We start from the raw sequence: 57671 nt of genomic DNA, 5'->3' as shown, positions 1-57671 counted from the left end.
CTCGGCGCCCGAACCCAACGCCCTCGATGAGCTGCTCCTCGCCGTCGAACGCGCACCCTCAGTCACCGTCGCCGGATCGAAACAGGTCGAATGGGACAACCGCCGGAAGGTGGTCGACGTCGGTCTGTCCATCAGTCGGTGGGCCGAACGGCTGACCCTGATCGACGTTGACGAACTCGACCAGGGCCAATACGATTCCCGCAGCGACGTTTTTGCCGTGAACTCGGCGGGCATGCTGATCCGCCGCGACGTCTGGGACGCCCTTGAGGGGTTCGATCCCGCGCTTCCCGGCACCGGCGACGACGTGGATTTCTGCTGGCGCAACCGGCTTGCCGGGCACCGTGTCGTAGTGGTGCCGAGTGCTGTGGTGCGCCATGCGGATCCCCGCACGCACCCCACCGCGGCACAACGGGCAGCACGGAAGGCTGAGGTGTACCTCCGGCTGAAGCTCGCGACGCTGTGGCAGATCCCCTTCCTCGCTGTGGGCGCAGTGATTGGTGGCCTGGGGCGTCTCCTGATGGGGTTGCTCGCGAAGGACCCCGGTTATGGGTTCAGCCAGCTTTTTGCCAGTGTCGCCGCTGTGCTCCGTCCAGTGGACCTGTTCCGGTCCCGGCGCCGGGCGGCGGCTACCAGGAAACGCCCACGAAGCGTGGTCCGCGCGCTGCGGACGTCCCGCCGCGAGGTCTGGTCCCACCGGCGGTCAGTGCTCGACGCGTTCTCCGCTGAGGGCCACCTCAGCGACGCAGCGATCGCCGATGAGCAGAGCGCCTACATTCCCTCCGGCGATGCCGCCGAGGATTTCAGTTCCCTCGCCGCCCCCTCGCGCACCTGGGTGGGACTCGGCGCGGTGGTGGCCGGTCTTCTCCTCACCGCGGTCTCGCTGGCCGGTCTCTTCCGGTTCATTGGCGCACCAGCCCTGGCCGGTGGGTCGCTGCTGCCGGTGTCCGCCAGCATGGTGGACATCTGGACCAATGCGTCAACCTGGTGGATCACCCTCGGGTCCGGGATGCCCGGCCACGGTGATCCGTTTGGGTACGTGCTGTGGCTGCTTGCCGGGCTCGGGTTGGGTAACGGCAACGCAATGCTGGTCACCCTGACGATACTCGCGCTTCCCCTGGCTGGGCTGTCCGCGTGGTTCGCTTCCGGGGCGTTGACCCGGAGTCGCGGGCTTCGATTCTGGGCGGCCCTTTTCTGGGCCGCAGTGCCAGCCCTCCAGGTAGCTCTGGGCAGCGGTCGGCTCGGTGCCCTCCTCGCCCATGTGCTCCTGCCGCTGGCAGGGCTGGCCCTCCTGCGTGCCGTCGGTGCAGCGCGGGCGCCCCAGCTGACCGCCCAGCGTCAGGCCGGCGCCAACGCGTTCCCGGCCGACGGCTCGATGTCTACCACCCAGCACGACGACGACGCCTACCAGCGCCGCCAACCCGTTGAGATGATGCTCAAACCAGGCATCAACGGTGTCCCCAGTTGGACTGCAGCGGCGACCGCTGGTCTGCTCCTCGCAGTGATCACTGCTGGCGCCCCGTCCCTCCTTCCCCTGCTCGTCGTCGCAGTGCTTGGTGCGATGCTGCTCCTGCGTCGTCGGGCCAAAACCCTGTGGTGGTCACTGCTCCCGCCGCTGGCCCTGTTCGTTCCCTTTATCGGCTCGACCGTCGACCAGCTCCGCGCCGTGTTGGCTGACCCCGGCGTCCCGGTACCCTTCGCGGGCGCCGAGCTGTGGCAGCAGGCCCTGGGCTACCCGGTAGCTTTCGATCCGCTGGCGCCACTCGCTGCCTTCCCGTTCCTCCCCGATGGCCCGTGGGCACTGGTGGCCGCTGCGCTGGTGGGTGGTCCAGCCATTCTGCTGGCCGCCGCAGCACTGTTCATCCCGGGCCGCGGCACTGCCATGTCCCGGGGGCTGTGGCTCCTCGGGATCGCAGCACTACTGCTCACCACAGCGTTGTCCTTCGTTGCAGTCGCGGTAGGCTCCTCAGCGCTGATCACCCCCTTCACCGGTCCTCTGGTGTCGGTCCTGACGCTGGCGATGGCCGGCGCAGCCGTTATCGGCGGCGACAAGGCCCTTGCCGCCAATCATGCGCGTACTGCCCGCCGCGCGCTGGCCGACAGCTCAGCTCCACGACGGCGCACCGGGCCCGCGCTGGTGGCCGCCGTCGTCATCCTCGGAATGGGTCCGGTAGTCAGCCTTGGCCTCTGGGCAGTGCCTTCTCCTGGCGATGCGGCAGCCGACCCAGCCGCGACCCAGGTACCCGCCACCAGGTTTGGCACCGATCTCCTGCTCGCGCCGAGCGCAGAGCGGACTCTCCCCGCCACTGCCGCCGACCGCGGAAACAGCCCGGAGCGCACCAAATCATTGGTCATGAATGTTGATGGCAACAACAACGTCAGCGCCGCCCTGATGCGCAGCGGAGGAACCACCCTGGATCAGCTGTCGCAGATCTACTCGGCCCGAGGACTCTACGGTCCGCTGGGATCGGCTCAGGTGCGCGACGACGACGAAGCTACCGCAGCCATCCGCAGCACCGTCGCGGTGATTGTTGCGGGCACCGGGTACGACCCGCGGGACGAGCTGGGTCAGCTGGGCGTCGGCTTCGTCGTGCTGCAGCAATCAGATTCCGCCGCCGAGGTCCTCGCGGCCCAAATCGACGCAGTGCCAGGGCTCGTTGCAGTAGGCAACACCACGTCAGGCTGGCTGTGGCGGGTGGTCCCCACCACCACGGCCGAGGACGCAGCTGCCGATGCCGCCTCCGAGGGCACTACCGCGGGGGCCCGCGCCAGGATTGTGGAGGCTGACGGAACCACCTCCACGATCCTTGAGTCTGAGCCGGTCAACGTCGCAGCAGACCTTCCGGCCGGAACCGCCGAACGCACCCTTGTCCTCGCCGAACGAGTCGACGCCGGTTGGGAAGCTACTCTCGACGGGCGGAGGCTGGAGCCCACTTCCGCCGGTTGGTCCCAGGCGTTCATGGTGCCCGCCGACGGCGGCAGCCTCGAGGTCCGCTATGTGGCGCGCTGGGAGCCCTGGGCGGGCATAGCGTCTGCCATCGTCATTGGACTCACCGTCCTGCTGGCCATTCCCATGCCGTCGCGGGCGCGGTTCGTGCGGGCCTATCCCGGTCGCCGGGGACAGCCAACAGTGCTGGTTCCACCACCCGTTGACGGGCCAGACAGCCCAGGCCACGCGGACGGACCACACAGTCCGGATATCCCGGACAGCCCTTCACCCGACTCCACACCATCCGACACATCGATCCTCAGCGGAAGGGGCAGGCCATGACCGAACCGCAGACTGAGGGATCACCCGCCACGCGGCCCCGCAGCAAACAACCCCGGGGCTCAGTGCTCCGCCGGGTTGCTGGGATCGGGGCCGGGGTTCTCCTGATCGGAGCCAGCGGCGCCGTCGTGACCGGCGCAGTCGTCCTGGAGCCCACGGGCGCGGCAGCTCAGTTCCCCATTCCAGTGGCCGAGGTGCCAGCGGGGGACTACACCGCCGTGTGCCCGGCAGGCCCGCGGCTGCTGGAAAGCGACGCTGCCCTCGCCGACCCGGAATTCAGTCCGGAATCGGAGACCGCCAGCAGCACGGTCAGTGCCATGGTGCTGAGTAGTCTGGGTGGGACGTTGCCCGGCAGCGACCTGAACCCGCTCGGCGGTGGAGAGCCACTAGCCACTATCGCGACGAACGAAGCAGGAGGCGCGCCGGCGTCCGAATCGGTGACCAACGAGGACGGCCTGACCACGCGGACCGCCGGTGTGCTCGACGGCCAGTCCGTCGACGGGGCCAGTGTTTTTGCAGCCCAGCCGGTGGGCAGTCTTCCTGCCACCTCCGGTGCGGTCCTCAGCTACGGCGCCACCGACGGCGATCTGGGCGGCCTCGCTGTTGCCCACTGTGCGGCGCCGAGCAGCGACTTCTGGATTCTTGGTGCGTCCACCACGGTGGGAGCCACAGCGGTCCTGAACCTCTCCAACCCGTCGGAAACCCCGGCCACCGTTGATCTTGAGCTGTACGGGTCCAACGGGCCAGTCGAATCCGGTGGAACCAGGGGATTGTTGATCGCTCCAGGTGCCACGGAGTCAATTGTGCTGGCGGGACTGGCCACCGATCAGGACCAACTCGCGGTGCGGGTGCTGAGCGACGGCGGGCAGGTGACGGGGAGTATCCAGCAGAGCCTCCTCCGCGAACTCACACCCGGGGGGGTGGAACTCCTCCAATCGGGCGCACCTGCGGCGAGTACCCAGGTCATTCCCGGAGTGCGGGTCCAGGACAAGGACATTGCCGACGAAATCAGCGACCAGGACGGCTACGAGGCAGCCGTTCCGGGTGTCCAGGTTGTGGTGCCGGGCAGCACCGACGCGGTGCTGAATGTCAGGGTCTACGGGTCCGGTGGCGAAGTGGAGCTTCCCAACGGGGGAGTGCTCACCGCCACCGCCGGCACAGTGACTGGTGTGTCCCTTGAAACCCTTCCAGCCGGTGACTACACGGTGGAGGTTGTCTCGGACGTCCTGATTTCGGCGTCGGGGCGGGTCAACCGGGGCACCGAGGCGGGGGAACCCGTCGATTTCGGCTTCGCTCCCTCCGGTGCCCGTCTGGGCAATACCCAGGTGGCGGTGTTCCCCGGCGGGTCGCGGGGCGCTCTCACCTTCGGTGCGCCGTCGGGCCGGTCCGAGGTTCAGCTGACCCCGGTGGCGGAGGACGGCACGCTGCTGGCCGAGCAGTCGGTGAGCGTGGCGGGTGGGACCACGGTCACCCTGGCCGCCGCGGACCTCGGCGATGATGTGGTGGCGGTCCTGATCGGCGCGTCGGGGGACCCTGTGTACGGGGCTCAGGTGCATCAGGTGGACGGTAACCCTGGTATTTCGGTGGCCTCGCTTCCTCCCGGCAGCGCCGGACAATCGAGCGTGGCGGTCAATCTGGGGTACTGATCCCCGGGTCCCCCGGACCCATCAGGCCCGGGACCGCCCGTAGGCGGGATCCACGGCCTCCGGGGCCATCCCCAGCAGCTCGGCGGTCTGTTCCACCACCACATCGTGGACCAGCTCGTTGGGGGGAATGAAACCGCCAGCGGCCAGCTCTACCGGATGCCGGTAAATGATGATCGTGGGTGGCCGGTTCGGCGCCGCCGGGATCGATGTGCCGAGTACCCCGCGCAGCGATTCGGCAGTCATGGTCTCAAGGTTGGCGGGGATGTCCTGCACCACCATCTGAAGGTCGAGGATGCGCTCACCCCACAGACGTTCCAGCCGCTGAGCCGATTCCATCACCCAATCGTCGAACCGTTCTGCCCTGCTGCGCGAGCCGGGAAGGTGCGAGGGGATGACTGGGCCGCGGAGGCCGCGACCGTGCCTGTTCCGTCGGCGGCGGCCGAAGCGCGGGCCGGGAGGGGCGTTCCTCACACCAGCATCTGGGTCGGTCAGCTGCACCGAAAATGTTGAACTGTCCCGCATGTATTGACTCTAAACCCATTGGCACCCATTGCAAGGCCTTGACGGCCCGACGGCGCGCGGGCCCGGCTCCTGTTCCCCGCCCTTCCCCACCCAAGCCGGTAGGGTGATCAGTCGTGGGATCCCTTCGAACTTGTTCACGCTCAGCCTGTCAGCGTGCCGCCGTCGCGACACTCACCTTCGTGTACTCCGATTCCACTGCAGTGCTCGGCCCACTGGCCACCTACGCGGAACCCCATTGTTACGATCTGTGTACCACCCACGCTGAGCGGCTGACCGTGCCGCGAGGGTGGGAAGTGGTGCGGCTGGCTCTGCCGTCGACGCCGGCGGAGCCGCATCCCGACGACCTTGTCGCCTTGGTCAATGCGGTCCGTGAAGCAGCCACCGACCGGAGCCAGGACACCGGGCCGGCAGTGCGGGGCAGCAAAGGGTCACTCGAGCCACCCGCGAACACCGGTGGTGTTCGCAGAGGGCACCTGCGGATCCTCCGCGAACAATAGGCACCCCACCCTGCCGCGGAGCAAACTGCAGTTCTGTCAGCACCCGCGCCCGCGATAAGCTTGGATCATGAGCCCTTTATCGCCCGATCTGCTCGCTGTGCTCCGCTGCCCCGTCACCGGCTCAACGCTGGTTCACGAAGGAGAATTTCTGGTCTCCTCAGTGACCGACAGCACAGGAAGTCCGGTGCGATACAGCATCGATGAAGGCATCCCCGTGCTTCTCCGCCCCGAACTACTTGTAGCAGCCACCGAGGCCGGATCCGACGAGCACGATGGGCCAGCCGCTAACTAGTCACCAGTGCAGCACCAACGAACAGGAATGCGCCACACCATGACCTTTGACTTCAAAGTTGCCGACCTTTCCCTCGCCGAAGCGGGACGCCACCAGATCCGGCTGGCAGAACACGAAATGCCCGGCCTGATGAAGCTGCGCCAGGAATTTGGCGCCAGCCAGCCCCTCAAGGGCGCACGCATCGCCGGATCCCTGCACATGACGGTCCAGACCGCGGTGCTGATCGAAACCCTCACCGCTCTCGGAGCCGAGGTGCGCTGGGCGTCCTGCAACATCTTTTCCACCCAGGATGAAGCCGCAGCCGCCATGGTGGTCGGATCAGGCACTGCGGAACAGCCCGCCGGCGTTCCCGTTTTCGCGTGGAAGAACGAGACCCTCGAGGAATACTGGTGGACCACCACCCAGATCCTGAGCTGGCCGGGCGAGCAGGGACCGAACATGATCCTTGACGACGGCGGTGACGCCACCCTCCTGGTACATAAGGGAGTGGAATTCGAAGCGGCCGGCGCCGTGCCTGCCGGACCCACCGAAGACGACATCGATTACTCGCATGAGTTCTCAGTGGTCCTCGATGTCCTGCGCGGCACCCTCGCCGAGGATCCCCAGAAGTGGACCCGGATCGCCAAGGACATCAAGGGTGTCACCGAAGAGACGACCACCGGTGTCATGCGGCTCTACCAGCTGGCGCAGCAGGGCAAGCTGTTGTTCCCGGCCATCAACGTCAACGACTCAGTGACCAAGTCCAAGTTCGACAACAAATACGGTATCCGGCACTCCCTGCCTGACGGCCTCAACCGGGCAACCGACGTCCTCATCGGGGGCAAAGTGGTGGTCGTGTGCGGCTACGGCGACGTCGGCAAGGGTGCTGCCGAGGCGCTGCGTGGCCAGGGTGGGCGCGTTATCGTCACCGAGATCGATCCGATCTGTGCACTGCAGGCTGCCATGGACGGGTACCAGGTTGCCCGTCTCGAAACGGTCCTTGCGCAGGGCGACATCTTCATCACCACCACCGGCAACAAGGACGTCATCATGGCGCACCACATGGCCGGGATGAAGCACCAGGCCATCGTCGGCAACATCGGCCACTTCGACAACGAAATCGACATTGCCGGCCTGGCGAAGACGCCGGGAATCAGCAAGGTGGAAATCAAGCCTCAGGTTCACGAATGGGTCTTTGCCGCCGACGAGTCAACCGGTGCCGCCGAGCACTCGATCATCATGCTGTCCGAGGGCCGGCTGCTGAACCTGGGCAACGCCACAGGACACCCGTCCTTCGTGATGAGCAACTCGTTCGCCAACCAAACCATCGCCCAGATCGAGCTGTTCACCAAGTGGATGCAGAACGATCTTGATGGAAACCGTGAGTACGCCAACGAGGTGTACGTCCTGCCGAAAATTCTCGACGAGAAGGTGGCCCGGCTGCACCTCGACGCGATCGGCGTCGAACTCACCGAGCTCACCAAGAGCCAGGCAGAGTACCTGGACATCGAGGCGTCGGGTCCCTACAAGTCCGATCACTACCGGTACTAGACACCCCGATCGACGTGGCCGCCACGTCGAAGTGAACCTCACTGGCCGCCCCACAACGTAATATCGGTTGTGGGGCGGCTATTTTTTTCTCGGCAGGATGTGGGCACGGCAGATGGAAAGTCAGCAGGGCATGAGTAAAAGCCTAAAAGGCTGGGTTGTTGGTGGGGTAGCGGTTGCCGCTGTCCTGATAGCGGCCGGGGCGGCGGTCGCCATCGCACCGAACTGGGCCGGGCCCGGGGACGTGCCCGCAGCAACATCATCGCCCTCCGCTGCGGCGACGGAGTCCTCGACCCCGTCCGCAACACCCTCTCCCACCGTCGCTCCCTCCTTTGACTTCGGGGCAAGTCCGGCTGACGACGCCGAAATGGTGAACCCCGTGACGGTCCCCGAGGTTCGTGCCGACGATGCGGTGATCGAGAGCGTCACCCTGCGCGCTGCCGACGGTGGCGAACCCGTCGAGGGAACACTCAGCGAGGGTGACTCCGTGTGGACAGCCACCGAACGGCTGGAGTTCGCCACCGAATACACCTTTGAATTCGTCCTGGCCGACGCCGACGGTAACACCGCCACTGAATCGCAGAGTTTCTCCACGGTGATGCCAGCCAATGAGGCCGACGCGGCCATGTATCCGTTGGAGGGGTCAACGGTGGGGACCGGTCAGCCCATCGAGATCAATTTCAGTGAACCGGTGATCAACCGCGACGAGGTGGAGTCGGCGATCACGATTACCAGCTCCAGCGGCCAGGTCGGAGCGTTCCACTGGCTCAGCGACACGAAGGTGCGCTACCGTGCCGAGGAGTTCTGGGCACCGAACAGCACCATCACCGTCGATATGCAGTTGTTCGGGGTGGACTATGGCAACCAGATGATCGGCAACTTCGACGACGAAATGGTGATCAATACCCACAACACCCGGTTGGCCGTCGTCGACAACGACACCAAGATGATGGACGTCTACATTGACGGGGCCCTCACCCGAAGCTTCCCGATCACCCTGGGGACCGAGGAGTGGCCATCAACGATCGGCTATCACGTGGTGATGGAGCAGTACGAATCCACCAAGTTCACCGCCGAGTCGATTGGTCTCCAGCCAGGCGACGATGCCTACTATGAGCCCACCGTGGTGAAGAACGCGAGCCGCATCTCCAACGGCGGCGCTTTTGTCCACGAGGCGTTGCCCGCCGCCCAGGTGGCGTTGGGTAACTTCAACGTGTCCCACGGCTGTATCGGGATGTCCCCGGAGGGCGCCAAGTACTTCTATGACACCTTCGGCCCGGGCGACGTCGTCGAGATCAAGAACACCGGGTACGGTCCCATGTTCATCTGGGATGGCTTCGGCGACTGGAACACTCCCTGGAACGAGTACAGCAACCAGTAGCCGGGCCCTGGTCCCGCCAGGGGTGCCGGGACGTCACTGATTGAACGGGAGCCGGTGGAGCCGTTCGGCGCTCTTGGCGGTGCGCTCCCGCTGACGGGTAAGCCGTCCCAGATCCCGCTCACGCCGCCGGGCCAGGACAGCATTCAGGAAGTCTTCCGGGTGGGTCCCAGGTGGTGGAGCTGGAGCCACGAAGGCCGACACCTCGGTTGCCAGCTCCGTAGCCAGCGTCCCGCGGGCCACCGGGGTCAGGCGGGGCGCCTGGCCAATGAAGGCAGCCACCCGGCGGGCCAGGGGATCCGGGAGTTGCAGCAGGTCGGCGGTCTCCAGCCAGGGTGCAAGGTGCGGGGGAGTAACAGCCAGAGTGCGGGGCTTCTCCACCACCCGCTCATGCATGGAATAGGTTCCCGCCAGCAGGTCCCCCAACCGTTTGGACTTTTCGTTGAACACCGCCACCAGGAAGGCCAGCGACCCTACGAGCAGGTAGATTTCGAGGACCCCCAGCATCCCGCGGATAAAGGCATGCCGGAAGCGGATCGCACCGCCGTCGTCGCGCACAATCCGCAGGCCCATCACCAGGCGCCCCAGGGACCTGCCGCGGGTGAGCGTCTCCACTGTCACCGGGACCACCAGCACCACCAGAATCAGCAGGACCAGCACCAGCGCCTGGCTGAGCGCCGGGTCCAGCGACCCAGCGAGGGTGCCACTGACCGTCAGGATGATCGCCAGAACCAGGATCACCTGGGCAACGATGTCGATGAGGAGGCTGATGCTGCGGGCACCGAACGATGCCGGCCGCAGCTCAAGGACGACCGCCTCACCTGTCACAACCGAACTCATTGCACATCTCCTTGATCGAACAGACCCGGGGGAGCCCGCCCCTGAAGCTTATCGGCCACCGCCGGGCTAAGCTGAACGGGTGGACGTCGATGCATTCGTTGAGGTGAACCGCCCGGACTGGGAGCGGCTCGATGAGCTGGTGCGGCGCCGAAAGCTCTCCGGCCCCGAGGCCGACGAATTGCTGGTCCTGTATCAGCGCACGTCCACCCACTTATCGATGATCCGGTCGATAGCACCGGAAAGTGCGCTGTCCGGTGCTCTGTCGATGCGGTTATCCAGGGCCCGGACCCGGTTTACTGGCGCACGTTCCAACTTCATGGAGGACGTGGCAGGATTCTTCGTCATCTCGCTACCGGCGGCTTTCTACCGGGTGCGTTGGCTGACGGTCGTCGTCGCTGTCCTGTTCATGGGGGTTGCCTGGCTGTACGGGGCGTGGGTGGCGGGGACCCCCGGCGTGATTGCTGCGATGGGCGGGGACGAGTTCGCTGAGCAGTATGTTCAGGAAGATTTCGTCAACTACTACTTCGAGAATCCTGCGGCGTCTTTCGCGGGCCTGGTCTGGACAAACAACGCCTGGATTGCGTTGCAGGCCGTCGCCTTTGGCGTCACCGGTATCTGGGCGCCCTGGATCCTGTACCAGAACGCGCAGGGCATCGGCATGGCCGGCGGAACGATGGCCGCCTATGGCGAACTCGACACCTTCTTCATCTACATCCTGCCGCACGGTTTCATGGAGCTGACCGCCATCTTCATTGCTGCCGCAGCCGGGCTGAGACTCTTTTGGGCCTGGGTGTCCCCTGGTGCCCGGACGCGCGCGAACGCGCTAGCTGAGGAGGGGCGGTCGTTGATCACCGTGGCGCTGGGACTGGTGCTGGTGCTGTTCATCTCGGGGCTGGTGGAAGGGTTCGTGACGCCCAGCCCGCTGCCGGCCGGGTTGCGGATCGGCATTGGGTTCCTCGTGTTCGCCGCCTACTGGGCCTATACCCTGCTGCTGGGGCGCCGGGCGGTCAACGCCGGATACACGGGGGATCTCTCCAGTGTTGACCGGGGTGAAACAACGCGAACCGCGTGATCCAGCCAGCGCTCCGGTGAACCACCCGGGTTCGCCGTCCCGACGTCGGACCGGCCTCCGTCGGTTACCCGGAGTGCGGCGGTACGCTCGAGGTTAAGGACTTGAGCAATTTTTCTAGGAGAAAACCCAGTGGCTGAGAACGACCAGACCGAGCAACGCACGGGAGCGGCACCAGCCGAGGAGACGAGCTCCGGCGCCGCCCGCCTGCCGGCTGAATCCGCTACCGACACGGCAGCGGAACCCGACGCCAGGTCGGCGACCGAGACGGCTGCCGGTCCAGCGCCGGAACCAGCAGCGGAACCAGCAGCGGAACCCACCGCAGGGTCGGCGACGGAACCCGTTGCCGGGCCCACCGCAGGGTCGGCGACGGAACCGGCTGCCGGGCCCACCGCAGGGTCGGCGACGGAACCGGCTGCCGAGCCCACGATCGCTCAGCGGAGTTCATTGCCGATGCGCAAGGCCAGCACGATGCCGGACCTGAGCCGCTTCGATGCGACCCGCCGCAACGATCCTTCCAGCGGGAGGGTCCCCGCCGGAATTGCCGGGAGCGAACCAGCCGAGGAGGAGCTGGCTGATGCTGCTGCTCCGGTTGACTTTGCGACGGCTGACCCGACAGCAACGGTTCCCACCCCCGCCGCGACTCCGGCGGCAGCCGCGGACACGACCGGCGCGGACACGACGGGCACGGATACCAATGAGTCCAATCCGTCGGAGAACTACCAGACCACCGCGGGTCCAGGGGCTGCTGCCCCTGCCGCAGCTGCTGCTGGCGGCATGGCCGCTACCAGTTCCAGCCCGGGATCTGGCCGTCGAGTGGCAGACGAGCCTCAGGGATCCTCTTCGTCGAACGATCCTGCCCCCGATACCGCGGCTTTGTCAGCGCGACCGTCCGAGGCCGAGGTGAACCGGCGGGCCGCGGAACGGGATGAAGCGTTCACGGGGAAGCCTGTCGCGGCGCGGGTCTTCCAGGTGCTCATCGCGGTCTTCTTCCCCATCATGTTGCTCGCTGCGGCAATCCGGGCAGTCACGTCACCTCTCTTCCTCTGGGTCGAATACCACCGCCCAGGGTTCCCGGCCGACAGCTTCGGGTTCAGCACAGACGACCGGATGACCTACGGGTCCTACACGGTCGACTACATCCTCAACTGGGCGTCACCCCGCTATCTGGGCGACCTGGTCAACGCTGACGGCGACCAGCTCTTCCTGGACAGCGAAGTGGGGCACATGCTCGACGTCAAGCTGGTCCTGGTGATCAGCTTCGCCGTCGCGCTGGCGATGCTGGTCTTTACCCTTGCCGCCTGCTGGCACCTCGCCCGCACCTATCCCGGTGGAGTCCGGAGGGCAATGTTCGCGGGAGCCCTCACAACACTGGTGCTGATGGTTGGCCTGACAGTGACGGCAATCCTCGCCTGGCAGACCTTCTTCACCCAGGTGCACGCCATCTTCTTCGCTGACGGCACCTGGACCTTCCGCGCCGACGACACCCTGATCCGGCTCTTCCCCGAGCAGTTCTGGACTGATGCCGCGATTACCGTTGCTGCGCTCGTCGTCGTCGTCACCGTCCTGACCCTGGTCCTGACCTGGCCCACCAAGGGCCGTCGCGAAAAGTCCCGGCTCGCCGATGAGGCAGCGCGGCAGCGTCGGCTGGATTCGCTGGCCCTCTAGACCACGGGTTCGTCGCCCAAACCCCCTCGCCGAGGCGTGAGCTCTGGCGGGTTGGCACCTCTCCAGATCGCCCGATCTAACTCCTCGGGGAGGTGTAGAGGTCCTCGAGTTCCTGGTGCAGGTCGGCGACCACTGCCGAGCGCCTGAGCTTCAGGGTGGGGGTGAGGTACCCGGAGTCGGGGCCGAAGTCCTGGTTGAGCACGGAGAACTTACGGATCTGTTCCGCGGCGGACACGTGTGAGTTCGCGTCGTCGACGGCTGCCTGCAGCTCAGCCCGCACCCCGGCGTGGCCCGCCGCTTCAGCGACGGTCATCCCCACCAGGCCGGTCTCGGCTCCCCAGGACGCCACCGCTTCGGGATCAAGGGTGAGGAAGGCGCCGATAAACGGCTTCCCGTCGCCAACCACCACTGCATGGGCCACGAGGCGGTGCTCCCGGAGTTTCTCCTCAAGAGGCGCCGGAGCGACATTCTTCCCGGCCGCGGTCACGAGGAGGTCTTTCTTACGGCCGGTGATGGTCAGGAAGCCATCCTCATCCAGTGAACCGAGATCACCCGTGCGGAAGTACCCGTCAGCGGTGAAGGCCTCACGATTGGCTTGATCGTTGTTGTGATACCCCTTGAACACGCCGACACCCTTGATCTGCACCTCGCCGTCCGTGTCCACCCTGATGCTGGTACCCGGCATGGGGATCCCCACGCTACCGACCCGCGTCAAGGCAACGGTGTTGGCGGTGCAGGGTGCAGTGCTTTCGGTCAGGCCGTAGCCTTCCTGGACCTGGATCCCCGCGCCGCGGAAGAAGTGGGCGAGGTGCTCGCTCAAGGGGCTCGCGCCGGACACCGTGTAGGTCACCTCGCCGCCGAAAACGGCCCGCAGTTTCGGGTAGAGCAGCTTGTTGAAGACGGCCTGCCGGGCCCGGAGAAGGGCTCCGGGACCCTTGCCTCCACGGGCGTCCGCGTCGAGGGCCCGGGAGTAGGCGACAGCAGTCGCCGACCCGAGTTCAAAAAGGCGGCCCTTGCCAGCGTCCCTGGCTTTCTGCTCGGCCGTCGCATAGATCTTCTCGAAGATGCGTGGCACCACCAGGAGGAAGGTGGGCCGGTACGTGGTCAGGTCCGCCAGCAGGTCTGCGGCGTTGGATGTGTGCCCCAGCTTGACCCCGCCAGCAAGGCACACCACCTGGACCGCGCGGGCCAGGACGTGCGCCAGCGGGAGGAACATGAGAGTCCGGGCGTTCTTCTCCCGGAGCAGCTCCGGCAGAAACTCAAGAGTGTTGACGGCGAAGAGAGCGAAGTTGCCGTGGGTGATTTCGCATCCCTTGGGAGGTCCCGTAGTGCCCGAGGTGTAGACCAGGGACGCGACGTCGTCGAGTGATCTGCTGGCACGCGCTGCCTCAAGGTCACGATCCTCAATCGCCGACCCCTCGGACACGAGGGCAGCGAACGTGTCGCCGCCGTCGTCGTAGTTCATGAGGTACAGCCGATTGTCGGTATCGGCGCCGCCCAACGCACGCTCAACCACTTCGGCCTTGGCTTCGTCCTCGACAAAGATGAGGCCCGCCTGCGAGTCCTCAAGAATCCAGGTGACCTGGGTGGCCGAGGAAGTCTCGTAGATGGGTACCGTCACGCCACCGGCAAACCAGATTGCCAGGTCGGTCAGGGTCCACTCATACCGGGTCTTGGACATGACGGCGACGGCGTCTCCCGGCTTCACGCCCCGCGCGATCAAGCCCTTGGCCAGGGCCCGCACCTGCTCGAGGAACTCGGCAGCGGTAATGTCCTGCCATTCGCCCGCCCGCTTCACCGCATAGAGCGCTCCGCCCGGCGATCTTTGGTGCTGCTCCAGCAAGAGGTCAGTGACGTTGGTGTCCGATGGCAGATTCACAAGCAGCTCGGTGGTTGATTCACGCATAGAGACAGGTTCTCACTTCTCGGTATGGTGCGTCACGTGACGCGGGGTCAGATCCAGCTGGGCATCCACATGCGGAGCCGCCACTGGTCGTAGGGGATCAGCTCGGCCGTCCAGACCGGAAGGAAATACGCGGAGAGCAGCACTGCCGCGGCGACGAAGACACCCACCAGAATCAGGCCAAGACGCCGCCGCCGCGCAGGATGGAAGGAGCGGCCCAGCACCAGGCCCAGACAGTAGACGAGGGCCAGGATCAGGAAGGGCTGGAAAGCGATCGCGTAGAAGAAGAAGGTGGTGCGTTCGGGGTACAGGAACCAGGGCAGATATCCTGCGGCGACCCCGCCCAGGATCGCCCCGGCACGCCAGTCCCGGCGTCCCACCCAGAAGAACACCAACACGAGGAGGGCGATCGCGGCCGACCACCAGATCAGCGGGTTGCCGACCGAGGTGACGGCCCGGGAGCAGGCGTCAACGGCGCAGCCCTGGTCGGCTCCCAACTCGCCCTTGTAGTAGAAGGACACCGGGCGGCCCATCACCAACCACGACCAGGGCGTTGATTCGTAGGGATGTTCCGAGCCGAGGCCTTCGTGGAAGGAGTAGGCGGCCCGGTGATAGTCGGCCAGTGATCTGACCGACGCCGGGAGCCACTCCCACGCCGGGGCGGGATGGTCGACGGCCCACTGCCGGTTATACGCGTCGGAGGAAAGGAACCAGCCGGTCCACGTCGCCAGGTAAGTCACCGCAGCGAGGGGAACCACTGTCACGAAGACCTGCAGCCCGTCCCGCAGGACAGCCCCGGTGATCCAGCGCTGCACCCCGACAACCCGCCGGGCGTTCATGTCCCACAGCACAGTCATCAGGCCGAACAGGGCAATATAGGGGATTGCCGACCACTTGGTGCCCAACGCCAAACCGAGGCTGATCCCTGCGACGATCCGCCACGGTCGGAACCCGAGCCACGGTCCGTAGAGCAGATCGGCTGCCGACGGCCTGGCCCCGCCGGGGGCCAGCGCGGCAAGGGCTGAGAGCTTCAACGCGAGTTGTCGCCTGGCCCGGTCCCGATCCAGCAGCATCGCGCCGAACGCCACCACGATCCAGAACATCAGGAACACGTCGAGCAACGAGGTGCGCGAGTGGACCAGATGGTGACCGTCAACGGCGGTCAGCAGCCCGGCCGCTGCGCCAAGGATGGGGGAACCAAACAGTCGCTGCGCGATCAGGGCAATCAGCAGGATCGACAGGGTCCCGACCAGGGCGGCCGAGAATCGCCAGCCGAAAGCGTTGTCCGAGCCAAAGACCAGCATCCCCAGGGCAATCATCCATTTACCCACCGGTGGATGCACCACATAGTCGGGAGTGCCCAGGATGACCCCCGTGTTGCCACTGTTGAAGTCGGCATCCGGTTCCTCCGGCCACTCCCGCTCGTAGCCGGACAGCAGGTACGAATACGCGTCCTTCACGTAATAGGTCTCGTCGAAGACGAGAGTGTCCGGTTCGCCCAGCCTGACAAATCGGAGCACTCCGCCGATCACCATCATGGCGACCGGCAGCAGCCAGGCGAGGATACCCAGGGGGAAGCGCTCCCCGAGTAGACGACGGCGCAGCACCACGGCGTCGAACGCGGTGCGCGGGGTGTACACCCAGCCATGCGCCGCCGGGGCCCCGGCGGCGGGCGGCGGGGAAACGGCGGTATGGCTCACCCTGCTTATGGTACCGCCAGTGCATGACCGCGCCGGGGTGCAGCGGGGCTACGCTGGGAAGGTGAACACCACTGGGAACGACGCGGACTTTGACGACGATAGCAACGACGACGGGTCCCACCTGGAACTCGACGACGACGGCTCGGACCTGGAGTTCGAGACAGCCGCCGACGGCGCCGCCCAGGGGAGTCCCGACGGCGGGCGGATTGTCCTCGCCGCAACCCCGATCGGCAACGCAGCTGACGCATCGGCCCGGCTGGTGTCGCTGCTGCAAACCGCTGACCTGGTGGCGGCCGAAGACACCCGTCGGTTGCAACGGCTCCTGAGGGCGCTGGAGATCAGGGTGCAGGGTCGGATCGTCAGTTACCACGAACACAATGAGGCAACAAGGACCGCCGAGCTGCTGGAGCAGGTGAAAGGCGGCAAAACCCTCCTGATGGTCACCGATGCCGGGATGCCGTCCGTTTCCGACCCGGGCTACCGGCTGGTCGAGGCGGCGATCGCCGGTGGCGTCGACGTCACCATGGCACCTGGACCATCAGCGGTCCTGACCGCGCTGGCCCTGTCAGGGCTTCCGACCGATAGATTCTGTTTCGAAGGCTTCCTGCCCCGCAAAACGGGTGAGCGGAACTCCCGGCTCAGCGAACTGGCAGCAGAGCGACGCACGATGGTGTTCTTCGAGGCCCCGCACCGGCTAGAGGTGATGCTGCGCTCGCTGCACCAGGAGTTCGGATCGGACCGGCCGGCTGCCGTGGCCCGGGAATTGACCAAACGGTATGAGCAGGTGCTCAGGGGACCACTCGCTGAACTCCTGGAGTGGGCTGAAACCACCGAGGTGAGGGGCGAGATCGCCGTCGTCGTCGGCGGCGCGCCAGCCGCAGAACCAGCCAAACCGGAGGACCGGGTGGCGGCGGTCGCCGCCCTCGTCGACAGCGGCATCCGGCTGAAAGACGCGGTAGCCGCTGTCGCTGAAGAATCGCGGATCAGCAAGCGGGAGCTCTACGCCGCGGTCATCGCTGCCCGCTGACACACCGCCCCCACGGCGCGCCGGAATTGTGCACCCGGACAGCGTCCGGCGGGTGGCGCCGTGCAGCCTGGCATGGACAGTCCTCCAACCGCGGGTCTAGCGTGGTGCTGGGCGGCCAGCGCCGCATTGACCTATCCCATCCCGCAGAACCTCTTGGAGGCACCGACTATGGCAGTTACCACCCAGCGTGAACAGGAACTTTTGGCCCAGGTTCCCACCGGGCTACTGATCGGCGGACACTGGCAGGACGCCTCCACGGGGAAGACCTTCGACATCGAGGATCCGGCGACCGGCAAAACGCTGCTGACGATCGCCGACGCGAGCCCCGCCGACGGGATGGCCGCGCTCGACGCCGCAGCAGCCGCGCAGGACAGCTGGGCGCGGACCTCCCCGCGGGAGCGGGGCGAAATCCTGCGGCGTGCCTTCGAGCTGGTGACCGCCCGCGCCGAGGACTTCGCGCTGCTGATGACCATGGAAATGGGCAAGCCACTCGCTGAGGCTCGCGGTGAAGTGACCTACGGCGCCGAATTCCTGCGCTGGTTCTCCGAAGAAGCGGTCCGCGCCACGGGCCGGTACTCCACCTCTCCCGATGGCAAGACCCGCATCCTGGTCAACAAGAAGCCGGTTGGTCCCTGCCTGCTGATCACTCCGTGGAACTTCCCGCTGGCCATGGCGACGCGCAAGATCGCCCCAGCCATCGCCGCTGGCTGCACCATGGTTCTCAAGCCAGCAAACCTGACGCCGCTGACGTCGTCGTTGTTCGCCGCCGTGCTGGAGGAGGCTGGCCTGCCCGCCGGCGTGCTGAATGTCGTTCACACCTCCGACGCCCAGGGCGTAACCGGGCCCCTCATCGAGGACCCGCGTCTGCGCAAGCTGTCCTTCACCGGGTCGACGCCGGTGGGCCGCAACCTTCTGGCCGCGGCAGCCAAGAACGTGCTACGGACGTCAATGGAACTTGGCGGCAACGCGCCGTTCGTCGTGTTCGCCGACGCTGACATCGACGCCGCGGTGGCCGGAGCCATGCTCGCTAAGCTCCGCAACATGGGGGAGGCCTGCACCGCGGCCAACCGGTTCATCATCCACGAATCGGTCGCCGGGGAGTTCGCCGAAAAATTCGCAGCGAAGATGAAGACCCTGGAAACGAGCCGCGGCACCGAGGATGGGTCAACCCTCGGCCCGCTGATCGATGAGAAGAGCCGCACCAAGGTTCACGAACTGGTCACGTCAGCGGTCGACGGCGGCGCAACAGTGGTCGTGGGAGGGGAGCCGGTGGCTGGCCCCGGCTACTTCTACCAGGCAACGGTCCTCACCGACGTCGCCCCCGGGGCGCGGATCCTGCAGGAGGAGATCTTCGGGCCGGTCGCGCCGATCATCACCTTCGACACCGAGGACGAGGCAGTCCGGCTGGCCAACGACACCGAGTACGGGCTGGTCGCCTACGTTTTCACCCGGGACCTCAACCGGGGCCTGCGGATCGGCGAACGCCTGGACGTGGGCATGATGGGCTTGAACGCTGGCGTGGTATCCAACGCCGCGGCTCCGTTTGGCGGGGTCAAGCAGTCGGGGCTCGGCCGTGAAGGCGGTTCGGAGGGAATTGAGGAGTACCTCTACACCCAGTACGTCGGGATCGCCGACCCGACCGCTTCCTAGGGTTCACCGGGTCCGGCGAACCGCCCGGAATCAGGACCGGGTACTGCCCGCAAGCGATCGGGGCAGCAGCCTGGCCCTGATCCTGGTTGACCGGCTGCTGGTGTCGCGGAGCGCCCGGGCCACCAGTTCGACGTCGTCCCACCCGTCCGGGACGTCCCGGCGCTGTGGGTCGAGCGGTCGGGCGGCGGCCGCGGCGCGGGCGGCTGCGGGTCCGCCGCGTCCGGCGCTCCGGCCTGACGCGCCTCCGCCCGCAACCACGAGCAGCCCAGGATCCGAGTACTTTTCCGCCTCGTATGCGGTGCGGAGGCGCGTCAGCGCCGCGGCCGGAACAGCGCCCAGCCCGGTCTCCGCAGCAAGACGGGAAGCGAAGGTCCGTGGTGTGTCTGTGGGCAGGGCGGGCTGGCCGTAATCGGCGGCAAGGTCGGTGGTTTCCGACCAGGCGATGGCCGCAGCGCCTGGTGCCCCCCGCGTAGCGGCGAACCTGCGACGGCGGCTCCGGCGCCGCAGGGTCCGCAGGAGCAGTGGCACAAAGAGGAGAAATGCAGCGCCAACCAGCACCCCGGTGATCAGGGCCGAGGTTTCCCTGGCCTGTTCAGGGTCGGGCGCGCTCTGCGGGTCCTCGGGGTCGGTCCCGGGCAGCGGTGCGCCAGGCTCGGCTATCGGGTTGCCGCCGGGTGTCAGATCGTCGGGGTTCTGCGCCGGCGCACCCGGTTCGAACGCGGTCTGAGCATAGTCGGGCACCACGCCACGGGAGGGGGTGGGTTCGAATTTTACCCAGCCCACGCCGTCGAAATAGAGTTCGGGCCAGGCATGGGCATCCTGGGAGGTGACCGAGAACTCGGTGAGCTCCTGGCCGTCCGGCCCCTGCTCCGATTCGCCCGTCGGATCGCCGGGCGCATACCCAACCGCCACCCGGCTGGGGATTCCCGCCACCCGGGCCATCACGGCCATAGCACCGGCATAGTGCACGCAGTAGCCGGACCGCGATTCAAGGAAACGCGCGACGACGTCGAGGCTGCTCCCGTCATACCCACCCTCCACCGGGGCATCCACGGAGTAGGTGAAGTCCGGTCCCCGAAGAAAGTTCTGGATGGCCAGGGCCTGCTCATAGGGGTTGGAGATGTTGGCGGTCAGCGATTCGGCGGTCTCCCTGATAATTCCCGGGGTGGTCTCCGGCAGGGCCAGGAACTGGGCGTCGACCGCGCCGTCGGGCACCGGACCAATAGCCTGGAGGCGCTCACGGGTGAGCTCCGGGCCGGCGCTGAATACCTCGTATTGTTGCTGCGCGGTTGACCCGTTGTCGGTGGCGATCACGCTGTGATTCAGCGGATCCCAGGACCAGCGGCCCGAGAGATTGGTGAATCCCACCGGGGCATAGGGCGCCAGTAGCCAGGGGCTGGTGAACGAGTCGGTGGTGACCCGGGTGGTGGTCACCACGCCGGACTCGATCGCGTTGCGCACCTCCTCGGTCCCCATGTCCTCAACTCCAGGCTCCCTGAGACCGTATCGCTGGTCCGGTTCCCACCGCTGCCCGTCGAAGTCCTCGAGGGTCACCGCCCGCAGATACAAGGCCTCGGGCGAGTCGGTGGCATAGGTGATCCTGCCAAAACCGTTCGGGTTCCGGAGGTCATTTCCCAGGGTCACCACCGGGTTCAACCCGGTAGCCGTGCCCCACAGGTTCACCCTGGCCCCCTGCGGGAAGGTGCCAACATTGAATCCCGGCACGGCCAGGGGAACCACCACGGTTACCACCAGCGCCACAGCGCCGATGGATATTCCGCGGACCAGTCTGCCACCCGAGGCATCCCGGGTACCATTCGCGTCGCTGTCCCGCCACTGACCGCTCCCCAGGATGAGGAGGTACCCGATCACCGCTGCCACGAACCCGGGGACCCCAACACTTTGCGGGAGGACGACGGCGGGAACCACCAGCACAGCGAACAGGGCCAGGCCGCTGGTCGCGGGCATCCGGAGGGTGGTGGCAAGGGTGTCGGCGAGAATGGCGATCAGCCCCATTCCGGCGCAGACCACCATGAAAATGCCGGTCCCGGGCAGCACGGGCGCGACCTGGGACACCACGGTGTTTTCCGCGTGATCCAGCAGGATGGTCAACCGGCCAGCAGATCCTTCGCCGGGGAACACCCCGAACACACTTTGAGCCGGGAAGAATTGCCACACCAGCGAACCCACCAGGGCGACGAAACCTGCCACCGGAACCAGCAGGCCGGGGAGATGGGCGCTACGTGCAACGCCCATCACCAGCAGCACGCATCCAACGGTGAACGCCACGGGGTTCAGCCAGGTCCAGCCCAGCACCACCGAGTGCAGGTTCAGCGCCGTCAACATCACCGCGGCGAACACTGCCGCCGTCGACACCCAATGACGCTGGTCGGAGCGCAGCCGGGTGCGGGGCCCCGGCTCGGGACGTTGGGCAGCCGCTGTGCTGGGGCGGGGGAGGGTGGAGGTCACGCTCGACCTCCAGCGGCAGCCGGTGGTGAAGTCACAGTGGTTTTGGCCGTTGACGCACTGGCACCAGCGGGGGAGTCAAAGTAGGTCCACGCTGACCTCAGGTCAGCGGTGGGGGAGACCGCTACCGCATGCCAGCCAGCGGCCCGAAGGATCTCCATCACCGGGTGCAGGTCCTGCGGACGGTCGGCGACGAGGATCGCAAACGAGGTGGACCCGTACTCGGCGGCACCGGCGAGATCCCGGGCTTCGCTCGCGGTGATCGCTCCCAGGACCGCGATAAGGGGGCCCCGATGTTTGTAGGTGGCGAGTTTGTCCATCATCGGATCCCCGAAAGGGGCGTGCCGGGTGGCCGGGGGCGCCCCACCCTGTCCGCGTCGGGGCTGGCGGCGGGACGTAGTCCGTTTCGAGGGGTCAGGAAAGAGTTCGAGGGCGGCCAGCCCTTCGGAGACATTGTGGATGCCGGTGGTCCCGGTGTGTTCCTCATCCTCCGGCCACTGCGCGGAGACCGAGGTTTTGAGTGCTGGCGCCCCCGTCTCATCCACAAACCGCATGGCATAGTTCCGCTCCAGCAGGTGGGCCGTGATGGACATGGCAGCGACCACCGCCCACTCGAAGCCGGGTGAAGACAGTAGCGACGTTCCTTCCTCGTCCCGGTCGCCGCCGAAAGTCCCTGCGAACGCCGAGTTATGCCGGGCCTGGCGCCGGTCGAGGATCAGGGTTGCCTCAGGGGTGGTTACCGACTCTTCCTGGCGGACCATCAGCTCGTTATGCCGGGCCGTAGCAGCCCAGTGCACCCTCCGCATTGGATCACCCGCACGGTACTCACGGGTCATCACATCGTCATCACTGGGGTTGGCGTTGCGCCGGGTAACGGCGAATCCGTCCGCGCCACGGGCACCGGTCAGCGGCGAGTGGGGCAGGTCCAGGGGGGCGGGGGTGACCACCAATCGGTCGGTGCCCCCCAACGTGTGACGGGAGGTGCCCAGCCCGAAGGGGTCGGTGAAGGCCGCAGTGACCGGACCGACGTCGTACACGCCACGGCTCGATGACCGCAGCCTGTACTCATAGTGGCTGGCCCCGCGGGTGGGATGCCGGGAGGGGAAGTGGAACTCGGGGGAGTCTCCGAACCGGGAGGGAAGCAGCTCGCGCATCACCACGCTCCCGCTGACCGGTCCGCTGGAGGCGACCGACAGCGTGACGGTGGACGTGAAACCGGTCTCCATGGTTTGCGGCGCGAATTTCCGACCCACGGTGAAGCGCGGCTTGATCAGTCGCAACATCAGCACCGACAGGAGCGGCAGGCACACCAGGAGCACCCCCACGTAGAGCAGGTCCCGGCGACCGAGAACCTGGGCAAGCAGGAGTGCCACAACGCCGGTGATCACCAGCCCCCACCCGCGCGGGGTGAGGATCCGGGACGGTAACCTGGCCAGCAGTTGCATGAGGAGGCCTAGGCGCGCAGGTAGGAGTTCGCTGCAGCACGTTCCACTGGAACCTTGGACAGGATTCCCGCTACCACCGACTGGGGTGTTTCCCCCGAGCTTTGAGCCTTGCGATCAAGGATCAGCCGGTGTGACAGGACCGCCTCGGCGACCGAAGCAATGTCGTCGGGCAGAACGAAATCCCTGCTCTCCAACGCTGCTCCCGCCTTGGCCGCCCGCAGTAGCTGCAGCAACGCGCGGGGGCTGGCGCCGAGCCGCAGCTGGTGGTGCCCGCGGGTCGCATGGCCGATGGCCACCGTATACTCGCGCACCGCCGGCGACACATAGACCCGCTGCACCTGGTCCATCATCGCAGCGACGTCGGCGACGGTCGCCACCGGGCGGACCGCGTCCAGCGGTGAAACTGACTGGTGGGTCTGCAGCATGTCGAGTTCTGCGTTGCGGTCCGGGTATCCCATCGAGATCCGCGCCATGAACCGGTCCCGTTGCGCCTCGGGCAGCGGGTACGTTCCCTCCATCTCGATGGGATTCTGCGTGGCCACCACCATGAAGGGCTCGGCCAGCCGGTAGGTCCCGCCGTCGACGGTGACCTGATGTTCCTCCATGCATTCCAGGAGAGCGGACTGGGTCTTCGCTGAGGCGCGGTTGATTTCATCACCAATCACGATGTTGGCAAAGACTGGCCCGCGCCGAAACTCAAACCGGTGGGTGTCCTGGTTGTAGATCGACACCCCCGACACATCCGAAGGCAGCAGATCCGGGGTGAACTGGATGCGGTTCACGGTGCAGTCAATGGTGCGGGCGAGCGTTTTCGCGAGCATGGTCTTTCCCACCCCAGGCACATCCTCCAGCAGCAGGTGGCCCTGGGCCAGGAGAACGGTCAGTGCCAGCCGCGCAGCTTCGGGTTTTCCGTCGATGACGGTGTTGATGGATCCCAGAATCCGTCGGGCGGTCTCGTCGAAGTGCTCACCGGACATCGCTGACATTGCGCCCTCCGCGGGGGAGTCCGCGGGCTCGGTCCTGCCGTGGGGTGAGGCGTACTGGTTGGTGGAGTCCATGCGAACCTTCCGCGAACGCTGCACGCCGCTGTGCAGTTGAGTCGGTCAGCCCTGGTCGGATGCGTCCACGGCCGTTATGTCCGTGGGGCACGCAGCAACTGCTTCCCTACAGATTACTAGGACAACTTGCCGCTGTGGGGATAAGTTCCGCAGCGGATGTGCGGGTGGTTAGGGTTGAGTCATGCCTGATACAGCTACCCCCGCGGCGTACCGTCCAGCCCCGCCCAGCGCCGTTCCCGACGGCGAGGTCCACGCTACGGGCGGACGGGAGGACAAGCGCCACTATCCTCCGGCCCCCGAGCCGTTGCCCGTCCCGGTGATGGACAACCACACCCACCTCGACTTCCGGAGTGGTTTGCCGCTGGTCAGCGTCGCCGCCGCGCTCGATGCAGCGGAAGCCGTGGGTGTGTGCGGGGCGGTCCAGGTGGGATGCGACCTCGAGTCGTCCCGGTTCACCGTCGAGGCTGTCACCCAGGAGCCCCGCCTGCTCGGGGCGGTGGCAATCCACCCCAACGACGCCCCGCTGCTTGCCGAGCAAGGCGGCCTTGAGGCTGCGCTCGCCGAAATCGAACAGTTGGCCGCCCATCCGCGGGTGCGGGCGATCGGCGAAACCGGGCTCGACTACTATCGGACTCCCGCCGAGGGGATCGACAGTCAGCACTACTCCTTCCGCCGGCACCTCGATATCGCCAAACGGCTGGAACTGGCCCTCCAGATCCACGACAGGGACGCGCACGACGACGTCGTCGGCACCCTCCGCAGCGAGGGTGCACCGGAACGGGTGGTGTTCCACTGCTTCTCCGGCGACGCAGCCCTGGCACGGATCTGCAACGACGCCGGGTGGTACATGTCGTTTGCCGGAACCGTGACGTTCAAGAATGCCGACAATCTCAGGGAGGCCCTCCGCATCGCGGATCCGGCGTTGGTGCTGACCGAAACCGATGCTCCGTTCCTGACGCCGCACCCCTTCCGGGGGCGGCCCAACGCGCCCTATCTGGTTCCGTACACGGTCAGGAGCATGGCCGAGGTGCTGGGCGCCGACCTTTCCACCCTGTGCCAGTCGATCGCCGAGAACACGCGCAGGGTATACGGGGAGTGGGACTGAGCCGGGCGGCGTCGTCGCCAGCCTGACTTGCCCGCTTATCACATTTCGGTTACGGTGAACGCTTATTAGCCGGGGTCGGGGAAGGCTTTCCGTCTAATACAGTACTTTCTCACCCCAGTGTTGGGACGCCTCCGTTCTGGCGCCCCAACCTGCCTGACTGGTTCATGCCTTCGCGGCGGCGCCGCACCGGGGATACCCCTGTGCCGGTTGGCGGTCGCGTCTCCCCCGTGCCCGGATGTAGCGACCGTGAGGGACTTTGTGGCGAGCAGGAACCAGTGGATCAGGACGATTGGCCAGGGCATCGTCATGATGTGCCTGGTGCTGGGACTCGTCGCTTTCGTGGGAAACAACAAGTCAATCGACCTGCTGATCGATGGCCGGGCCAGTACCGTCCAGACCTTCGGAGGCACGGTGGGAGAGGTCCTCGCCAACTCCAACGTGGTGGTCACCGCCAACGACCAGGTCAGCCCGGCACTGTCTGCAGCAGTTGAAGACGGCTCAGCCATCCAGATCACGACAGCCACCGCGGTCGACGTCGTTCTGAACGGTGCGGAGACAGTCGTCCACACCACCGGCTCCACCGTCGGGGACGTGGTGGACGAACTCGGCGTTGCGGAGTCATCAGCCGTCTCGGCTGATCTGGAAACGCGGCTGACGACGCTCAGCACCGAGCTGGAAATTTCGACCCCCAAGAACATCACGGTGACGGTCGACGGCTCCGAGGACACCCACACGACCACTGAGAAGTCTGTGCAGGATCTCCTCGACGAAGCGAAGATCACCCTCGGCGACGAGGATCGGGTGAGCGTCCCGCTCACCGCCACCCTGGTTGACGGCCTCGGACTGAAGGTCACGCGAGTGGACAGCGACCACCGGGAAACCATCACCGACCCCATTAGCTTCAGCACCGACGAGGTGGACGACGACGCCCTCGACGTGGGCGAGCAGCGCGTCACGCGGGCCGGCGTCGACGGCGAACGGACCAGGATCTACACCTCGATGCTGGTCGATGGTCGCGAGGAGAGCCGCGAGCTCGTCAACGACAAGGTAACGCGTGAGCCGGTCGCCGAACTGATCGCCATTGGCACGCGGGAACCGGAGCCTGAACCGGAGCCTGAACCTGAAACCGAGCCTGAACCGGAGGAACAGTCTGCGCCCGAAGAGGCTCCCGAGCCCGCGGGATCGGACGGCCCGGCACCAGCCGGCGGTGCGTGGCAGGCACTCGCTCAATGCGAATCCGGGGGTAACTGGTCAATCAACACCGGCAACGGATATTACGGTGGCCTGCAGTTCAGTGCGCCAAGTTGGCTCGGCGCCGGCGGCGGCCAGTACGCCCCGCTGCCGCACCTGGCGTCTCCAGCGGAGCAGATCGCCACCGCCGAAGTCCTCAAGCAGAGCGGCGGCTGGGGCCACTGGCCTTCGTGTTCTTCCAAGCTTGGCCTCGGCTAGCACCCCGCGGCTGCCTCAGGTTTTGAATATGTGCCGAGCGTGAGCGGGTTCCCGAGCCGGGAACCCGCTTTTGCCTGGTGCCCGACTACCATGGCTTAGGTGACTCAGCCCCCTAACCCCCAGCCGATCCGGCCACTGCTCGGCGCCGGCGATGTCCGCCGGCTGGCAGCCGAACTTGACCTGCGGCCCACCAAGACCCTCGGCCAGAACTTCGTGATCGACGGCAACACCATTCGGCGGATTGTGGCCGCGGCCCAGCTGGATCCCGAGGAGACAGTCCTTGAGGTCGGCCCGGGTCTCGGTTCGCTGACGCTGGGCCTGCTCGATGCCGCACGGCGGGTGGTGGCGGTGGAGATTGACCCGCTGCTGGCCGAGCGCCTACCCCAAACCGTTGCCCGCTGGCGGCCCGAGACTGCCGGGAATCTCGATGTGGTGCTCGCGGACGCCATGCGGGTCACTGAGTTACCGCACCAGCCAACAGCTTTGGTGGCGAATCTTCCCTATAACGTTGCCGTCCCGGTGGTCCTGAACCTGCTGGAAAACTTTCCCTCCCTGCGCCACGGCCTGGTCATGGTGCAGGACGAGGTGGCCGACCGGATGGCCGCAGGTCCCGGCTCTAAAACCTATGGGGTGCCCTCGGTGAAGGCCGCCTGGTACGCGACGATGCGCAAATCCGGGGTGATCGGGATGAACGTGTTCTGGCCGGCACCCAAAATCGCTTCAGGGCTGGTCGGATTCGTCAGGCACGACCCCCCGGAAACTTCGGCCAGCCGGCGTGAGGTCTTCGCCGTCATCGACGCGGCCTTCGCGCAGCGGCGAAAAACGTTGCGTGCCGCCCTGGCGGGGTGGGCAGGCAGCCCAGTGCTGGCGGGGGAGGCCCTGGCCTCGGCTGGTGTTGACCCGAGTCTTCGCGGGGAAATGCTGGACATCGCCGCATTCGCCCGGATCGCCGAGGCGAAGCCAGCCCCGGCTCCGCCAGCCCCGGCTCCGCCCGCCCCGCCGAACCGGTAACAACCACTGGACCGAGTCAACACATATGACCAGTTTCGCGACGGATTTCGGTCATATGTGTTGACTCAACCCATGGGGGAGGTGGGCTAGGAGCGGGTGGCCTCGTGCTGGACCGTGCCCTTGGCGTCCTGAGCCTTGTCCTTCACATCGGCTGCAGCTGAGGTGCCCTCATCCTTGACAGTTTTCGCTGACTCGGCTGCGGTTTCCTTGACCGAATCCATGGCCTGCTGCGCAGGTTCCTTAAGATTCTCGGCCACATGCTTTGCCGCGTCGGTAATGCCGGTGGTGAAGGGCTCGGCCTTCTCCTTCAGCGCTGTAGCAGCCTCCTTCTCCTTCTCGCTTGCCGGAATGAGTGAAGCGATGAGCATGCCGGCACCGAACGCAATCAGCCCAGCTGCCAGAGGGTTGCCCCGGGTTTTGGTGCCCACCTGGTGCGGAGCGTCCTGCACCGCGCCGCCGGCGTTGTGCAACGCATCTTTCGTCCCGCTGGACGCGTGATCGGCTGACCCCATGACTGAGGTCTTCAAGCCGCCGACGGCGTTGCGAACCTTGTCAGTCTGCCGCTGGGCAATGCTGGAGGGGCTTACCTTGTCGGCGACGGCGTCGACGTCGGTGCCGAGCTCCCTGCGGGTTCGCTCAATGTCGGCACGGATCTGTTCTGGTGTCTGGCTCATGGGGTGTGCTCACCTGGTTTCAAAGTGGGGGGAATGTCTTTCATGGTGGCGGCCGTGGCGGGCATACCCCGGACGCTCTTGAGTTCCTTCTTGCCGGTCACTGCCAATACGGCAGCGATGATGCCCCAGATGACTGCGACGATCACTGCAGACCAGCCGAGGCCAACCAGTTCTGCCAGACCCCACATGAGCGCCAATGACAGGAACAGGAGGACAAAGTGCCCGGCAACGCCAGCCCCGGCAAACATGCCGGCGCCCTTTCCTGCTTTGGTCCCGCTCTCGCGCAGCTCGGCCTTGGCGAGTTCGAGTTCCTGACGCATCAGGGTGGAGAGGTCGCGGCTGACATCGCTGAGCAGTGACCCCAGCGTTTCGTTGGCCGCGCGCTCCTCCGCCTCGGGGCGCGATGGATCATAGGTGGAAGACCCTCCGGTGTGTGTTCCGCTCATCAGCGCAGGTCCCTGTCCAGTGGCCCGTCCTGGGTGCGCCTTCCCGGCTCGATGACCGGCTCCGAGGCGAGGGGATCGCCGAAGGACTCCTGCGGATATCCCGGAGTCCTTGAGCCAGCGCCAGAACCACTGCCAGCTTCAGAGCCAGAGCCGCCCGTGGGCGGGGCGGCCGTGGTGGGCGCGCCGAAGCCGGTAGCCGCCTCCGACTGCGCGGGTACTGTCGGCGGGAATTCGGGCGCGGGATTCGACGGCGTGGAACCATGGGCGTCTGATCCGGCCCCGGCGAGGCCGCGGGTCAGGCGTCCTGCGAGGAGTCCGGCGCCTGCGGCCACCATCAGGAACGTTCCCGGCCGACGTCGGGCGAAGTCCTTGACCTCGTCGAGCAGGGATCCTGGATCCCGGCCTTCGAGCCAACCTGCGACGTCGCCTGACCGCTGGGCGGCCTGACGGACCAGGCTATTCGCGGGTCCGTTCTCGTCGCCGTTGTCCGCCATCGTGCCGAGCTCATCACTAATTGAGCGCAGACCCTCCGCGGCCTTCTGCTGGCTGGCTCCGGCCTGAGTCTTGAGATCAGACCCCAATTCCCCCAGCAGATTCTTCGCCTGGGTGCTGGCTTCGTGTGCAACGTTCTTCGCTTCGGAGCCAGCGGTTTCGGCGACGCTTTGGGCTGCCCCGAGGCCTTCCCGGCCGACGTTCTTCGCCTCGTTCACTGCCTGGTCTTTCACCCCGGTGCTGCTCTTGGATTCCTCTGAGGATAGGGCTGCGGTCGGCGAGACGGTCTGTACATGCTCTCCTGAGGGCGCTGCCGTCAGCGGATCCGCTGACCAATTCTGGGTAGTCATAGTATTTCCTTCGGATAGTCATCCTGCTTACCATTGTAAGATAAGCACGCTTACTACTTATTGGCAATGGGTTGATAGTGGCGGATTTTTTGGGCAGATGGGCCCCGCAGGTTTCCGGGTTCAGCGCCCTGTGGCCTAGGTTGGAGAGTATGGAGGCAGGTAAAACGGCAGGACTGTTCGGTAGCGCACCGGCCAGCGTTCGCGTCCGCGCGCCCGGAAAGATCAACGTCTCGTTCCGCGTTGGCCCCTTGCGGGAAGACGGCTATCACAGTGTTGCGAGCGTGTACCTGGCTGTCTCCCTCTTCGAGGAAGTCACCGCAACGGTCAGTTCCGAGCCGGGCACCGTGGTTACCGTCAACGGGCAGGGGTCCCTCAACCTGCCGGTCGAGAGCATTCCGTTGGATGCCACCAATCTTGCTGCCCGGGCCGCAGCGGTTCTCGCCGATCTCAGCGAGGATTCGACCGGGTTGCTGCTGGACATCACCAAGCGGGTACCGGTAGCTGGCGGAATGGGCGGCGGGTCGGCGGATGCCGCTGCCACCCTGCTGGCGTGCGATGCACTCTGGAACAGCGGGTTCTCCCGCGATGAGCTGGCGAAGATGGCGGCGGAACTCGGCGCGGACGTACCGTTTGCGCTGGTAGGTGGCACGGCCGTCGGGGTGGGGGTAGGGGAGCAGTTGACCCCGGCCATCTCCAAGACACCGCTCTACTGGGTTCTCGTGACCTCTGCCTATGGACTTTCGACGCCCGAGGTCTACCGCACTCTCGACGAACTCCGGTTGCGCGACGGGACGGAACCCGCTGCGCCACCCGAGATCGATGCCCGGATTCTCAGTGCGATGCGTTCCGGGGACGCTGCGGCTCTCGCCGATCTGCTGCATAACGACCTGCAGGCTGCGGCGCTTGAGCTCGCACCGGAGCTGGCCGACATCCTGAACGCCGGGACGGACGCCGGGGCGCTTGCCGGCCTGGTGTCGGGTTCGGGTCCAACCGTCGCCTTCCTCGCGGCCAGTGAAGCCCATGCCGCTGAACTAGCTGCACAGCTCACCGCTGATGGCCTGTCAGCCACCGCCGTGCATGGCCCGGTCCACGGTGCCAGAATTGTTAACGACTACATCGCCTGACCTGCCACCGAAGCTGGGCCAGTTCAAGCCGTCTCTACCCTTATCAACCAGGAAGCAGTACACCTTTGGCACATCTTCTGGGCGCTGAAAGCGTCAGCGTCACGTTCGCCACCCGCACCGTTCTCGACGGCGTTTCCCTCGGCATCGAGGACGGCGACCGGATCGGTATGGTGGGGCGGAACGGCGACGGCAAGTCAACCCTGATGCGGCTCCTCGCCCAGCGGGCCACCCCCGACGAGGGGCGGGTTACCCGTCGTCGGGACGTGCACGTCGGATACCTTGATCAGACCGACGTCCTTGACGGCGACCTTGGCGTGGGCGAGGCAATCGTCGGCGACCAGGCCGACCATGAGTGGGCCTCCAACCCCAAAATCCGCGACGTCATGGGCGGCCTCGTCGCCGAGGTCGACTGGCACGCGAAGGTGTCCTCGCTCTCGGGTGGACAGAAACGCCGCGTTGCATTGGCCAAGCTCCTGATCGGCGACGACGACGTCATCATGCTTGATGAGCCCACCAACCACCTCGACGTGGAGGGCGTCGCCTGGCTTGCCCGTCACCTCGCTGAGCGGTGGCGTCCCACCGACGGCGGTCTGCTGGTGGTCACCCACGATCGCTGGTTCCTCGACGAAATCTGCACGCGCACCTGGGAGGTTCACGACGGCGTCGTCGACGGGTTCGACGGCGGGTACGCCGCCTATGTGCTGGCACGGGCCGAGCGCGACCGGATGGATTCGGTGGTCGAGGGAAAACGGCAGCAACTGGTCAAAAAGGAGCTGGCATGGCTCCGGCGAGGCGCCCCCGCGCGGACAGCGAAGCCGAAGTTCCGCATTGAGGCGGCCAACGCCCTGATCGCGGATGTTCCCGAACCCCGCGACTCCCTTGCACTGAGCAAGATGGCGATGGCACGTCAGGGCAAGGATGTCCTGGATCTTGAGAACGTGTCCCTGTCCCTGGGGGACAAGAACCTCTTCGACGGAATTACCCTGCGCCTCGCTCCCGGTCAGCGGCTGGGGCTGGTTGGTGTCAACGGATCGGGCAAGACCACCCTGCTGCGGATGCTGAACGGCGAGGTAACTCCCGACGCCGGAAAGGTGAAAAAGGGCAAGACGGTGCAGACTGCCGTGCTGTCCCAGGAGGTCAAGGAACTCAACGAGCTGGAGCACCTTCGCGTTACCGAGGTCATCGAGCAGGAGAAGCGCGTCTTCAGTGTCGGTGGGCGTGAAGTGTCGGCCACCCAACTCGTGGAGCAGCTTGGTTTCACCAACGCGAAGCAGTGGACCAAGGTGAAAGACCTGTCCGGTGGGGAACGGCGCCGGTTGCAGCTGCTGCGGCTGCTGGTCGGAGAACCCAACGTGCTGATGCTCGATGAGCCAACCAACGACCTCGACACTGACACTCTGGCAGCGATCGAGGACGTCCTGGACGGGTGGCCCGGGACCCTCGTGGTTGTCTCGCACGATAGGTACCTTCTGGAGCGGGTCACCGATTCCCAGATGGCGCTGCTGGGCGACGGCAAGCTGCGCGACCTGCCTCGCGGCGTTGACCAGTACCTTGAGCTGCGACGTGCCGCGGAGACCGGCTCCGGAGCGTCCCCGCTGAACGCTGAGGACGCCCAGGCCGGCGGATCCACCGCCAAGTACAGCTCCGAGGAAACCCGGCAGGCAAAGAAGGATCTGACCCGCATTGAACGGCAGCTCGGAAAAGCCTCGGCGCAGGTGGAGAAGATTCAACACCAAATGAATGACGGTGCAGCGGGAGACGTCGACTTTGAGAAAATGGCGACCCTGAACAAGAAACTGCAGGCATTCCAGGCTGAACAACAGGATCTGGAACTCCAGTGGCTCGCCGCTGCCGAGGTGCTCGGTAAGTAACGTCCTGCCGCGAGGCAACCCCCACCCGCCGAACCGTGAGCTCTGGAGACTCACACGCCCGTTAGTCCGCCACAGCTGACGGTTCGGCGATGAGGGGGGGTGAAGTCGCAGGATCCACCCGACTCATGGCAAACTGGACAACCGCGCTTCGTCACGGAAATATGTCGTTTCCTGAGGCGTAGTCCGCCCTGGTGTAATGGCAGCACCCCAGCCTTTGGAGCTGTGGAGTATAGGTTCGAATCCTATGGGCGGAACTGTCGGGCAAGAGTGCCACGGGTAGTATTGCCGGTGTGAGCCTGTACTTTTCCGGTTGACAGCGAAACTACAGGCAGGAGTGTCTCCTCGATGGGTCCGCAGACCTCAAACACGCACCACCAGACATCAGACTCAGAGGCAGGAGTTCTGCGGCCGGCGGCCGTCATTGTGCTCGCAGCAGGAGCCGGCACCCGGATGAAATCCCGGACACCGAAGATCCTCCACACCCTCGGCGGCAGATCGATGGTTGGACACGCCATGGCCGCCGCCCGTGGCGTGGTTCCCGCGGCAATGGCAGTGGTAGTCCGCCACGAACGCGATCTTGTCGCCAGCCACATCTCCAGCCTTGACGACCAGGCCATCATTGTGGACCAGGACGACGTCCCAGGGACCGGACGCGCAGTCCAGGTGGCGCTCGACGCGCTGGACCAGGCGGCAGCGACCCCCCTCGACGGCACGATTGTTGTCACCTACGGAGACGTGCCGCTGCTGACCGCCGACACCCTCGCCGAACTCGTAGAGGCGCACACCACCCAGGCCAACGCGGTGACCGTTCTGACCGCTGTCCTGGACGACGCGACCGGCTACGGCAGGATCCTGCGCGCCGACGACGGCACCGTCACCGGCATCATTGAGCACAAGGATGCGACCGAATCCCAGCGGTCTATCAAGGAAATCAACTCGGGCATCTACGCGTTCGACGCGGCAACCCTGCGCAGCGCCCTCACCTCCGTCACGGCCGGTAACTCCCAGGGTGAAATGTATCTGACCGACGTCCTCGGCATCGCCTCAGACCGGGGCGGCCGGGTAGCCGCCGTCGTCTCCGATGATCCCTGGCAGGTCGAGGGAGCCAATGACCGGGTCCAGCTCGCAGCCCTCGGCGCCGAGCTCAACCGCCGCACCCTGACCCGCTGGATGCGCGCCGGAGTCTCCATCGTGGACCCCGGCACGACCTGGATCGATACGTCAGTGCAGTTGGCGGAGGACGTGACGCTCCTGCCGGGCACCCAGCTTCACGGCGCGTGCGAGATTGCGCGTGACGCCGTCGTCGGCCCTGACACCACCCTCACCGATGTGGTGGTGGGGGAGGGAGCCACTGTGCTCCGGACCCACGGCGCCGGCGCGCGGATCAGCGCCCGAGCCACCGTTGGCCCGTTCACCTACCTGCGTCCAGGCACGGTGCTGGGTGAGGACGGCAAGATTGGCGCCTTCTACGAGACCAAGAACGTCACCATTGGCCGCGGATCGAAGCTGTCGCACCTCGGCTACGCGGGGGACACCGAGATTGGTGAGAACACCAATATCGGCTGCGGCAACATCACCGCCAATTACGACGGCGTCAACAAGCACCGCACCACTATCGGCAGCAACGTGCGCACCGGCTCCAACACGGTATTCGTTGCGCCAGTGACCATCGGCGACGGCGCGTACACCGGCGCCGGCGCCATTGTGCGCGACGACGTCCCGCCGGGCGCGCTGGTCGTCAGCGTTGCACCGCAGCGCACCGCGGAGGGCTGGGTCCAGGCCAAACGACCCGGCAGCTCGGCGGCTATTGCTGCGGCGGCTGCACAAAAAGCGGCCTCCCCTCACCCAGCTGGTGAATCCACCAGCAGCACCAAGAGTACTGACGAAAGCGACAGACCATGAGCGAGATCACCGCACGCGGCGAAAAGAAGCTGGTCCTGGCTTCAGGGCGCGCACACCCCGAGCTGGCCGAGGAGATCGCCAAGGCACTTGGCACCGAGCTGCTGCCGATCTCGGCTTATGACTTCGCGAACGGCGAGATCTACGTCCGGTCCGGCGAGAGCGTGCGCGGCACCGATGTGTTCGTGATCCAGGCCCACCCCGCGCCGCTGAACAACTGGCTGATGGAGCAGCTCATCATGATCGACTCCCTCAAACGGGCGTCCGCCAAGCGGATCACCGTGGTGTCCCCGTTCTACCCGTACGCCCGCCAGGACAAGAAGGGCCGCGGACGCGAACCGATCTCCGCCCGCCTCGTCGCCGACCTGTACAAGACGGCTGGCGCCAACCGGCTCATGTCCGTTGACCTGCACACCTCGCAGATCCAGGGTTTCTTTGACGGACCGGTGGACCATCTGATGGCCATTCCGTTGCTCGCCGACTACATCCGTACCCGGGTTGACGCCGATAACGTGACGGTGGTGTCACCGGACACCGGCCGGGTCAGGGTTGCCGAGCAGTGGGCGGAGCGGCTCGGCGGTTCACCGCTGGCCTTCGTGCACAAGAGCCGTGACCTCACCGTCCCCAACCAGGCGGTGTCCAAGCAGGTAGTGGGTCAGGTTGAAGGACGGACCTGTGTGCTGATCGACGACATGATCGATACCGGCGGGACCATCTCCGGTGCGGTGCAGGTGCTGAAGAACGCTGGCGCCAAAGACGTGATCATCGCCGCGACCCACGCAGTGTTCTCCGACCCCGCGGCCCGCCGGCTTTCCGAGTCCGGTGCCCGTGAGGTGGTGGTGACCAACACCCTGCCCATCCCGTCCGAGAAGCGGTTCCCGCAGCTCACCGTGCTGTCCATCGCACCCCTGATTGCGCGGGCCATCCGTGAAGTGTTCGACGACGGATCCGTCACCAGCCTCTTCGACGGCAACGCCTAGCAGCGATGCTCAGGGCATCGGGTGACCCTTACGGGCGCCCGATGCCCTGATAGTTCCACCCCGCTGAGCGCCACTGTGCGGGACTCAGGACGTTGCGGCCGTCGAGGATGTTCTTGCTTGCCACCCGCGGGGCCAGGTCGGCCGGGTCAAGGGAGCGGTACTGGTCCCACTCGGTGAGCACAAGCACAGCGTTGGCGTGAGCGACGGCGGCGTCGAAGTCCGGCTCGTAGGTCAACTCGGGGAACCGGCCGCGTGCATTGGTCAGGGCTTCGGGATCGGTCACCGTCACGTCCGCGCCCTGCAACTGGAGTTGAGCGGCGATGCTCAGGGCAGGGGAGTCCCTGACGTCGTCGCTGTTCGGCTTGAACGCCACCCCCAACACGGTGATCCGCTTCCCGAGCAGGGACCCACCGACAAGTTGACGGGTCAGCTCGACCACCCGGATCCGGCGTCGCAGATTGATGTCGTCCACTTCCCTGAGGAACGTCAGCGCCTGGTCCGCCCCCAGTTCACCGGCCCGGGCCATAAAGGCACGAATGTCCTTGGGCAGGCACCCGCCGCCAAAGCCAATCCCCGCGTTGAGGAATTTCCTGCCGATCCGGTCATCCATCCCGATGGCATCGGCCAGCAGCGTCACGTCAGCGCCGGCGGCGTCGCACACCTCCGCCATCGCGTTGATGAAGGAGATCTTCGTGGCGAGGAACGAGTTGGCCGCAGATTTCACCAGTTCCGCGGTGGCATAGTCGGCGACCAGCCGCCGGGTACCCAGCCCCATCGGGCCCGCATACACCTCGTCCAGCATGGCGGTTGCCTGCTCGCCGGCCTCGCCGGCCGGCACTCCGTACACCAGCCGGTCGGGGCTCAGCGTATCCTTGACCGCGAAACCCTCCCGGAGGAACTCGGGGTTCCACGCGAGACTGGCTTCGGGGAACCGCTCGGCCAGATCATCGGCGAGCCGCGCTGCGGTGCCCACCGGAACCGTCGACTTGCCGACCACCAGGTTCCCCGCTTCGAGCGAATCCACCAGTGAGGCAAACGCCGCATCAACGTACCGGAGGTCAGCCGCATACTCGCCCTTGCGCTGCGGGGTCCCCACGCAGAGAAAGTGGACCTGAGCGCCACGGGCGTCAGCGATGTCAGCGCTGAACTTGAGCCGGCCCGTCTGCAGCACCTCGTCGAGGAGTTCAGGGAGGCCCGGCTCGAAGAAATGCGACCGCCCCGCCTGAAGCTCGGCAATCTTTCGCTCATCAACATCGATGGCGACGACGTCGTGTCCCAACTTCGCCATGCATGCCGCGTGAACAGCGCCAAGATAGCCGCAACCGATAACAGAAATTCGCATGTTGATCCTTTGTCGGGCCGGCCCGGGACTCCTGAAGAATCCGATGGGCTCCATCAGCTTTCAACGGTATGCCTCACACATTAGAGGATGATGAGGGATTTTCGACCGGTACCCGCCCCACCATTCCCCGCCGGTGTCGATGCCCCCGACGAACGTGCTGTAACATTGAATGCGATGCCTAGGCGAGGGAGCATCCCGGAAAGACCCGGGAAGTGTTCCGTGATCGACAGTGGCTAGCGACTGAAGTCCAACACAGAATGTGTTGACGATGACCTGTTTCTAGACAGATGCCGATCGTGCCCCAAGCAACGATCCACCCATCGTCACTACAGGAGATTTCATGTCTGACCTCACGCTCCCCGCAGAAGTACGCACCGAATTCGGCAAGGGTGCAGCACGCCGCGCCCGCCGGGAAAACAAGATCCCCGCTGTCATTTACGGCCACGGAGCCGACCCCATCCACGTACTGCTGCCCTCCAAGGCCACCACGCTGGCACTGAGGACCTCCAACGCGCTGCTGACCCTCGACGTCGAGGGGGAGAAGCACCTGGCCCTCGCCAAGTACGTGGTCCGCAACCCGCTGAAGCGCATTGTCGAGCACCTTGACCTCCTGACTGTCCGAAGCGGCGAAAAGGTTGTTGTCGACGTTTTCATCCACGTCGAAGGCGAACTGGCGCCCGGCGCCGTCATGAACCTTGAGCACAACTCGGTCCAGGTTGAAGCAGAAGCCACCCACCTGCCTGATTCCCTGACCGTGAACGTTGAAGGCCGCACCGTTGGCGAGCACATCCACGCCTCCGACATCGAGCTGCCCAAGGGCGTCACCCTGCTGATCGAAGACGACACACTGATCGTCAACATCAGCGAGCCGACCGTCCAGGACCTGGGCGAGGATGGCGAAGAAACCGTTGCAGAAGGCGATGTTGTAGCCGCCTCCGGCGAGAAGTCAGAAGAAGGCGAGTAGCCACCTCTCCGGCTCACTGGTGGCGACTGATACCTGGTTGGTAGTCGGGCTCGGGAATCCCGGGCCCGACTACAGCCATAACCGGCACAATGTTGGACAGCTGGTCCTCGACGTTCTCGGCTCCCGGCTGGGCGGGAAATTCAAGAGCCACAAGGCCCACGCCGCCGTCCTTGAGGGCCGGCTGGGCCTGGGCGGGCCCCGGCTCGTTCTGGCCAAACCCCTGACGTTCATGAACCTCTCCGGGGGGCCAGTCAGTGCGCTGAGCCGTTTCTACGACATTCCCGCCGAACGGGTCATCGCTGTCCACGACGAAATCGATATCGACTTCAACACTGTCAAGCTCAAATATGGCGGCGGCGAAGGCGGCCATAACGGTCTCCGGGACATGAGCAAGGCGCTCGGTACCAAGGACTACCTGCGGGTCAGGGTCGGCGTGGGACGTCCACCCGGGCGGCAGGACGCCGCCGAGCACGTCCTCAGGGACTTCGGCACTGTCGAAAAGAAGGACCTTGGTTTTCTCCTCGAGGACGCCGCCGACGCCGTCGAATCCCTCATTAGTGAGGGGCTTGTCAGCGCTCAGCAGAAGTTCCACTCTGCGGGCAAATAAGCGTATAGATTAGATTCACGATTACCGGTCGGAGCGCTCACGTTCCGGCCAGATCAGGCCAGCACGGCCCCAAATGCGGGGGCCGACGTTGGGCGGCCTCTGAGACTGGGCCACCCCCATCCCAACGTCGGTCCCTTTTTTGTACCGGTCTGCGGGGCCTCCCATGGCTCCCCGGCGCACGCCCCACGAGCCGACGCTCCGAGTACCTGACGACGGCGGGTACGAGTAGTCAATGCGTAATCCGATGGGGAAAGTCGAGTAGTCGCTACTCATGTGTGACGCGGGCCGGGGTTCTAGCGTATCCAGTACTTCACCATGCTGGGAATGCGAAGAAATAGGTCTCTCAATGAGTTTCGACGTCAGTACGCACGCCTGCCAACCCGCGCCTGCACGGCCACGCGGCAGCGCGCCAGAAGATTCACCATACGACACAGCCGGGAACGCGCCTGGCCCGGGACACCCGGCATCCGGGGTGCTGACAGTCCGGGATCGGCTCGCCGAGTCCGTGGGCGACCAGTTGACCGACGAGTTCGGACCGCAGGGTGTCCTGATCACCGGGGACGCGGGCAGCGGAAAAACCACCCTGCTGCGGGCGGTCGCCGATCGCCTGCGAATCTCTACCCTCGTGATCCATCTCCGCGGTTCAACTATCGGCGCTCATCAGCCCTACGGTGCACTCAGGGTCCAGCTGGCCGATCTGCCGCAGAACGCCCTGAACCACCCGGCCGGCGTGATCAACGGCCTGACCCGGATGCTGGAAGACCGGGCGCACGGTCTGCCAGTGATCGTGATCGTCGACGACGCCAACCTCCTTGACGCAAACTCCACTACAGTACTGGGCCAAATGGTCCAGTCAGGAACCATCCGGCTGGCCGCAGCCTGCAGGGACCTGGCAGAAGCCCCCGAGTACTTCCAGAGATTGCACCGGGAAGGAGCACTGGCCCCTGCCGAGTTGTCCCGGCTCGCCCAACGGGACGTCGAGGCTTTCCTCCGGTCAGCGCTGGGACAACCCGCCTCCCGAGCCTCATCATTGGCGCTTCACCGTCACAGCGGCGGAAATATCCGGCTCCTTGTTGCCCTCCTTGATGACTACCTGGCCTCAGGTGCCCTGCGGTGTGTCGGTGGCGTCGGGGTCCTCACCACCACAGAAGTGCGTCTTGGTCCACGCGCGGCCCGCCTCATGACCGAACGGATCGACGCGCTTCTGCCGTCGCAGCGCACCCTGCTCACCCGGCTCGCCGCCGGACCCAGTCCCCTGGGGAACATTCCCACAGACAGCCTCGGTGCCCTGGATGAGTTGCTGGAACTGGGGATCGTTTCCATCGACAGGGACCGATGGGCCACCCTATCGGTGGCCAGTTCACTGCTCAGCGACGTGATCCTCGGCCGCCCCAGCCAGGTCCAGCTGTGGGAGGCTGCCGGGTCAGCGGCGGGAACAGTAGCGAAAGATTCCACCCCGCCCCGGCCCGATCCGGTGGCGCTCACCGCCGAAGGCTTCCTCAACCGTGCGATCACTGCGACCTCCGACGGACAGTACAGCCAGGTCATCAAAGAACTGCAGTCTGACGGGTTCGATCCTGCAGCCCTGGACCCGGAGAAACGCCGACATGCGGCACTACTGGTATGCGAGGCGTTGGCGTTCACCGGCCGGGTGGACGATGCGAAGGAGGCCGCACGGGCATACCAACCCTGGGGTGACGGCGGGCTACCCCTGTCCTCACGGGTAGCGGTGAGCCTGGCGGGACTTGAGGCAGCCGCCGGGAACCTGTTCGCCATGCTGGATGTATCAGCACAACACCTGGGCCGGGGCTCCGGTACCTATGAGGAGCTTGCCGAAGGCTTGATTTACGCGGCAGGGGGGCGTCCCTCTGAGGCCGAAGGGGCGCTGCTCCCTGCCCTGCGCCAACTTCAGATCCACGATCCTGCGGGCGCTGCGCCCCTCGCCGCAGCGGGCCTGGCCTGGATCAACTCCACCGACGACCCTGAACGGGCAGAACATTACCTCTCCCTGGCGTCGGTGACCGCGCCGGCAGCATCGTGGGGCGTGCGCAGACTCACCAGACATTTCGTTGCCCTCACCCTGCAGGGCACTGTGTCGGGGGACCGGGCTGCCCTCGACTTCCGCGATCAGGCCCGTGAGGACGAGGCGTTGGGCAACCGGACCTGGCAACTGATTGCCCTGTGCAACGCGATGAGGCAGGGAGATCACGGGGTGGCGCCGAGTGTCCTGTTGCTGAGCGCCACCTGTCAGGGCCGGTACGCGTCGCTCTGCCAGGTGTATGCCAAGGGCGTCGACTCCGAAGACACCGAACTGGTGCTGCAGGCCATGGACGCGGCGCTGAGCCTGGGGGACCTGCTGTTCGCCCGCGATGCGGCGGCGTCAGCGGTCCAACTCGCAAGCCAGGCCGCCGATCCGGCAACCCGGGGATATGTCGCTGAACGGGTCAGCAGGATCATCGGGCCGCCCGGGACGGTCCTCGGCGCGCGCCGGCAGTTGGCATCCCTGACCACCCGGGAGACCGAAGTGGTGCGCGGGGTAGTTGACGGCAGGACCAACCGGGACCTGGCGCAGACTCTGGGGGTCAGCGTCCGCACTGTCGAAGGGCACCTGCACCGGGTGTACGCGAAGCTTCACATCCGGACGAAGGCAGAACTGTTGGCCAAGGCGGCCCTGGGCGCGGTGACCACCTGATGGCCCCCCACCACGGGGTGGCCGGGCTGGTTGGTCGCACATCCAATACCCGGGCGATCATTGACAGTATCCTCGACCCGGCAGCCGGCGGGGCGATGGTGTGCGGCGCACCCGGCGTCGGGAAGTCTGCAGTGGCCGACGCTGTCCTGCTGCACCTGCAGGGCCGGGTAGTGCCCGTCACCATCTACGCTGACGCGTCCCTCAAGGAAGTTCCTTATGGGGCGCTGGGACCAGTCTTCAGGGAGCACCTCCCCGCACACCTTGACTCGCCGCTGTCGGTGCTTCGCACCATCAGATCAGCCCTCCGATCGCTGGCGGCTGATGCGCCGTTTCCGGTGCTCGTCGTTTTGCGCGACGCACACCACCTCGACCAGGACAGCAGCCATCTCTTCGGGCAGCTCGCCCTTGCCCGCGAGATTCGTCTCCTGGTCCTATCGACAGACGCTGGAACCCAGCCCGAGGCACTGAATGCACTGTGCCGTGACGGGCTTCTCACACGGTTTGAACTTGCCCCGTTGATCCGTGATCAAATCGGTGAGCTGTGTAGGCAGGACCTCGGCGGCCTCCCGAGTTCCGGGTGCATCACCTTCGTCTCCGACTGGTCGCGGGGCAACCCGTATCTTGCCAAAGCGCTGATCGCGCATCTCCGCACCTCCGGAGCGTTGATCGAGCAGAATGGCGTGTGGTTGATGGTCTGTGCACCGGATTCAGCTGGGGACGTCCTCGCGAGCCAGGTGAAGCCGATCCTGATGGGCTGTAGCCCAGCCGGGCGCCGAGCTGTCGAGGTGGTGGCGATGCTGGGCTGCATTCCGACGGCGGCCGCCCGACTTCTCCTTGACGCTGTCGGTCTGGAGGAGGCACTGCAAGCCCGAATCCTTTCTTACTCGCGGCACCACGGTCAAGACAGGAGCTGCCTCACCATCGAACCGAAGGTGTACGGCGAAGCGGTCAGGGACCTGGTACCCCCCGGGCGGCGGGCCGAGATCCTGGCGTGGCTTCGGGAATCGCCGGGGGGGCGCGAACTGCTCCATGATGCAGGCGTGATCAACCGGGTGGCGTGGGAACTGAGCCTCGGCTACCCGATCGCTGACGGCGAGCTGGTGGCTACCGCACGGTTGGCCAATGACGGCTACTCACCCCGACTGGCGCGGCAGCTTGCCGCCGCGGTGACCTCTCCGGACTTCACGACGGCGGCGCGGGTGGAAGCAGCGCGCAGTCTCCTCGATGCAGGGGACACCGACGCTGCTGCTGCCGAGATTCGGGGGACGATGGACGCGGCAGCCGACCCGCAGACCCTTTCATCGGCGGCCCTCACCGAAGCGAGAATAGCGTTGCAGCGTGGCCGGGGGCCCGAGGGTCTGATGGAGATCTCGGACCGCTGGACGGTGATCGCTCAAGGGCTGCAGCAGCACGCGAAGCAGGCTTCACAGGGCGCCACCATCCTGCACTGTGCGGCTCTGAGCCTGGCCGGCGATTACGCTGCAGCCATCGACGGACTGCAGCGGGTGCTGGGGGACACACCCGTACCATCTCGGGACACTCTGGTGGCCCAGCTGGTACTCGGGGAGGCGCTGGGAGCGACCGGGTGCACCGCGGCCGCGAATGACCTCACCCAACGGGCAGTGGCGGAGACCGCGCCGGGCAGGATGCTTGCCGGGCACTACCGGACCGTCATTGCCCGGCGGGCGGCTCTACTCGTGCAGACCAGGGATGAGACAGGATTCATTGGGCTTGTGCGATGGCACGAGCAGCATGCGCCGCGCCCACTTCACTACTTCGGCGGCGAGATGACAAGTCTTGAAGGTGTGATGGACGTCAGGTGCGGAAGGATCACGCGCGGCTGCGCACTGATGACCGCTGGCATCGAGGAACTGCAACGGAGTGATCCCGAGCTACTTCTTCCCCTGGTTTTGGGGGCAGCAGCCTTCGCCAACCAGCTGGTGGGAAACCATGAACGGGCCACCGCCTACGTGGCCGATTACCGGAGGCTGCAGCATCGGGGCACCCTGCCGCAGCGCTTGGTCTCTGACGCCTATATTGCCGCCGCACAGTCGTGGCCGGAGGTGAGCCCCGACAACTCATTGGCGGTGCTGGCGCAGGCAGATACAGCCCGGGCCTTCAGCCTGGTTCATGCCGAGGCTGAAGTCCTTGAGCTGCTCTTCCTGATGAAATACCCTCTCCCGGCTGAACGATTCAACGACCTGGCGGGGAGGCTGGGAGCTGCGCACGCCGATGTTGTTCACCTCATGGCGGAAGTGTCAGTCTCGCACGATCCAGCCCTGCTCATGGCAGCGGGGGCGCGCGCCATCGACGCACGGCGGCAGCTGCTGGGAGCCGAATGTCTGGCGCGGGCGGCCGCAGTCTATGGCGCCCATGGCGAAGCACGAGCGCAGCGGGCTGTCCTGCAACAGGTCCGGGAGCTTCGACCCACCCTGGGCGGGATCCGCACAGGCGCTATCAGCGATGCGGCAATGGAGCAGGTAGTCCTGACCCAGCGGGAGCTGGAGATCGCCAGGCTCGCCGCGCGGGGCGCCTCTTCCAGCCAGATCGCCACCAGTCTGACCGTGTCCCGCAGGACGGTCGAAGGCCACCTGTACCGGATTTACCTCAAGCTGGGAATCAGTGGTCGTGAAGAACTATCGAGGGGGCTGTCGGCTGCAGGAGTTCCCGAATGATGTCAGCGCGTAAGACTGGTCCGGTAGTTAAGTAATCCTCAGCGAGAAGACGAGTAGCCACTACCCGTGTGCCATGGCGGACCGTTTCTTAAGCTTGCAGAGTCACCCAGGCCTGGCGCGCTGGAGAGACATCGTCCTCCTGAAATGGAGGGACCACGGTCGGGCCGGCGGCGGCCAGCCTCCTGAGACCGGGCTGATCCCCAGCCCGCCGCCGGCCCATCCTGGGAACCCTGACCGTGAGTATTCAGATTGGTCCGTCTACTGATCGCAGGTTTTTTGCGATATTCCGTGCCTTATTCAGGGATCCAGCGTATGGTTATGCCCTAATACGGATGATGCCGGGGTTACCTTTGCGTCAGCGTAAAACCCGGAGGCGGGACGACATACCGCTTCTCAAGAATTGTTGGGCTGGGACGACTCGCCGTGCCGACCTGCACCATGTAGTGGGGCGCTATGTTTGGGGTGCAAGGAGTCTGGCCACTTGTTGGCCGGAATGACGAATTAGGGATGCTGCGGGAGGCTGTGGCACAACCGGACTGCTGGGGCGCTATTCTGACTGGCCCCGCGGGTATCGGTAAGACCGTGCTGGCACAACGCGTCGCCAGTGACGTCGAAAATGATTATGAATTGATCTACCTGCGGGGCAGCGCCCTCACCGCTGGCATGCCGTATGGGGCCCTCAACTTCGTCCTGAGCGAGCTCGATGACGAAGCGGTCGACAATCCGCTGATCCTTCTGAGAAGTTTGCAGAATCTCTTCACCTCTCGCGCCGGTGGCAAGGGCACCCTGATCCTCGTGGACAATGTCGAAGACCTGGACAGCGCCTCGGCAATGGTTATTGCGCATCTTGTCAGAAGCGATGCAGTGAAAGTTCTCCTCGTCTGCCAGCAGCTCCAGGCTGCGCCCGACGAGTTCAGCGACCTGTGGAAAGACGAACTGATCCGCCGGGTTGATGTGGCGCCCCTGTCGCTGGCTGATACAGCCGAGCTGCTGACCGCTGGACTTGAAGCCCCGGTCTCCAGGGCCGTCGTCCTGGATACCTGGCACGCCAGTGGCGGCAACCCCCTATTCATGGAGGCTATCGGCCGGGAACAGGTGGATTCCGGCTACATCACCGTCCAGGACGGGATCTGGGTTGCCGGGTCCCGCCGGGCGCCTGATCCTGGGCGCACGATCACCGAACGGATCCTGGCCCGTCTGGCACGCTTCAGTCCCGATCAACGCAGAACCGCCGAGATCATCTCCATTGCCGGGGTCATGCCGCTCGAACTTCTCACTGAGTTCGCTGGCGAAGCCGAAGTGGATACTTTGATGGAGACGGGGATCTTCCAGATCGAGCTGTCGCAGCCGCCCATGGTTCGGGTGGCCATCGGGCTGATCGGCGATGTGATCCGGCGCCAGGTCCCGATTGGGCGGAGCCGGGAGCTTCTGCACCAGCTGGCAGCGGCCTCGCTCAGACTGCCCATGCCAGCATTGAGCCGAATGAACTACGCCGCCTGGTGCCTTGACTGCTCAATGGAGATTGATCCGAGCCTGGCTATCGAAGCGGCACGGCTCGCGAACCGCTACTTCGACACGGAAGGTGCACTCCGGTTCCTCGGAGCCATCCCGCAGGATCTAGTAGGCGCCTCGGCGGTCACGGAGGAGGCGCGGGCGTACGGCATCCAGGGGGAGACCACCCGCGCACTCGGGATCCTTGACCGGTTCGCCGGATGGGAGGAGGACCGGCCCAACCTGGTGGAGTGGGTGGGGATGATGGTGCTCAAATGCCGCCTGCTCACCCGGGATCATGTTCGCCATGGCGAAGTCGGTACCGTCCTCGATGGCCTTCGCGAGCGGCTGACACTCGAAGGACAGGCGGGTCGTGAAGACCTCACCGGCCTGCTCTCCGAAATTGAGCTCCTCGATGCCGAGTTGAGCGCCTTCAACGGCGATTATCCGGCGATGATCGAGCCCCTCGATGAGCTGCTCAAGCAAACTGATCTTGATGCCGCCGTCCGTCATCAACTGTGTGGGTGGCTCTCCGAAGCTCTCTGCATGACGGGTCGGCAGGACGATGCGCTGCAGCTCAGTAGGCTGGTGGTGTCGCGGCTCGCCGATTCCTCCGAAGATCCGCTCCTGGCAGAGTCCGCTCAAGTGCGGCTTTTCTCGGTGATGCTGATCTCCGGCCAATGGGAGCAGTGCCTCTCCATGATCAACGATCATGCCGAAGGGCCGTTGGCGGGGATTTTTGACGGCACCTCCCTGGAGCTTGCCGAAGGCTGCCTCTATGCCTATGCCGGACGGGGCCCGGAGGCGCTCCGGAAACTACTTCCTGCGCTGAGCCAACTCAGGATCCGCGACCGCCAGGAATTTTTGACTTTAGCGGAAGCCGCCACTGCCTACGCCTATGCGCTGATCGGCGACGCCCAGCTCTCCCTATCCCATCTTGCTCAGGTTAATCTGGACTCGCGTCGGTATGACTGGCACACCAGCAGGGCGACAAGGTACTTCGCGGTGCTGGCGTCAACTGCAACCCGGGATCCGCTCGACGCGGCTCAGGAGATGCTTCACCTTGCCGACGAGGACCGGGCCGGGGGGAACCTCGGGCATGAATTGTTCTTCCTTTGCCAGGCGGTCCAGCTTGGACTGGCTGAGGCGGCCGAGCGCCTCGCGACGAGTGGAATGGACGGCCAGGGTGCCTACGCCCGGATCTGCGCACTGTACGGGAAAGGTGTCGCATCGGGAGACACCGACCAGATTCTTAAGGCAGCGACAATGGCTGCGGACGTCGGCAACCGTCGTCTTGCCTCCGACGCCGCCGGGTTGGTGCAGCGCCTGACCCTCGATAACCCGGGGGACGGGGAACGCCGCGCCGCGGTCGCAGCGGACGGAGTCCTCCGTGTGGTGGGGCGTGGGAGTGGGGAACTGCGACAGCGGGTGCTCGACAAGCTCACCGAACGGGAGCGCAGCATCGCGTCCCTCGTCGCTGAAGGATCCAGCAACCGTGACATCGCCTCGCTGCTGACCCTTTCCATCCGGACCGTCGAAGGACACATGTATCAGGTCTATGCGAAGTTGGGTGTCTCCAACCGTAGCCAGTTGAAGATGATCCTTGAGTAGCCACGAGGCAACCAAAGGTTCCGCATCTGCCTCCGCCTCGCTCGACCTGGTCGGCAGGCAACCGCTGGTCGATGAAATTCTCGCCAAACTATCTGAAGCGCATCATCACGGGGCTCTTGTGGTGGGTGATCCGGGGTTTGGAAAGACTGCCTTATCGCGGGTCCTCACCGAGGCGTTGGCCGACGATGTCACAGTCGTTCACGTGTCAGCGCAGCCTTCCCTGCACAAAATCCCGTTCGGTGCACTGGCCCCGTACCTGAGCGACCTCTCGGTCGCCGATGCCGGATCGCCCATTGCCATCTATCGTGCCCTGACACGGCATTTGGGGCAGCAGCAGCCAGGCTCGCCAGCACCCCTTTTCATTGTCGACGACGCGCATGAGCTCGACGACAGTACGAGTGTCCTGCTGGCCCAGTTGATCACTACCCGGCGTGCCCGGGCCCTTGTGCTTGCCCGCCCGGCTCCCGGACCGCCGTCGGAGCTTCTCGCACTCTGGCATGACGGAATGCTGAACCGGTACGACCTCGAACCACTCAGCCGGCAGGAAATTCACGAGCTCTGTGTCAGGGAACTGGGAGACCAGATTCTCGCGAGTGTGAGTGCACTCCTCAGCAAGACCTCCGAAGGCAATCCCATGTTTCTACTGGCCTTGCTCCACCCTGATGCCCGGTCGAAATATCTGGTGCAGCGCAACGGAGTATGGTGCCTGTCCGGAGAACGTCCCGGGATCGACCTGCGGCTCACTGACCTCATCAGGGGCCAGCTTCGCGGACGGTCGCCGTCGGAGGTGGAGACTCTCGAGACTGTGGCCCTCGCCGAACCCGTGGCACTCAGCGTGCTGCGGGACATCTGCGACCCGCAGGCCGTTGACTCACTGATTGATGATCAGCTTCTGGCCCTCACGACGGGGGTTGACGGCCGGGTTGCCCTGGCTCACTCGCTGTACGGCGAGGTGCTCCGGGCGCAGGTGCCGATCGGGCGAAGCATGGCGATTCGCAGACGCCTGCTCAAGCTTTCCGAGGATCAGACCGACTCCATCCAAGGCTTTCTGCGCTGGGTCTCCTGGGGGCTGGACTGCGGCGCCGTGCTCGACGACGCCACGCTGCTTAAAGCCGCGATCGTCGCCAACCGACTGTTTGATCCGGCCTTTGCCATCCGCGCCGCCCGTGTGGTGAAAGCGCCAGAACTCAAATCGCGGGCACTGGTCGAAATTGCCCACGCCCGCATGAACCGCGGCGACTTCGACTATGCCCGCGAGCTGGTTGACGAGGCTCTCCTCAACTGCGGCAGCCTCAGGATTGCCAAAGAGGCAACCCTGCTCTCGATAGACCTCCGGATGAGGCTGGGAAGCACCCCAAAGGAAATCCAGAATGACGTCAATCGGTGGGCAGAGACCATCGACCGCATCGAGCGGGAACGGAAGGGGCCGTCCAGCCGGTCAGTGCGTATTTCCCGGATGGGATGCCGGCTCCTTTCCTGCTTTGTGCTCAACCTTGAGGGCCAGTACCGTGAATCGGAAAGGCAGCTTCGAGAGATCCGTGCCGAGCCTGACGGTACTGACGAAACGCGGCTGGCCGCGCTCGCACTGCTCGGTGAGGCCCTCGGATCGACCGGACGGCCGCGGGAGGGCGTGGCGGCAACTGCCGAGGGCCTCGCCATCATCGCGGCGAACGGGCACCGCTTCCTGCGCCATAAGGGTTTTGTGATCACCCGGCATGCCATGTCCCTGATCAGGGGAGGCAGGTTTACCGAGGTGGGGACCCTACTCGCTGCCTACTCACAGGCCGCTGATGGTGGAATGGTGTACTTCGGGGGGATGCTGGAATTTTTCGAGGGAATCATTGCCCTGCGCCAGGGCAGGATGCGGACGGCCCGAAAACGCCTCATGCTCGCTGTTGAAGGGTTCCGCGAGTCCGACGTCGCTCAGCTCCTCACCATGTCCACGGGTATGGCGGCCTACGCTTGCGCCATGGCTGGCGACACTACCGGGGCCCAACAATATTCAGCAGAGTTTGCGTCGCTACCGCCCAACGGGTCCCTCCAGAACCGGCTGCAGGGCCGGATCCACGCCGTCGCCAGCGAAGCAAAGTTCAGGGGCGCCACCGCCAGCATCTCTGAACTCGCTCTGATCGGCGACAACGCAGCTGCCGCCGGCATGACCACCCTCGCTGCTTGCGCCTTCGAATTGGCGGTTCGACTGGGCGACACACACTCCCTTGCCCCGCTCCAGCGAATCACCAGCGGGTTCGAAGGCACCGACGGCGCCATCCTCAACGCGATGGCGGCAGCGATGCTCGCCAAGGACCCCGCCGCCCTCGAAGCTGCAGCGCAGCAAGCACTGAGGGGGGACTACTTCCTGATCGCTGCCGAATGCCTGGGCATGGCCGTCAATCTGCTGGCCCAGCAAGGTTTGTCACAACGTTCCCGGGCGTTACAACCCACCCTGAACGCGGTGGTCGAGAAGCTCGAGGGCATGCATGGCCAGCAATTCTCTGAAGAACTATCCGCCACCAAATTGACCCAGCGGGAACAGGACATCGTCAGTCTTGCCTCCCAGGGCCACTCGAACCGTGACATCGCCGCACTGCATGGCGTGTCGGTCCGGACAGTCGAGGGCCATCTGTACCGGATCTTCGCCAAGTTGGGCATCAGCCGCCGCGAGGACCTGCAGGACCTTTTCCAGGCCTGACAGCGCTGACCGGGGCTTCTCCTGTCCCATCTGCGTAGCATCCACCCGCTCATCGAGTACTACCTGAATTGGGAGTGCTCATCCGAGTAGTCCTACCCGCCCCAAGTCGAGTAGCTACCACTCGTGTTCGGGATACAGCTGATTCATAGGCTTGCCCCGAAAGCAGTTCTAGGGCACTGATGAAGCGGGTCTCGATATGTCGTTCAACTCAATCTGCGGTGCAAACCGCCGGTCCTCAGGAGTTACACCTTTCCATCTCCTCCCAGGTGGCGGACCATTGGCCGATTCAGGCCATCCGGCTCCGTCCTGGACCCAGCTTCGAGCCAGCCGGTCGCTTTTCGTCCCGGTATCAGTCTTTAGCTCGGAGCCACGTCCTCCCCATTCGGGGCCGGCGACGTCGGAGCCTTCCGAGACCAAGGCTCGTCCCCAGCCGTCGTCGGCTCCTTCCACGATGTTGGCCAGCCGTGCCGGCACCGTCCGCCAGATAGGTGTCTGACATGTATCAGACACAGGAGCAGACCCTCAGGTTTCCTTTCCCCGCCGTCTCGCGGCCCAGGGTTCGGGCGGCCGCCGTCTCGGGCGTCCCGTGGCGGCATCGATACCAGATGTCACTGCGGGTGACTGACACCCTGATCGTGCTGGCCGTCGTCCTCATCAGCACCGACTGGATCCTGAAAAGTATGGCGGGCGGTGCCGCCACCGCGGAAACGGTGGCTTTCGCCGTCGCCGTGTGCGGAGGCTGGCTGATCATGCTGTCCATGTTCAGAACCCGTGATCCGCGCCTGATCGGATTCGGTGCCCCCGAGTACAAGCGCATTGTTCAGGCCAGCGCGGCAACGTTCAGTTGGCTGGCTGTCGCCGTCGTGCTGCTCGGCGCCCACGACTTCCGCAACTTCCTGATCGTCACCCTCCCTGCAGGGCTCATCGGGCTGCTGGGCAGCCGGTGGATCTGGCGGAACTGGCTCATGCGCCAACGCCAGTTCGGGCTTTTCCTTTCCAAAGTCATCGTGGTGGGCCGGCACGACGACGTGCAATACGTCGTCGGGCAGCTCGCCAAGAAGACCGGGGCGGTCTACGACGTCGTCGGCACCGTGCTGGAGGGCCGGGACCGATCCCGGCTCATCCACGCGGGGGACCGGCTGGTCCCCGTGGTCTACGGGCTGAGCCACGTTGAACAATCAGTAGCCGACACCGGCGCCGACGCGGTGATCGTCGCCGGGCACCTGCACAAGGGAAGTAAATACATCAGGGAACTCGGCTGGCGGCTGGAACGCTCAGCTACCGAACTGGTGCTCGCCTCGACGTTGACCAATGTGGCGGGCCCCCGGATCCAGATGCGGCCCGTCGAAGGCCTACCCCTGATGCACGTGGAAATGCCGCAGTTCACTGGTGGGCGGCACGTGGTCAAACGGGTGATGGACGTCGTCGTGTCGCTCCTGGCGCTGATCGCCCTGGCACCCGTGTTCGCAGTCGTTGCCCTCCTGATCAGGCGGGACGGACCCGGGCCGGTGTTCTTCAAACAGAACCGGGTGGGCCGGTCCTCTGCCGAGTTCCCGATGTACAAGTTCAGGTCCATGGTGACCACAGCCGAAGAGGACCTGGTGGCGCTGCGGGAACGCAACGAAGGCAACGGTGTCCTCTTCAAACTCCGCGACGACCCGCGGGTAACGACCGTGGGACGGTGGCTTCGCAAATACTCAATCGACGAACTCCCCCAGCTGTACAACGTGCTGAAGGGAGACATGGCCCTGGTTGGCCCCCGGCCGCCCCTGCCCAGCGAGGTGTCCGGGTACGCGGGGCACACCCACCGCCGCCTCCTCATCAAACCAGGGCTGACAGGTTTGTGGCAGATCAGCGGCCGGTCGGACCTCGGCTGGGACGAGAGCGTCCGCCTCGACCTCTACTACGTCGAGAACTGGTCGGTCATGGGGGATCTGATGATCATGTGGCGGACTTTCAAAGTGCTGGTCAAACCGACAGGAGCTTACTGATGGCTTACAACACGACAGGCAATCACGATGTCCAGGGGATCCGCATCGGTTATGCGGCAGGCGCCTTCGACCTGTTCCATGTGGGACACCTGAACATCCTCCGCCAGGCCAAATCGCGGTGCGACTTCCTCATCGCGGGTGTTGTCTCCGACGAGATCCTCGCTGAGACAAAGGGCCGCCGCCCGGTCATTCCTCTCACCGAGCGGATGGAAATCGTCGAGAACATCGGACTGGTCGACAGGGTGTGCGCCGAAACGGTGCCGGACAAGATGGCGGTCTGGGACCAGTTGAGGTTCAACATCTTCTTCAAAGGGGACGACTGGAAGGGCACCGAACGTGCCCGCCGGCTGGAAGAGCAGTTCGCTGCCCGCAACGTGGCTGTCGTCTACTTCCCCTACACCGTCCACACCTCGAGTACAGCCCTCCGGCTGGCACTGGAGAACCTGAACATGAATCGGGAACGCCACGTCTACCCTCTGTTGAACGGGACCAACTAATGCTGAAATCACTGAACAACCCGCTGGGCTCGCAGCGAATGAGACCCCTCAGCATCGCGCTGATCGGCACCCGTGGGGTACCCGCACGGTATGGCGGGTTTGAAACCTGCATCGAGGAAGTCGGTTCCCGCCTCGCCGCAATGGGCCATGACGTCACCGTCTACTGCCGCCCCGTTACCGCGGCAGACGCCGATGTCAAGGAACACCTGGGCATGCGGCTGGTCCACCTGCCCTCTCTCAGGAAACGGTCCCTCGAAACGCTGAGCCACACCGGGCTGTCGGTGGGCCACCTGTTCCGGCACCGGACAGACGTCGCCATCGTCTTCAACGCAGCCAACGCCCCGTGGCTCCCCGTGATCCGCGCGGCAGGGATCCCCGTCGCCACCCATGTGGACGGGCTGGAATGGAAGCGCGCCAAGTGGGGGAAAACCGGGAAACGGTACTACCGCGCTGTTGAAGCGCTCGCCGTGAAATGGTCCGACGCGCTGATCGCCGACGCCGTCGGCATCCAGACCTACTACCGGGAACGTTTCAACGCCCCCACCGAATACATTGCCTACGGGGCCCCGCTCCTGGACAGCCCGAGCAGTGACAAGGTCACTGGGCTCGGCCTGGAACCCGGCAACTATCACCTGGTGGTTGCGCGGTTTGAGCCGGAGAACCACGTGCACCTGATTGTTGACGGCTACCGGAAGAGCACGGCTCACCTGCCCCTCGTCGTTGTTGGCACGGCCCCCTACGCGGACTCCTACATCAGGAAAGTCCATTCGCTGGCCGATGAACGGGTCCGCTTCCTGGGGGGCGTCTGGGACCAGGAGCTGCTCGATCAGCTCTACGCCCACGCACGGGTGTATTGGCACGGCCATTCAGTGGGCGGCACCAACCCGTCGCTGCTCCGGGCGATCGGTGCCGGCGCAGCAACCAACGCCTACCAGGTGGACTTCAACTCGGAGGTGCTGGGTGCGGCGGGGCGTTACTTCGCCGACAGCGACGACGTCACACGGTTGGTGCACGCAGCCGAACAGGACACCCTGGACTGTGAACGCCGAGGACGGCTTGCGCGGCAGGCCGCTGAACGCTACGACTGGGACGACGTCGCTGAACGGTACGAGTCGCTCTGCTACTCGCTGGCCCGGCCACCGGCCCGCCGGCTCGCCGTGCGCCGTCGTGCTGCAGGGGCACCCCGAACGGTCATGGCGGCGCCCAAGGTGGTGGCATCATGAGCCAGACCCTCGCCGAGTCCCGGCCCGCTGCCGGAAGCTACCGCCAGACCGTCTTGTCCCTCGCCGCCGCGCAGAAAGCGGCCGCGCCGGGGGCCCCGCCCTACTCGATCTACATCAACCGGCGGGCGGGACGGTACCTCGCTGCTGCCTGCCACCGGGCAGGGCTGACCCCTAACGCGGTCAGCGCAGTGAGCGCAGCCTTCACCTTCACCGGGATCGGGATGCTGGCGTTCGGCACTCCCTCGTGGGGGCTGGGCATCGCGGTCTGGCTGTGCCTGGCCGTCGGGTACGCGTTCGACGCTGCGGATGGACAGGTTGCCCGCCTGCGTGGCGGCGGTTCGCTCTCCGGCGAGTGGCTCGACCATGTGGTGGATAGCGCAAAGCTTTCCAGTATCCACCTTGCGGTGTTGGTCGCCGCCTATCGCGGCTTCGACCTGTCCACCCCGCTGTGGCTGCTCGTTCCCGTGGCCTTCTGTGTTGTTGCTGCGGTTTCCTTCTTCTCCATGATCCTCAACGATCACCTCAAGGAAATCCACACCCTCAGGACGGGCGCAGTCCCAGTTAAGGGCTCAGGGTCCCGGCTCAAGTCGCTCCTCCTGATTCCCACCGACTATGGCTTTCTGTGCCTCAGCTTCATCCTGCTGGGTGCACCCGTTGCCTTCATGGCCCTGTACACCGTGGTCTTTGCCGCGAATCTGGGGCATCTGGTACTGGCTTCGGTCAAGTGGTTCAGGGACATGGGACGGCTCGACGCCACCACCCGTGACGCCCACAGCACCCCCACCCGGGCCCGGCACGCCCTTGTTACAGGAAGGCCTGTGCAGTGACCAATCCAGTAGAGAGCGGCCAGCCCGAGGAGGGGACCCGTTCCGGCACCCTCCGTAAGGTCGCAGCCGGGGTGCTCGTCTGCGCCGTGGCCCTGGCCCTGGGAATCGGCTACCTGGCATCCAATCAGCCGGGCACCGATGCCACAGCAAACAACGCACCGGTTGCCTCCAGCTCACCCCGCAGCACCGCGCCGGCATCCGAGGCCGGCCCCGAAGAGACGGCTGAGCCTACCCCCACCGGCACAGCGGCCGGGGAAGACCCGGCAGGGACAGCGACGCCGGAGGCAACAGCCGACGCCTCATCGCCCACCACGGTGCCAGCAGAGGAAGAGCCTACTGCGGAAAAGACAGCTGAAGCGGAGGAGCCGGCCACGTCAGATGCTGAGCTCGCCGCCATCGAGCAGCCAGTCTCCGATCCAGTCTCCCTGGAGGAACCCTCTGTGGTCACCGAAGGCATCTCGGCAAAGATCACCACTCTGGAGGCAATCGATGCCGAAGCATTAGGGATTGGTGAGATCGCCGGCCCGGCGTTGAGGTTTGTGATCACTGTTGAAAACACGACAGGCGATGCCGTGTCACTGAGTAACTCAGTGGTGAACGTCGAATATGGCACCGAGCGGCTGCCGGCCGTCCAGCTCACCGGATCGGGCGCAACCGATTTCCCGGCAACAGTCGCAGCGGGCGGGTCCGTCTCCACCACCCTCGTCTTTTCCATCCCCGCCGACCAGCGGGAGCAAGTACGGATTCTTCTCAACATGGAGGCGTCCTCACCCATTGCTGCATTCGAAGGTGCAGCTCCAGGCGAAGAAGGTTAGTCGTGAAAGCACATCAACCGCGCCGCGCACGGTGGATTTCCGCCCAGACCCAGGACACCCGTGCGGGGAACAACGGGGGAGCGGCACCTCGCGGGCACCGGCTCACCGCGCTTCTCTGCAGCCTTGCCGTGGTTGTCTCCATGGCGGTTGTCGGGGCTCCGCCAGCGCTGGCGGACACCACACCAGTTGACCCGACCAATCCCGCAACCCCGACCACCGTGTCGGCCGACGCGCTGCCCACTGTGCAGATCGACGGGGTGGTCTGGCAGCAGACCGTTGTGGGGAACACTGTCTACGTTGCCGGCAGCTTCACCACTGCCCGCCCGGCCGGTTCCGCGGTGGGCGTCAACACTGTCACCCGCAACAACATCCTCGCCTACGACATCCGGACCGGTGTGCTCATCAGTTCCTTTGCGCCGAGCCTCAACGGCCAGGCCACGGCGATCACGGCGTCGCCCGACGGCTCAAGGATCTACGTCGGCGGATCCTTCACCACAGTCAACGGGGCAACGGTCTGGCGGGTGGCGGCGCTGGATCCGATAACCGGACGCCTCCTGACCAACTTCGTGCCGAAAATGGATGCCTCGGTTCGAGCCATTGTGGCGACCAATGACACCGTCTACCTGGGCGGGTTGTTTACCGGTGTGGGAACGGTGGCCAGGGCGCGGCTCGCAGCGTTCAGGGCCAGCGATGGATCGCTGCTCGATTGGGCACCCGCGGCCGTTGGCGGGCAGGTCAATGGATTGGCTCTGTCTCCTGATGGAACCAAGATGGTGATTGGAGGCGCGTTTACCACCCTCAATGGGTCGGACCGTCCCGGATATGGCCTTGGCGCCGTCGATGTCACCACCGGTCAGTCACTTCCGTTCCCGATCAACAACATTGCTCGGAACGGGGGCCCGAGCGGATCCATCACCAGCCTGTCCTCCGACTCCACCAACGTCTACGGATCGGGATACACCTTCGGCCGGGCAAGTACCCTCGAAGGCATCTTCTCCGTTAAATGGGCTGACTTCTCCACTGAGTGGATCCAGGACTGCCACGGAGACACCTATTCGGTTCATGCCCAGGGAGATGTCATCTACTCGGCGGGTCACGCACATTACTGCGGCAACATCGGTGGATTCCCTCAGGAAGCCCCGTGGCAGTTCAGCCGTGCACTTGCCTTCAGTAAAAGTGCCACGGGTATAGTCACCGACGAGGCTCATGGCTACACTAATTTCGAGGGAAATCCAGCACCATCACTCCTCAACTGGTTTCCGACCATACTCGACGGGACCTACACAGGTCAGAGCCAAGGCGCGTGGTCAGTCACGGGTAACACGCAATACATGTCATACGGCGGAGAATTTCCCTCCGTCAACGGATCCGCGCAGCAGGGTCTCGTTCGGTTCGCGGTCAAGGAGATCGCGCCCAATGCCCGCGGGCCACGGGTGACTGGTCGCAACTTCAATCCAACAGTGACCTCCCGGGCCCCGGGCGAGGTGCGCGTCCGGTGGCAAGCCAACTGGGACCAGGACAACAAGAACCTGACCTACCTGGTCCGTCGTGACTCGGCGACCATCCACACCACGCAATTAGAGTCGACTTTCTGGGAGCGCCCCGGTATGACGTTCACAGACAAGGGTCTGGTTCCGGGGCGCCTGTACGGTTACCGCATTTTCGCCATTGATCCTGCGGGCAACGAGGTCCGGTCGGACACTGTGACCGTCACGGTGGCGAGCGCAAACGAGCCCGCTAGCCCATATCGTCAGACCATAGAGCGCGACCTGCCAACCAATAGTTGGCGCCTTGGTGAGGTTGCCGGTCCGACGGGATTCGATTCGTCAGGGCCGGATGATCTTGCGGCCCAGGCCGGGGTGACCTTCGGCACGGCAGGGGCGCTCAGCGGGGACAGCAATACTGCAGTGACACTCAACGGAACCACCACCGGGATCCTCGCAGACCCAACCAGGGCGAAGCGACCACACACCTTCAGCACCGAAGCCTGGATCCGGACCACCACCACCACAGGAGGGAAAATCATCGGATTCGGCAATGCGCTCAGCACATTGTCGGCCGATGTAGACCGCCACGTGTATATGGACAACCTCGGGCGGATCTTCTTCGGGGTTGCTCCGAAGGGGGTAAGGCGCACCGTCAACAGCACGGCGCGGTACAACGATGGAAACTGGCACCATGTCGTGGCAACGTTGGGCTCCAACGGTATGCAGTTGTACGTCGACGGAGCCCGCGTCGCAGGCCGTTCCGACACTACGACCGGCAGATCGTTTGACGGGTATTGGAGGGTCGGTGGTGACAACCTCTCTGGGTGGGCTTCAATTCCAACCAGCAGGTATTTCAAGGGCGACGTCGACGAAGTGGCAATCTACCCAACGGCCCTGGGCGCAGACGCGGTGAAACGTCATTACGACGCCGGAACGACAGGCGTGCTGTTGAACGCGCCCCCTACCGCGGCCTTTGCTCCTTCCGTCAGCGGATTGCAGGTGACGGTTGATGGGTCAGGATCGGCTGACGGAGATGGAACCGTCGACTCTTACGCGTGGACCTTCGGTGATGGTGGCACGGCTACTGGGGTGAACGCGTCGCATACCTATGGTGCGGCGGGAACCTATCCGGTGCGGCTGACAGTCACTGATGACGACGGCGCGACCCACAGCATTACGAGGGACGTCACTGTGGCTCCGCCTCCAGCTAATGTGGCGCCGGTTGCAGCGTTTACTTCGACGGTGAATGGTCTGGTTGTGTCAGTTGATGGGTCAGGGTCGAGTGATTCCGATGGGACGGTTGCCGGGTATGCGTGGACCTTCGGTGATGGTGGCACGGCTACTGGGGTGAACGCGTCGCATACCTATGGTGCGGCGGGAACCTATCCGGTGCGGCTGACAGTCAC

Annotated in this window: 40 protein-coding genes and 1 tRNA gene (1 of these 41 running past the window's edge); 30 read left to right on the top strand and 11 right to left on the bottom strand. The window is 65.2% G+C overall.

What is annotated here, in order from left to right; genetic code table 11:
- Both IWX62_RS07420 and IWX62_RS07415 read left to right on the top strand, forming a co-directional pair.
- On the top strand, positions 1-3268 hold the 3' portion of the coding sequence (locus tag IWX62_RS07420; protein WP_333483272.1) for a glycosyltransferase family 2 protein. Its footprint begins 281 nt before the window's first position; 3268 of the gene's 3549 nt are visible here — the last part of the coding sequence; the start codon falls outside the window, past its left edge; it ends in the stop codon at positions 3266-3268.
- On the top strand, positions 3265-4911 hold the full coding sequence (locus tag IWX62_RS07415; protein WP_196840734.1) for a DUF5719 family protein: 1647 nt from the start codon (positions 3265-3267) through the stop codon (positions 4909-4911). Before IWX62_RS07420 ends, IWX62_RS07415 begins: the two co-directional genes overlap by 4 nt.
- 21 nt (positions 4912-4932) lie before the next feature.
- Here IWX62_RS07415 and IWX62_RS07410 read toward each other — a convergent pair whose 3' ends face one another.
- The gene (locus IWX62_RS07410) at positions 4933-5433 is read right to left on the bottom strand and encodes a metallopeptidase family protein (protein WP_333483271.1); all 501 of its coding nucleotides are present in this window, start codon (positions 5431-5433) and stop codon (positions 4933-4935) included.
- A 113-nt stretch (positions 5434-5546) separates the two neighbouring features.
- Here IWX62_RS07410 and IWX62_RS07405 point away from each other — a divergent pair, with 113 nt between their 5' ends.
- The 4 genes from IWX62_RS07405 to IWX62_RS07390 all read left to right on the top strand — a co-directional run bounded on the left by IWX62_RS07405 (position 5547) and on the right by IWX62_RS07390 (position 9130).
- On the top strand, positions 5547-5930 hold the full coding sequence (locus IWX62_RS07405) for a DUF3499 domain-containing protein (protein WP_196840733.1): 384 nt from the start codon (positions 5547-5549) through the stop codon (positions 5928-5930).
- Between the two features lie 67 nt (positions 5931-5997).
- A complete protein-coding gene (locus IWX62_RS07400) occupies positions 5998-6222 on the top strand; it encodes a Trm112 family protein (RefSeq protein ID WP_196840732.1) in 225 nt (74 codons plus the stop codon).
- 39 nt (positions 6223-6261) lie between these two features.
- Positions 6262-7752: an adenosylhomocysteinase gene (gene ahcY, locus IWX62_RS07395; protein WP_196840731.1), complete on the top strand. Its 1491-nt coding sequence runs from the start codon at positions 6262-6264 to the stop codon at positions 7750-7752.
- Positions 7753-7882: 130 nt separating this feature from the next.
- Positions 7883-9130 carry a L,D-transpeptidase gene (locus IWX62_RS07390; protein ID WP_196840730.1) on the top strand — a complete coding sequence of 416 codons (1248 nt, stop codon included), beginning with the start codon at positions 7883-7885 and terminating at the stop codon, positions 9128-9130.
- A gap of 33 nt (positions 9131-9163) precedes the next feature.
- Here IWX62_RS07390 and IWX62_RS07385 read toward each other — a convergent pair whose 3' ends face one another.
- Positions 9164-9967, bottom strand: a complete 804-nt coding sequence (locus tag IWX62_RS07385; RefSeq protein WP_196840729.1) for an RDD family protein — start codon at positions 9965-9967, stop codon at positions 9164-9166.
- A 79-nt stretch (positions 9968-10046) separates the two neighbouring features.
- Between IWX62_RS07385 and IWX62_RS07380 the strand changes: the two genes are divergently transcribed.
- Complete coding sequence (locus tag IWX62_RS07380) at positions 10047-11039, top strand: stage II sporulation protein M (protein ID WP_196840728.1); 993 nt, start codon at positions 10047-10049, stop codon at positions 11037-11039.
- A 129-nt stretch (positions 11040-11168) separates the two neighbouring features.
- Positions 11169-12704, top strand: coding sequence for a TIGR01906 family membrane protein (locus IWX62_RS07375; protein WP_333483270.1), 1536 nt, complete (start codon positions 11169-11171; stop codon positions 12702-12704).
- A gap of 76 nt (positions 12705-12780) precedes the next feature.
- On the opposite strand, the gene IWX62_RS07370 is transcribed toward IWX62_RS07375, so the two are convergent.
- Positions 12781-14610 (bottom strand): AMP-dependent synthetase/ligase, encoded by a 1830-nt coding sequence (locus tag IWX62_RS07370; protein ID WP_196840727.1) that lies wholly within the window; start codon positions 14608-14610, stop codon positions 12781-12783.
- A gap of 47 nt (positions 14611-14657) precedes the next feature.
- Positions 14658-16307: a dolichyl-phosphate-mannose--protein mannosyltransferase gene (locus IWX62_RS07365; RefSeq protein WP_442859245.1), complete on the bottom strand. Its 1650-nt coding sequence runs from the start codon at positions 16305-16307 to the stop codon at positions 14658-14660.
- 148 nt (positions 16308-16455) lie between these two features.
- Here IWX62_RS07365 and rsmI point away from each other — a divergent pair, with 148 nt between their 5' ends.
- Together rsmI and IWX62_RS07355 are read left to right on the top strand one after the other, a co-directional pair.
- Positions 16456-17334 carry a 16S rRNA (cytidine(1402)-2'-O)-methyltransferase gene (gene rsmI, locus IWX62_RS07360; RefSeq protein ID WP_196840916.1) on the top strand — a complete coding sequence of 293 codons (879 nt, stop codon included), beginning with the start codon at positions 16456-16458 and terminating at the stop codon, positions 17332-17334.
- A 168-nt stretch (positions 17335-17502) separates the two neighbouring features.
- Positions 17503-18984, top strand: a complete 1482-nt coding sequence (locus IWX62_RS07355; RefSeq protein WP_196840726.1) for an NAD-dependent succinate-semialdehyde dehydrogenase — start codon at positions 17503-17505, stop codon at positions 18982-18984.
- Positions 18985-19014: 30 nt separating this feature from the next.
- Here IWX62_RS07355 and IWX62_RS07350 read toward each other — a convergent pair whose 3' ends face one another.
- The 3 genes from IWX62_RS07350 to IWX62_RS07340 are packed head-to-tail and all read right to left on the bottom strand — an operon-like array spanning position 19015 to position 23953.
- A complete protein-coding gene (locus tag IWX62_RS07350) occupies positions 19015-21453 on the bottom strand; it encodes a transglutaminase TgpA family protein (RefSeq protein ID WP_196840725.1) in 2439 nt (812 codons plus the stop codon).
- Entirely contained in the window at positions 21450-22895 is a 1446-nt protein-coding gene (locus IWX62_RS07345; RefSeq protein ID WP_196840724.1) for a DUF58 domain-containing protein, read from the bottom strand. The genes IWX62_RS07350 and IWX62_RS07345 overlap by 4 nt, the downstream gene beginning before the upstream one ends.
- An 8-nt stretch (positions 22896-22903) precedes the next feature.
- Positions 22904-23953, bottom strand: coding sequence for an AAA family ATPase (locus tag IWX62_RS07340; RefSeq protein WP_196840723.1), 1050 nt, complete (start codon positions 23951-23953; stop codon positions 22904-22906).
- Positions 23954-24134: 181 nt separating this feature from the next.
- On the opposite strand from IWX62_RS07340, the gene IWX62_RS07335 reads away from it, so the two are divergent.
- The 3 genes from IWX62_RS07335 to rsmA all read left to right on the top strand — a co-directional run bounded on the left by IWX62_RS07335 (position 24135) and on the right by rsmA (position 27518).
- On the top strand, positions 24135-25058 hold the full coding sequence (locus tag IWX62_RS07335; protein ID WP_196840722.1) for a TatD family hydrolase: 924 nt from the start codon (positions 24135-24137) through the stop codon (positions 25056-25058).
- A 246-nt stretch (positions 25059-25304) separates the two neighbouring features.
- Entirely contained in the window at positions 25305-26507 is a 1203-nt protein-coding gene (locus tag IWX62_RS07330) for a transglycosylase family protein (RefSeq protein WP_333483269.1), read from the top strand.
- A 99-nt stretch (positions 26508-26606) separates the two neighbouring features.
- The gene (rsmA, locus tag IWX62_RS07325) at positions 26607-27518 is read left to right on the top strand and encodes a 16S rRNA (adenine(1518)-N(6)/adenine(1519)-N(6))-dimethyltransferase RsmA (RefSeq protein WP_333483268.1); all 912 of its coding nucleotides are present in this window, start codon (positions 26607-26609) and stop codon (positions 27516-27518) included.
- 86 nt (positions 27519-27604) lie between these two features.
- Here the strand turns inward: rsmA and IWX62_RS07320 are convergent, their stop codons facing one another.
- From IWX62_RS07320 to IWX62_RS07310, 3 genes are read right to left on the bottom strand one after another with little or no spacing between them, the layout of a single operon-like run.
- Positions 27605-28192 (bottom strand): DUF3618 domain-containing protein, encoded by a 588-nt coding sequence (locus IWX62_RS07320; RefSeq protein WP_196840721.1) that lies wholly within the window; start codon positions 28190-28192, stop codon positions 27605-27607.
- A complete protein-coding gene (locus IWX62_RS07315; protein WP_196840720.1) occupies positions 28189-28638 on the bottom strand; it encodes a phage holin family protein in 450 nt (149 codons plus the stop codon). Before IWX62_RS07315 ends, IWX62_RS07320 begins: the two co-directional genes overlap by 4 nt.
- On the bottom strand, positions 28638-29480 hold the full coding sequence (locus tag IWX62_RS07310) for a hypothetical protein (RefSeq protein ID WP_196840719.1): 843 nt from the start codon (positions 29478-29480) through the stop codon (positions 28638-28640). The genes IWX62_RS07315 and IWX62_RS07310 overlap by 1 nt, the downstream gene beginning before the upstream one ends.
- A gap of 149 nt (positions 29481-29629) precedes the next feature.
- On the opposite strand from IWX62_RS07310, the gene IWX62_RS07305 reads away from it, so the two are divergent.
- The 5 genes from IWX62_RS07305 to IWX62_RS07285 all read left to right on the top strand — a co-directional run bounded on the left by IWX62_RS07305 (position 29630) and on the right by IWX62_RS07285 (position 35354).
- Positions 29630-30604 (top strand): 4-(cytidine 5'-diphospho)-2-C-methyl-D-erythritol kinase, encoded by a 975-nt coding sequence (locus tag IWX62_RS07305; RefSeq protein WP_196840718.1) that lies wholly within the window; start codon positions 29630-29632, stop codon positions 30602-30604.
- A 65-nt stretch (positions 30605-30669) separates the two neighbouring features.
- Entirely contained in the window at positions 30670-32475 is a 1806-nt protein-coding gene (locus IWX62_RS07300; RefSeq protein WP_196840717.1) for an ABC-F family ATP-binding cassette domain-containing protein, read from the top strand.
- Between the two features lie 182 nt (positions 32476-32657).
- A tRNA-Gln gene (locus IWX62_RS07295) sits at positions 32658-32729 on the top strand.
- Between the two features lie 91 nt (positions 32730-32820).
- Positions 32821-34377 (top strand): bifunctional UDP-N-acetylglucosamine diphosphorylase/glucosamine-1-phosphate N-acetyltransferase GlmU, encoded by a 1557-nt coding sequence (gene glmU, locus IWX62_RS07290; protein WP_333483267.1) that lies wholly within the window; start codon positions 32821-32823, stop codon positions 34375-34377.
- On the top strand, positions 34374-35354 hold the full coding sequence (locus IWX62_RS07285; RefSeq protein WP_196840716.1) for a ribose-phosphate diphosphokinase: 981 nt from the start codon (positions 34374-34376) through the stop codon (positions 35352-35354). The genes glmU and IWX62_RS07285 overlap by 4 nt, the downstream gene beginning before the upstream one ends.
- Positions 35355-35382: 28 nt before the next feature.
- Here IWX62_RS07285 and IWX62_RS07280 read toward each other — a convergent pair whose 3' ends face one another.
- Positions 35383-36696, bottom strand: a complete 1314-nt coding sequence (locus IWX62_RS07280; protein WP_196840715.1) for a UDP-glucose dehydrogenase family protein — start codon at positions 36694-36696, stop codon at positions 35383-35385.
- A gap of 340 nt (positions 36697-37036) precedes the next feature.
- Here IWX62_RS07280 and IWX62_RS07275 point away from each other — a divergent pair, with 340 nt between their 5' ends.
- The 12 genes from IWX62_RS07275 to IWX62_RS07220 all read left to right on the top strand — a co-directional run.
- Complete coding sequence (locus tag IWX62_RS07275) at positions 37037-37660, top strand: 50S ribosomal protein L25/general stress protein Ctc (RefSeq protein ID WP_196840714.1); 624 nt, start codon at positions 37037-37039, stop codon at positions 37658-37660.
- Positions 37661-37679: 19 nt separating this feature from the next.
- A complete protein-coding gene (gene pth / locus IWX62_RS07270; RefSeq protein ID WP_196840713.1) occupies positions 37680-38267 on the top strand; it encodes an aminoacyl-tRNA hydrolase in 588 nt (195 codons plus the stop codon).
- A gap of 346 nt (positions 38268-38613) precedes the next feature.
- Positions 38614-40959, top strand: a complete 2346-nt coding sequence (locus tag IWX62_RS07265) for a LuxR C-terminal-related transcriptional regulator (RefSeq protein WP_196840712.1) — start codon at positions 38614-38616, stop codon at positions 40957-40959.
- Positions 40959-43634: a LuxR C-terminal-related transcriptional regulator gene (locus IWX62_RS07260; protein ID WP_196840711.1), complete on the top strand. Its 2676-nt coding sequence runs from the start codon at positions 40959-40961 to the stop codon at positions 43632-43634. Before IWX62_RS07265 ends, IWX62_RS07260 begins: the two co-directional genes overlap by 1 nt.
- A gap of 453 nt (positions 43635-44087) precedes the next feature.
- Positions 44088-46736: a LuxR C-terminal-related transcriptional regulator gene (locus IWX62_RS07255; protein ID WP_333483266.1), complete on the top strand. Its 2649-nt coding sequence runs from the start codon at positions 44088-44090 to the stop codon at positions 46734-46736.
- Positions 46729-49425 (top strand): AAA family ATPase, encoded by a 2697-nt coding sequence (locus IWX62_RS07250; RefSeq protein ID WP_196840709.1) that lies wholly within the window; start codon positions 46729-46731, stop codon positions 49423-49425. Before IWX62_RS07255 ends, IWX62_RS07250 begins: the two co-directional genes overlap by 8 nt.
- A gap of 497 nt (positions 49426-49922) precedes the next feature.
- Complete coding sequence (locus tag IWX62_RS07245; RefSeq protein WP_196840708.1) at positions 49923-51416, top strand: sugar transferase; 1494 nt, start codon at positions 49923-49925, stop codon at positions 51414-51416.
- Positions 51416-51913 (top strand): adenylyltransferase/cytidyltransferase family protein, encoded by a 498-nt coding sequence (locus IWX62_RS07240; RefSeq protein WP_196840707.1) that lies wholly within the window; start codon positions 51416-51418, stop codon positions 51911-51913. The genes IWX62_RS07245 and IWX62_RS07240 overlap by 1 nt, the downstream gene beginning before the upstream one ends.
- Positions 51913-53136, top strand: a complete 1224-nt coding sequence (locus tag IWX62_RS07235; RefSeq protein ID WP_333483265.1) for a DUF1972 domain-containing protein — start codon at positions 51913-51915, stop codon at positions 53134-53136. Before IWX62_RS07240 ends, IWX62_RS07235 begins: the two co-directional genes overlap by 1 nt.
- Complete coding sequence (locus IWX62_RS07230) at positions 53133-53963, top strand: CDP-alcohol phosphatidyltransferase family protein (protein WP_196840706.1); 831 nt, start codon at positions 53133-53135, stop codon at positions 53961-53963. Before IWX62_RS07235 ends, IWX62_RS07230 begins: the two co-directional genes overlap by 4 nt.
- Positions 53960-54778 (top strand): hypothetical protein, encoded by an 819-nt coding sequence (locus tag IWX62_RS07225; protein WP_196840705.1) that lies wholly within the window; start codon positions 53960-53962, stop codon positions 54776-54778. The genes IWX62_RS07230 and IWX62_RS07225 overlap by 4 nt, the downstream gene beginning before the upstream one ends.
- Before the next feature lie 2 nt (positions 54779-54780).
- Positions 54781-57671 (top strand): PKD domain-containing protein (locus IWX62_RS07220; RefSeq protein ID WP_196840704.1); only part of this gene is annotated, 2891 nt, incomplete at its 3' end.

The organism is Arthrobacter sp. CAN_A1, assembly GCF_015751665.1.
GTDB lineage: Bacteria > Actinomycetota > Actinomycetes > Actinomycetales > Micrococcaceae > Arthrobacter_D.
Note: the sequence above shows the minus strand (reverse complement) of the source record. Positions and strands in the feature narration are given on the sequence as shown.

What these genes read in the sequence shown, in the direction of transcription:
- IWX62_RS07415 (WP_196840734.1), top strand. Translation starts at nt 3,265, where the DNA reads ATGACCGAACCGCAGACTGAGGGATCACCCGCCACGCGGCCCCGCAGC.
- IWX62_RS07410 (WP_333483271.1), bottom strand. Translation starts at nt 5,433, where the DNA reads ATGCGGGACAGTTCAACATTTTCGGTGCAGCTGACCGACCCAGATGCT.
- IWX62_RS07400 (WP_196840732.1), top strand. Translation starts at nt 5,998, where the DNA reads ATGAGCCCTTTATCGCCCGATCTGCTCGCTGTGCTCCGCTGCCCCGTC.
- ahcY (WP_196840731.1), top strand. Translation starts at nt 6,262, where the DNA reads ATGACCTTTGACTTCAAAGTTGCCGACCTTTCCCTCGCCGAAGCGGGA.
- IWX62_RS07390 (WP_196840730.1), top strand. Translation starts at nt 7,883, where the DNA reads ATGAGTAAAAGCCTAAAAGGCTGGGTTGTTGGTGGGGTAGCGGTTGCC.
- IWX62_RS07385 (WP_196840729.1), bottom strand. Translation starts at nt 9,967, where the DNA reads ATGAGTTCGGTTGTGACAGGTGAGGCGGTCGTCCTTGAGCTGCGGCCG.
- IWX62_RS07370 (WP_196840727.1), bottom strand. Translation starts at nt 14,610, where the DNA reads ATGCGTGAATCAACCACCGAGCTGCTTGTGAATCTGCCATCGGACACC.
- IWX62_RS07355 (WP_196840726.1), top strand. Translation starts at nt 17,503, where the DNA reads ATGGCAGTTACCACCCAGCGTGAACAGGAACTTTTGGCCCAGGTTCCC.
- IWX62_RS07345 (WP_196840724.1), bottom strand. Translation starts at nt 22,895, where the DNA reads ATGCAACTGCTGGCCAGGTTACCGTCCCGGATCCTCACCCCGCGCGGG.
- IWX62_RS07340 (WP_196840723.1), bottom strand. Translation starts at nt 23,953, where the DNA reads ATGGACTCCACCAACCAGTACGCCTCACCCCACGGCAGGACCGAGCCC.
- IWX62_RS07335 (WP_196840722.1), top strand. Translation starts at nt 24,135, where the DNA reads ATGCCTGATACAGCTACCCCCGCGGCGTACCGTCCAGCCCCGCCCAGC.
- IWX62_RS07320 (WP_196840721.1), bottom strand. Translation starts at nt 28,192, where the DNA reads ATGAGCCAGACACCAGAACAGATCCGTGCCGACATTGAGCGAACCCGC.
- IWX62_RS07315 (WP_196840720.1), bottom strand. Translation starts at nt 28,638, where the DNA reads ATGAGCGGAACACACACCGGAGGGTCTTCCACCTATGATCCATCGCGC.
- IWX62_RS07310 (WP_196840719.1), bottom strand. Translation starts at nt 29,480, where the DNA reads ATGACTACCCAGAATTGGTCAGCGGATCCGCTGACGGCAGCGCCCTCA.
- IWX62_RS07305 (WP_196840718.1), top strand. Translation starts at nt 29,630, where the DNA reads ATGGAGGCAGGTAAAACGGCAGGACTGTTCGGTAGCGCACCGGCCAGC.
- glmU (WP_333483267.1), top strand. Translation starts at nt 32,821, where the DNA reads ATGGGTCCGCAGACCTCAAACACGCACCACCAGACATCAGACTCAGAG.
- IWX62_RS07285 (WP_196840716.1), top strand. Translation starts at nt 34,374, where the DNA reads ATGAGCGAGATCACCGCACGCGGCGAAAAGAAGCTGGTCCTGGCTTCA.
- IWX62_RS07280 (WP_196840715.1), bottom strand. Translation starts at nt 36,696, where the DNA reads ATGCGAATTTCTGTTATCGGTTGCGGCTATCTTGGCGCTGTTCACGCG.
- IWX62_RS07275 (WP_196840714.1), top strand. Translation starts at nt 37,037, where the DNA reads ATGTCTGACCTCACGCTCCCCGCAGAAGTACGCACCGAATTCGGCAAG.
- IWX62_RS07265 (WP_196840712.1), top strand. Translation starts at nt 38,614, where the DNA reads ATGAGTTTCGACGTCAGTACGCACGCCTGCCAACCCGCGCCTGCACGG.
- IWX62_RS07260 (WP_196840711.1), top strand. Translation starts at nt 40,959, where the DNA reads ATGGCCCCCCACCACGGGGTGGCCGGGCTGGTTGGTCGCACATCCAAT.
- IWX62_RS07255 (WP_333483266.1), top strand. Translation starts at nt 44,088, where the DNA reads ATGTTTGGGGTGCAAGGAGTCTGGCCACTTGTTGGCCGGAATGACGAA.
- IWX62_RS07245 (WP_196840708.1), top strand. Translation starts at nt 49,923, where the DNA reads ATGTATCAGACACAGGAGCAGACCCTCAGGTTTCCTTTCCCCGCCGTC.
- IWX62_RS07240 (WP_196840707.1), top strand. Translation starts at nt 51,416, where the DNA reads ATGGCTTACAACACGACAGGCAATCACGATGTCCAGGGGATCCGCATC.
- IWX62_RS07235 (WP_333483265.1), top strand. Translation starts at nt 51,913, where the DNA reads ATGCTGAAATCACTGAACAACCCGCTGGGCTCGCAGCGAATGAGACCC.
- IWX62_RS07230 (WP_196840706.1), top strand. Translation starts at nt 53,133, where the DNA reads ATGAGCCAGACCCTCGCCGAGTCCCGGCCCGCTGCCGGAAGCTACCGC.